Annotated in this window: 35 protein-coding genes and 1 pseudogene; 26 read left to right on the forward strand and 10 right to left on the reverse strand. The window is 41.4% G+C overall.

All coding sequences use genetic code 11. From position 1 onward, the window contains the following. From AB5Z52_RS06475 to AB5Z52_RS06500, 6 genes and pseudogenes are all read left to right on the forward strand, one after another. Positions 1–337, forward strand: a pseudogene (locus tag AB5Z52_RS06475) (23S rRNA (adenine(2503)-C(2))-methyltransferase RlmN); the annotation flags it as partial. A 338-nt stretch (positions 338–675) separates the two neighbouring features. Next, positions 676–1,359 carry a DUF969 domain-containing protein gene (locus tag AB5Z52_RS06480; protein ID WP_003128572.1) on the forward strand — a complete coding sequence of 228 codons (684 nt, stop codon included), beginning with the start codon at positions 676–678 and terminating at the stop codon, positions 1,357–1,359. Further along, positions 1,360–2,280 (forward strand): DUF979 domain-containing protein, encoded by a 921-nt coding sequence (locus AB5Z52_RS06485; protein WP_003128573.1) that lies wholly within the window; start codon positions 1,360–1,362, stop codon positions 2,278–2,280. A 30-nt stretch (positions 2,281–2,310) separates the two neighbouring features. After that, the gene (gene pcp / locus AB5Z52_RS06490; protein WP_003128574.1) at positions 2,311–2,958 is read left to right on the forward strand and encodes a pyroglutamyl-peptidase I; all 648 of its coding nucleotides are present in this window, start codon (positions 2,311–2,313) and stop codon (positions 2,956–2,958) included. A gap of 237 nt (positions 2,959–3,195) precedes the next feature. After that, positions 3,196–3,519, forward strand: coding sequence for a hypothetical protein (locus AB5Z52_RS06495; RefSeq protein WP_005472773.1), 324 nt, complete (start codon positions 3,196–3,198; stop codon positions 3,517–3,519). A 482-nt stretch (positions 3,520–4,001) separates the two neighbouring features. Next, positions 4,002–5,663: a peptide ABC transporter substrate-binding protein gene (locus tag AB5Z52_RS06500; RefSeq protein WP_003128576.1), complete on the forward strand. Its 1,662-nt coding sequence runs from the start codon at positions 4,002–4,004 to the stop codon at positions 5,661–5,663. Positions 5,664–5,895: 232 nt separating this feature from the next. Here AB5Z52_RS06500 and AB5Z52_RS06505 read toward each other — a convergent pair whose 3' ends face one another. Then, entirely contained in the window at positions 5,896–6,231 is a 336-nt protein-coding gene (locus AB5Z52_RS06505) for a DUF3899 domain-containing protein (RefSeq protein WP_003128577.1), read from the reverse strand. Positions 6,232–6,313: 82 nt separating this feature from the next. Here AB5Z52_RS06505 and opp3b point away from each other — a divergent pair, with 82 nt between their 5' ends. Genes opp3b through AB5Z52_RS06530 form a run of 5 tightly spaced genes read left to right on the forward strand, consistent with a single transcriptional unit; the run spans position 6,314 to position 11,348 of the window. Beyond that, positions 6,314–7,255 (forward strand): oligopeptide ABC transporter permease, encoded by a 942-nt coding sequence (opp3b, locus tag AB5Z52_RS06510; protein ID WP_003128578.1) that lies wholly within the window; start codon positions 6,314–6,316, stop codon positions 7,253–7,255. Next, positions 7,255–8,292: an oligopeptide ABC transporter permease gene (gene opp3C, locus AB5Z52_RS06515; RefSeq protein ID WP_003128579.1), complete on the forward strand. Its 1,038-nt coding sequence runs from the start codon at positions 7,255–7,257 to the stop codon at positions 8,290–8,292. Before opp3b ends, opp3C begins: the two co-directional genes overlap by 1 nt. Further along, positions 8,292–9,344: an ABC transporter ATP-binding protein gene (locus AB5Z52_RS06520; protein ID WP_029487296.1), complete on the forward strand. Its 1,053-nt coding sequence runs from the start codon at positions 8,292–8,294 to the stop codon at positions 9,342–9,344. The genes opp3C and AB5Z52_RS06520 overlap by 1 nt, the downstream gene beginning before the upstream one ends. Before the next feature lie 14 nt (positions 9,345–9,358). Beyond that, entirely contained in the window at positions 9,359–10,294 is a 936-nt protein-coding gene (locus AB5Z52_RS06525) for an ABC transporter ATP-binding protein (protein WP_003128581.1), read from the forward strand. A 16-nt stretch (positions 10,295–10,310) separates the two neighbouring features. Further along, a complete protein-coding gene (locus tag AB5Z52_RS06530; RefSeq protein ID WP_003128583.1) occupies positions 10,311–11,348 on the forward strand; it encodes an RNA-guided endonuclease TnpB family protein in 1,038 nt (345 codons plus the stop codon). A gap of 198 nt (positions 11,349–11,546) precedes the next feature. Here AB5Z52_RS06530 and AB5Z52_RS06535 read toward each other — a convergent pair whose 3' ends face one another. Next, on the reverse strand, positions 11,547–12,377 hold the full coding sequence (locus AB5Z52_RS06535; protein ID WP_003128584.1) for an NUDIX hydrolase: 831 nt from the start codon (positions 12,375–12,377) through the stop codon (positions 11,547–11,549). A 45-nt stretch (positions 12,378–12,422) separates the two neighbouring features. Continuing rightward, the gene (locus AB5Z52_RS06540) at positions 12,423–12,692 is read right to left on the reverse strand and encodes a hypothetical protein (RefSeq protein ID WP_005472766.1); all 270 of its coding nucleotides are present in this window, start codon (positions 12,690–12,692) and stop codon (positions 12,423–12,425) included. A gap of 184 nt (positions 12,693–12,876) precedes the next feature. Here AB5Z52_RS06540 and metG point away from each other — a divergent pair, with 184 nt between their 5' ends. The 10 genes from metG to AB5Z52_RS06590 all read left to right on the forward strand — a co-directional run bounded on the left by metG (position 12,877) and on the right by AB5Z52_RS06590 (position 27,930). Next, a complete protein-coding gene (gene metG, locus AB5Z52_RS06545; protein WP_003128586.1) occupies positions 12,877–14,883 on the forward strand; it encodes a methionine--tRNA ligase in 2,007 nt (668 codons plus the stop codon). Between the two features lie 264 nt (positions 14,884–15,147). Further along, positions 15,148–17,826, forward strand: coding sequence for a cation-translocating P-type ATPase (locus AB5Z52_RS06550; protein ID WP_003128587.1), 2,679 nt, complete (start codon positions 15,148–15,150; stop codon positions 17,824–17,826). A gap of 174 nt (positions 17,827–18,000) precedes the next feature. Further along, complete coding sequence (locus tag AB5Z52_RS06555) at positions 18,001–18,429, forward strand: hypothetical protein (protein WP_003128588.1); 429 nt, start codon at positions 18,001–18,003, stop codon at positions 18,427–18,429. A gap of 516 nt (positions 18,430–18,945) precedes the next feature. Next, positions 18,946–20,454 (forward strand): ribosomal protection-like ABC-F family protein, encoded by a 1,509-nt coding sequence (abc-f, locus tag AB5Z52_RS06560; protein ID WP_003128589.1) that lies wholly within the window; start codon positions 18,946–18,948, stop codon positions 20,452–20,454. Positions 20,455–20,923: 469 nt separating this feature from the next. Further along, on the forward strand, positions 20,924–21,997 hold the full coding sequence (locus tag AB5Z52_RS06565) for an ABC transporter ATP-binding protein (RefSeq protein WP_029487292.1): 1,074 nt from the start codon (positions 20,924–20,926) through the stop codon (positions 21,995–21,997). Further along, positions 21,997–22,878 (forward strand): carbohydrate ABC transporter permease, encoded by an 882-nt coding sequence (locus tag AB5Z52_RS06570; RefSeq protein ID WP_003128591.1) that lies wholly within the window; start codon positions 21,997–21,999, stop codon positions 22,876–22,878. Before AB5Z52_RS06565 ends, AB5Z52_RS06570 begins: the two co-directional genes overlap by 1 nt. Before the next feature lies 1 nt (position 22,879). Further along, positions 22,880–23,698, forward strand: coding sequence for a carbohydrate ABC transporter permease (locus AB5Z52_RS06575; RefSeq protein WP_005472753.1), 819 nt, complete (start codon positions 22,880–22,882; stop codon positions 23,696–23,698). Continuing rightward, a complete protein-coding gene (locus tag AB5Z52_RS06580) occupies positions 23,682–24,974 on the forward strand; it encodes an MBL fold metallo-hydrolase (RefSeq protein WP_003128593.1) in 1,293 nt (430 codons plus the stop codon). Before AB5Z52_RS06575 ends, AB5Z52_RS06580 begins: the two co-directional genes overlap by 17 nt. Positions 24,975–24,995: 21 nt before the next feature. After that, positions 24,996–26,279 carry an ABC transporter substrate-binding protein gene (locus tag AB5Z52_RS06585; protein WP_003128595.1) on the forward strand — a complete coding sequence of 428 codons (1,284 nt, stop codon included), beginning with the start codon at positions 24,996–24,998 and terminating at the stop codon, positions 26,277–26,279. A 103-nt stretch (positions 26,280–26,382) separates the two neighbouring features. After that, positions 26,383–27,930, forward strand: coding sequence for a bifunctional UDP-sugar hydrolase/5'-nucleotidase (locus AB5Z52_RS06590; RefSeq protein ID WP_003128596.1), 1,548 nt, complete (start codon positions 26,383–26,385; stop codon positions 27,928–27,930). A gap of 192 nt (positions 27,931–28,122) precedes the next feature. Here the strand turns inward: AB5Z52_RS06590 and AB5Z52_RS06595 are convergent, their stop codons facing one another. Genes AB5Z52_RS06595 through AB5Z52_RS06605 form a run of 3 tightly spaced genes read right to left on the reverse strand, consistent with a single transcriptional unit; the run spans position 28,123 to position 29,708 of the window. Continuing rightward, positions 28,123–28,284, reverse strand: a complete 162-nt coding sequence (locus AB5Z52_RS06595) for a hypothetical protein (RefSeq protein WP_021149110.1) — start codon at positions 28,282–28,284, stop codon at positions 28,123–28,125. A gap of 29 nt (positions 28,285–28,313) precedes the next feature. Beyond that, entirely contained in the window at positions 28,314–28,664 is a 351-nt protein-coding gene (locus AB5Z52_RS06600) for a hypothetical protein (protein ID WP_003128598.1), read from the reverse strand. A 21-nt stretch (positions 28,665–28,685) separates the two neighbouring features. After that, positions 28,686–29,708: a lactonase family protein gene (locus tag AB5Z52_RS06605; RefSeq protein WP_003128599.1), complete on the reverse strand. Its 1,023-nt coding sequence runs from the start codon at positions 29,706–29,708 to the stop codon at positions 28,686–28,688. Between the two features lie 118 nt (positions 29,709–29,826). On the opposite strand from AB5Z52_RS06605, the gene AB5Z52_RS06610 reads away from it, so the two are divergent. From AB5Z52_RS06610 to AB5Z52_RS06630, 5 genes are all read left to right on the forward strand, one after another. Further along, positions 29,827–30,177: a PTS glucitol/sorbitol transporter subunit IIA gene (locus tag AB5Z52_RS06610; RefSeq protein WP_003128600.1), complete on the forward strand. Its 351-nt coding sequence runs from the start codon at positions 29,827–29,829 to the stop codon at positions 30,175–30,177. Between the two features lie 11 nt (positions 30,178–30,188). Next, positions 30,189–31,352, forward strand: coding sequence for an AI-2E family transporter (locus tag AB5Z52_RS06615; RefSeq protein WP_003128601.1), 1,164 nt, complete (start codon positions 30,189–30,191; stop codon positions 31,350–31,352). Between the two features lie 228 nt (positions 31,353–31,580). Next, positions 31,581–32,480 carry an ROK family protein gene (locus AB5Z52_RS06620; RefSeq protein ID WP_003128602.1) on the forward strand — a complete coding sequence of 300 codons (900 nt, stop codon included), beginning with the start codon at positions 31,581–31,583 and terminating at the stop codon, positions 32,478–32,480. A 106-nt stretch (positions 32,481–32,586) separates the two neighbouring features. Further along, positions 32,587–34,839 carry a helix-turn-helix domain-containing protein gene (locus AB5Z52_RS06625; protein ID WP_005472744.1) on the forward strand — a complete coding sequence of 751 codons (2,253 nt, stop codon included), beginning with the start codon at positions 32,587–32,589 and terminating at the stop codon, positions 34,837–34,839. 29 nt (positions 34,840–34,868) lie between these two features. Next, complete coding sequence (locus AB5Z52_RS06630) at positions 34,869–36,161, forward strand: family 20 glycosylhydrolase (RefSeq protein ID WP_227760854.1); 1,293 nt, start codon at positions 34,869–34,871, stop codon at positions 36,159–36,161. Between the two features lie 233 nt (positions 36,162–36,394). On the opposite strand, the gene AB5Z52_RS06635 is transcribed toward AB5Z52_RS06630, so the two are convergent. From AB5Z52_RS06635 to AB5Z52_RS06650, 4 genes are read right to left on the reverse strand one after another with little or no spacing between them, the layout of a single operon-like run. After that, positions 36,395–37,693 carry an alpha-L-fucosidase gene (locus AB5Z52_RS06635; RefSeq protein ID WP_368243125.1) on the reverse strand — a complete coding sequence of 433 codons (1,299 nt, stop codon included), beginning with the start codon at positions 37,691–37,693 and terminating at the stop codon, positions 36,395–36,397. Between the two features lie 11 nt (positions 37,694–37,704). Continuing rightward, positions 37,705–38,190: a hypothetical protein gene (locus AB5Z52_RS06640; RefSeq protein ID WP_034705265.1), complete on the reverse strand. Its 486-nt coding sequence runs from the start codon at positions 38,188–38,190 to the stop codon at positions 37,705–37,707. Positions 38,191–38,237: 47 nt separating this feature from the next. After that, positions 38,238–40,100, reverse strand: coding sequence for a beta-N-acetylhexosaminidase (locus AB5Z52_RS06645; protein ID WP_003128608.1), 1,863 nt, complete (start codon positions 40,098–40,100; stop codon positions 38,238–38,240). A 28-nt stretch (positions 40,101–40,128) separates the two neighbouring features. Further along, a complete protein-coding gene (locus AB5Z52_RS06650) occupies positions 40,129–40,755 on the reverse strand; it encodes a YesL family protein (protein ID WP_041119810.1) in 627 nt (208 codons plus the stop codon). Positions 40,756–41,042: the final 287 nt, after the last annotated feature.

Genomic DNA, 41,042 nt, shown 5'->3' on the forward strand with positions numbered 1-41,042 from the left:
GGAAGCTATTGACTACTATTTTGAAAAAAACAATCGGCGAATCACGTTTGAATACATCATGCTGGATCATGTCAATGATCGACCAGAGCATGCGCGGCAATTGGTCGAATTGCTCAAGAATAAACGCAAGCTTTCTTATGTGAACTTGATTCCTTACAACCCTGTCAGTGAACATGATCAGTATGCTCGCAGTAAGAAAGAAGATGTTTTAGCATTTTATGACATCTTGAAGAAAAATGGTATCAACTGTGTGATTCGTAAAGAACATGGGACGGATATCGATGCAGCTTGCGGTCAGTTGCGCAGCAAACAGATGAAAAAGCAAGTCACTGCCTAGAAACAAATAAGTCTGACCATGAAGGCGGGAAAGTCGCTCATTGAACAGACTTTTATCAAAAAACGGTACAGGAGACCGTTTTTTCAAAATCAGAAAAGTAGGTGAACGGCACTCTTTGTTGACAGACCGCTGAAAAAGGCCAGCTCTGAGACAAAGACGGGTGCGGTTCCTGCTTTTGCTGATTTTTTTATTTCAGAAAAGAACTGTTTTGGATAACAACAAAGGAAAACGATTTCTCTGGATTTTTTCAAAATTCCGATACTCATGGCTTGAAAAATCGTCTATACTATAAGAATTGATAGAAATAAAAATAACACACATGATGAAAGGATGATTCCATGGAATGGATCAAATTGATTGGTATTTTGGTAATTCTTGTCGGCTTTTTGCTGAAACTCGACACGATCGCCGTTGTTCTGATCGCAGGATTAGCAACCGCATTAGTTTCGGGGATAGATTTTACTGATTTCTTATCAATGTTAGGAAAGGCATTTGTAGACAATCGTCTCGTGACCTTATTCCTACTCACACTACCAATGGTAGGAATCTCAGAACGCTTTGGATTGAAACAACAGGCCGTTGTTTTGATTGAAAAAATCAAAGGATTGACCCCAGGCAAGTTTTTAAGTTTGTATTTGTTTATTCGAGAACTAGCAGGTTTCTTCTCGATTCGGATCCAAGGACACACGCAATTTATTCGTCCAATCGTAAACCCAATGGCGCAAGCCGCAGCGGAGAACAAGTATGGCGAACTAGAAGAAGCAGATCAGGAAAAAATCAAAGCTCGGGCGGCAGCTAATGAGAACTACGGGAACTTTTTTGCCCAAAATACGTTTGTGGCGGCTTCGGGTGTTTTATTGATCACTGGAACGTTAAAATCATTGGGTTATGACGTAGCCGCCAGTGCAATCGCACAGGCTTCAATCCCTATCGCGCTGATCGTTTTAGTCATTGCTACCCTTTCAAATCTGGCTTTCGATCGCAAAATGTCTAAAAAATATGGCGAAAAGGAGGAAAAGTAAATGGAAGCAATCATCAATAATATTTTAGAATTCTTTTATATTTTGATCGGTCTCTTGTCAATCATGACTGCTGTTCGAGTCTTTAAAGATGCGACCCATCCAACACGACTGGGTACAGCAACATTTTGGCTTTTACTTGGTATCGTTTTTGCTTTCGGAAACTTTATTCCTTACATCATTGATGGGATCATCATTATTTGTATGGGCGTATTGACGTTCTTCAAGCAAGTTCGAATTGGTAAAATCGTGGATGTCGATGAACAAAAAGCAGAACAAGCCGCCGAAAGAATCGGCAGTAAGATTTTTATCCCTTGTATCTCACTAGCAGTCATCGCAGTTGCGATTTCCTACACACCTTTAGGCGGACAAGTTGGGATCGGGATCGCTTCTGTTTTGGCGTTGATTTTAGCAATGGTATTGACCTCTGCTAAACCAAAAACAGTGCTGGATGATTCCGATCGTATGTTCCAACAAGTCGGTACTGCTGGTATCTTGCCACAATTACTAGCGGCTCTAGGCGTGATTTTTAATGCTGCTGGTGTTGGAGAAGTGATCTCCCATGGTATTTCAGGTGTAGTACCCGAAGGCAATCGTTTGATTGGTGTGATTGCCTATTGTTTAGGCATGGTTTTATTTACAATGATCATGGGAAATGGCTTTGCGGCATTTACTGTCATTACTGCCGGAATCGGTGTCCCATTCGTAATCGCTCAAGGGGGAGATCCCGTTGTAGCAGGAGCACTGGCGATGACTGCCGGTTTTTGCGGAACATTGTTGACACCGATGGCAGCCAATTTCAATGCATTACCCGTCGCATTACTCGAGATGAAAAATTCGAATGCAGTAATCAAAACCCAAGCACCGATTGCCGTGCTGCTAATTGTGATCCATATCGGATTGATGTACTTTTGGGCATTTTAGTGGTAAAAAGGAATAGAAAGGATGATCAATATGAAATGTTTAGTCACAGGATTTGATCCATTTGGCGGAGAAGAAATCAACCCAGCGTTGGAAGCTGTTAAATTATTACCAGAAGAAATCAACGGAGCAAAGATAGTTAAATTAGAGATTCCTACTGTTTTCGGCAAATCAGCTGAAGTTGTACAAACTAAAATTGAAGAGATCCAACCTGATGTTGTTTTGAATATTGGACAAGCAGGCGGACGTTTTGCTATTTCACCTGAGCGAGTGGCGATCAATGTCGATGATGCACGTATTCCAGACAACGAAGGTAATCAACCAGTAGATGAAGCCATCCAGCCTCAAGGTCAACCTGCTTATTTCAGTCAGTTGCCGATCAAAGCAATGGTAGCTGCGATGAAAGAAGCCGGGATTCCTGCTGTTGTTTCAAATACTGCCGGTACATTTGTCTGCAACCACATCATGTATCAAGTACAATACATGATCGATACAAAATACCCAACGCTTAAAGGGGGCTTCATTCATGTCCCATTCGTTCCGGAGCAAGTTGTTGACAAGCCTGGTCAACCGGCTATGAGCTTACAAGATATTGCGAAAGGATTGGAAGCGGCAATCGGTGCGATTGTCGATTATCAAGGAAAAGAAGACATCAAAGCAATCGGGGGCGCCATTCATTAAGCGGCACGAACAGATTGTCAATTAAAACGAATTGATTTAACGATAGATAGATCAGACAACTAGGAATATAACTTGTAAGAGGATAGGTTGCTTGCGAGAATAGGCCGATGTTGTCTGATCTTATTTATTTCAAGTAACGAGCAAGTATGAAGCGCGGAAAGTCATTTATTCGTCTTTTTATCGATTTATTGATAGAATTCATCTAGTGGAACACGCGAAATGCGAAGGGGGCAAATCATGATCATTACTGAATTTGATAGAGAGAATTATATTTTACGTGATCAGCTGATCGACTTAGCCGTTCTAATTTATCCGTCTACCTATCAAAAAGAGCAGCGGACAGCAGAAGAATTACTGCAGCCGAATAAAGTTGTCATTGCAGCTATTGAAGGAGAGCAATTGGTCGGCTTTGTGAGTGCCTTCCAAAAAAGCGACACTATCTGGCAGCAAGAGATCAGCTTAGTTGATCCCCGACATCCAGATGAACAAATAGGTGAGCGTTTGACTGCCTTTTTGCGAGACGAAGTTGTTGCTGCTGGCGGAGAATGGCTAGTTTCTTAAGTCTTCTAGTTGAACATTGCTTGTCAAAACGGACACAGACAGTTATAGTGGCCAAGATGTTTCTTAAAACTAGTCAAGAGTTGGAACATAAGTTGAAACAAATGATATCCGAATGATCAAAAATGAAGGTCGCAAGAATCATCAAGATTAGCGACAAGACACGGCTGTAAAGTGAGTGTCTTTCATTGATTGTTCGGATATATGCTTGTTTTTTGTAACTTATGACACAACTCTTTTTGTTTTTTTTAAAAGAAAAAATGGTCTTTAAAATAAAAATGAGAAGAAGATGAAAGTAGCATATTTATTAGTTTTCTAGTAATATTTAGTAGAAATTCTTCAAAGTTATTGTCTTTTATCGTGTTTTTTAATGCTAAAAATTGTAAAAAAAGATTGCTTTTTTAATAATTATTAATTAAAATCTAATCTAACTTCAGAAAAGAGCGATTATTCTGAAAATTAAATCAATTAAGGAGTAGTTCAGGATGAAAAATAAATGGGCATATGGATTGGTTGCTGTGTGCGGCTTAGTTTTAGCAGGCTGTACCACAGGTGGTTCAAATAATTCAAGCAGCGGATCAGCTGCCAGCAGCGAAAGCAATGCGGAACAGGTATTCAATGTTGTGGTTCAACAAGAAATGCCAAGTGCCGATTTGTCCCTTGCGACAGATACAATCAGTTTCAGTGCGCTAAATAATGTATATGAGGGGTTGTACCGCTTAGACGCTGACAGCAAACCGCAGCCAGCTGGAGCAGCAGAAGAAGCAGAAGTCAGTGAAGATGGATTGACTTATAAGATCAAATTGCGTGATGACGCAAAATGGTCAAATGGCGAACCTGTAACAGCAGCTGATTATGTCTATGGTTGGCAACGAACAGTCAAGCCTGAGACGGCTTCAGAGTATGCCTACTTGTACGCACCAGTAAAAAATGCGGAAGCTATCACAGCCGGAGAGAAAGATCCGTCTGAATTAGGAATCAAAGCAGTTGGCGATCATGAGTTAGAGATCACATTAGAAAAGGCCACTCCTTACTTTGACTATTTGCTGGCATTCCCATCTTTCTTTCCGCAAAGTCAAGCGGTTGTTGAAGAACACGGGGATCAATATGCGGCAACGAGCGACAATGCCGTTTATAATGGACCTTTTGTTCTTACCGGATTTGATGGACCAGGAACCGATACCGAATGGGCATACGAAAAGAATGATCAGTATTGGGATAAAGATACAGTGAAATTAGAAACTATCAATGTGAGTGTTGTTAAAGAATCAGCGACTGCATTGAACTTGTTCCAAGATGGTCAAGCTGATGATGTCATTCTTACAGGGGAACTTGCACAGCAAATGGCCAATGATGAAGCGTTTGTCTCTCAACCAGAAGCAACGACCTATTATTTTGAAGTCAATCAACGCGATGAAAAATCACCATTCCGCAATGAAAATTTACGTAAAGCAATTTCGTATGCCATTGATCGTGACGCTTTAGTGACATCGATTTTAGGGGACGGCTCAATTGCTTCGACAGGTCTAGTACCAGAAGGCATGACCTTTAGCCCATCCGACAATACTGATTTTACTAAATCAGCAGGCAGTGTTTTAGAATATGATGAGGCCAAAGCCAAAGAGCATTGGGAAAAAGCTAAAGAAGAATTGGGAATCGATTCTCTTGAATTTGATATCTTAGCCTCTGATACAGATTCTACGAAGAAAATCATTGAATATGTACAAGATACATTGCAAAAAACATTGGATGGTTTAACAGTAACGTTAAGCCCCGTACCATTCTCTGTTCGTTTGGATCGTTCCAACGCTGGAGACTTTGATATGTTGATGGGTGGTTGGGGAGCTGACTATGCAGATGCTAGCAGTTTTACAGACTTATTCACGACTGGCAACTCATATAACCGTGGTCAATGGAGCAATGAAGAGTATGATGCCTTGATTAAATCTGCAAGTACGACTAACGTCAATGACCCAGAAAAGCGTTGGGAAGATTTAGTCAATGCGGAAAAACTAATCATGAGTGAACAAGGAGTAATCCCAGTTTACCAAAAAGCAGAAGCTCATTTACGTGCACCAAATGTAAAAGGTGTCGTTGCTCATGCAGCAGGCGCACAATACGATTACAAGTGGACATCGATTGAATAACCACTTGAATGCCTAGCGGCTGGGACAGTAACTGGATACAAGATGACGATTATCGATGAATAGCTGGAATAACAGGCATAACAAAAATGGAGAAGCTGCTGCTTCTCCAAAATGCCAAGTGCTTCACTATTTGTCACGTATGGAAATCTTCTCTTGAATACAGTCTCAGCCGGCTTTTTTTTCTAAAGCAGAAAGGCAGTCGACAAAAGACACGAAACGATAGGTTACTAAATTAAAGAGTATTGATTAATAAAAAGAGCAAAGAAAGTAGCAGTAAAAAAATTCCTGGCCATAGCCAAAAGCCGTAGCTTTGTTTACCAACATCGGAGAGTTTAAGGTAATCGGTTTTATTTTTGGAAAAAGCTTTTTTCATTGAATATTGGAAATGATCAAAGAACCCAGAGGCAAAGACCCAAAGAAAACCGCCGATGATCAAGAAGAATAAAGCCCAAAGAAATAGTGCATCCGAGATAGTTGACAGGGTCAATTCCTTTTTGAAAAACAACCAGCTAATGGAAATAAGGGTACATATGAGGGCGATCAGCCCACTACTTTTTTTTATCCGCATAAGTTGACTCCTTTTTAATGATTCGTACTACTTAATTTACATAATTATTGATAAGAAGTCAAAATACCTAGGGGGAAGACGCGTGAACGGTTTTTTGAAATATTTATTGAAACGGATATTCTATATGGTATTGACCTTATGGTTGATTGCCACGATCACATTTTTCTTAATGCAATTTTTACCAGGAACACCTTATACCAATGCAGAAAAACTGAGTCCCGAACAGATTGCCTTATTGAATGAACAAGCAGGTTTAGATAAACCGATGATTACTCAATATGGGCTGTATTTGACGAATTTAGTTAAAGGCGACTTTGGGATTTCATTCCAATTCAAAAATCAACCGGTAGCGAATCTATTATCTGGTCGGATTGGTCCTTCTTTACAATTGGGGCTGCAGGCAATTATTTTTGGGACTTTTTTCGGTATCATTTTAGGGACGATCTCCGCTATGAAACAAAATACATGGATTGATACGACGTCAACGCTAGTAGCGATCTTGGGACGTTCGATTCCGAACTTTGTCTTTGCCGTTTTGCTGCAATACATTTTTGCCATCAAATTAGGTGTCTTGCCAATCGCCAAATGGGAAACTTTTGCAAGCACGATTTTGCCAACGATCGCATTAGCCATGTCGCCACTGGCAGACTCTGCCCGCTTTATTCGAACCGAGATGGTCGAGGTGCTCCACAGTGATTACGTTGAGTTGGCTCGTGCCAAAGGGCTGAGCCGCTGGGAGATCGCCTTCAAGCATGGTTTGCGGAACAGTTTGATCCCGCTGCTTACCTTGTTAGGACCTTTAGCCGTTGGATTGATGACGGGTTCATTGGTTGTTGAGAATATTTTTGCGATTCCGGGGATTGGCGAACAATTCGTAAAATCAATCATGACAAATGATTATCCAACAATCATGGCAGTCACGATTTTGTACTCTGCCATGTTAGTATTTGTGATTTTAGTGGTAGATATTTTGTATGGTATCGTTGATCCGCGTATCCGTGTGTCAGAAGGGAGCCGTGGCTAATGGAAGAGAAAACAATCAATCAAGTAGCTGCCATTGATGCAGCCAAATTTCAGCCGTTACAAAAAAATACCAAAGAAGAACGAGAAGCAATTGCTGCGCCATCGCTGACCTTTTTCCAAGATTCATGGCGCCGTCTGAAGAAAAACAAAGCAGCTGTATTTTCGATCGTACTATTGCTGATCATTATTGCAATCTCGATTATTACGATCTTTGTTTCTCCCCATGACCCTACTGCGCAAAACGTGAAGTTCACGAATCTGCCTCCCAAAATTCCCGGACTCAATCTCCCAGGATTAAATGGGTATGCAATGGTTGGTGGTGAATTGGTTGATAAATATGCTGCTGCCAATGTTCCAGAAGGCACTTACTATCTACTAGGAACCGACGGACTAGGACGGGATCTGTTGAGCCGTTTATTTGTCGGAACGAGAATCTCGCTATTGATTGCTTTTATTGCCGCTTTGCTAGATATCATCTTTGGCGTGACCTATGGATTGATTTCCGGTTTATTAGGGGGACGAGTGGATAATATCATGCAACGTTTCTTAGAGATCCTTTCTGGGATTCCGAATCTAGTGGTGATGATTTTGATGCTGGTCGTCTTCAAACCAGGAATCTTTTCGATCGTAGCTGCGATGGCTATCACCAACTGGATTCCAATGGCTCGGATTGTTCGCGCGCAAACAATGAAATTAAAAGATCAAGAGTTTGTGCTAGCTGCTACGACATTAGGTGAGAGCCGTATGAAGATTGCGATGAAGCATATCTTGCCGAATATTTCGAGTGTGATTATTGTCCAAATGATGTTCAGTATCCCATCAGCGATTTTCTTCGAGGCTTTTCTAAGTTTTATCGGTTTGGGCTTAAAGCCGCCTTCAGCATCGCTAGGGATGTTACTGAGCGACGGGTACAAGACCTTTTTATTCTTGCCTTACCAAATGTGGGTGCCGGCGGTTACGTTGTCGGTCATTATGATCGGATTCAACTTACTTGCTGATGGACTCCGTGATGCCTTCGATCCGAAAATGAAAGAGTGATTGCTATGGAAAAAGTGTTAGAAGTGAAAAATTTAGAGATCTCCTTTGATACCTTTGCAGGGAAAGTCCAAGCGATCCGCGATGTCAGTTTCGAACTATACAAAGGCGAAACACTAGCGATCGTTGGCGAATCCGGTAGTGGGAAATCAGTAACTACCCGCAGTATCATGGGATTATTAGCTAGTAACGCCAATATAGATAATGGAGAGATCCTATTCAATGGAACGGATATTCTCAAGAAATCTGAGAAAGAACTACAAAAGATTCGCGGAAAAGAAATTGCGATGATCTTCCAAGATCCCATGACTTCTCTGGACCCGACGATGCCCATCGGCAAACAAGTGGCCGAATCTTTGATGAAACATAACAAACTTAGTAAAAAAGAAGGACTCCGACAAGCCTTGGATCTTTTGAATCTGGTAGGGATTCCGAATGCTGAGAAGCGTTTGAAAAATTATCCGCATCAATTTTCAGGGGGACAACGGCAACGGATCGTCATTGCCATCGCATTAATCTGTTATCCACAGATCCTGATTGCTGATGAGCCGACTACGGCACTGGATGTAACGATTCAAGCCCAAATCCTTGAGTTGTTGAAAGATATCCAACAAAAAATCAATTCATCGATCATTTTTATTACCCATGATTTAGGAGTAGTAGCAAATGTGGCAGATCGGGTAGCCGTCATGTATGGCGGCAAAATCGTAGAGGTGGGAACAGCAGAAGAAATATTCTATAATCCACAGCATCCTTACACTTGGGGGCTGTTAGGTTCCATGCCTACCTTGGAGGGGACGGGGGATCGTCTGTATGCGATTCCTGGCTCACCACCAGATTTGTTGGATCCGCCGACTGGGGATGCTTTTTATCCTAGAAATGAGTTTGCTTTGCAGATCGATGCCGAACAGCAACCCCCATTCTTTGATGTTTCACCGACCCATAAAGCAGCTACGTGGCTTTTAGCTCCGCAAGCACCTAAGGTTACCCCTCCGGATGAAATCTTGATTCGTTGGAAAAAATTCCAAGAAAAAACTAGACAGGCATCTGTATAAAGGAGGAGAACCCATTGGAGAAAGTGTTGCTTGAAGTAAAGAACTTAAAACAATATTTTAATGTCGGTCGCAAAGACGAAGTCAAGGCTGTAGATGATATCTCCTTTCAGATCTATGAAGGAGAAACCTTTGGACTAGTAGGAGAATCCGGTAGTGGGAAGTCAACGACTGGTCGAACGGTCATTCGACTGAATCATCCCACGGCAGGAGAAATCTTGTTTGATGGACAAGATGTCATGAAAATCAAAGGCAAAAAAGATTTAGCTGATTTCCGTCGAGAAGTACAAATGGTTTTCCAAGATCCGTATGCATCATTGAATCCTCGAATGAAAGTTCGCGATATCATTGCTGAAGGGATCGATATCAACGGATTGGCAAAAAACGAAAAGGAACGCAACCAGCGCGTAGATGATTTGTTGAAAACTGTTGGTTTAAACCCAAGTCATGGAACTCGCTATCCCCACGAATTTTCCGGAGGACAGCGGCAACGGATTGGGATTGCCCGAGCACTAGCGGTAGATCCCAAGTTCATCATCTGTGATGAACCGATTTCGGCTCTGGATGTTTCGATTCAGGCCCAAATCGTCAATTTGCTGCAAGATTTACAGCAAGAACATAAGCTGACTTATCTATTCATTGCCCATGACCTATCAATGGTCAAACATATCAGCGATCGCATCGGTGTGATGCATAATGGTAAACTTTTGGAAGTAGGTTCTAGTGATGAAATCTATCATTATGGGGTCCATCCGTACACAGAGAGTCTCTTGTCGGCGATTCCACTGCCAGACCCAGATCATGAACGAGAACGGAAGCGCATCAAATACGTCAGCGAACCAACAGATGACAAGCCTCGTGCCATGGAAGAAATCGCAGAGGGGCATTTTATTTATGCTACGAAAGAAGAAGCAGCACAGTATCAGAAAAAATTGGCACAAAAAAAGGGGTAGACCTGTTTAGGAGGAGATGAAACTGAGTGTTTTAAAAGCATACAAATTTCGGATCTATCCTACAGAGGAACAAAAGCAGTTCTTTATCCAAACGTTTGGTTGCGTACGCTTCACCTATAATCAATTGCTAAAAGCAAAGATGGAAGAACTTACTACAAATGCAGAAAAAGAAAAACTAACACCTGCAAAATTAAAAAAAGAGTATCCTTTTTTAAAAGAGACCGACAGTTTGGCACTGGCCAACGCCCAGCGCAATTTGGAACGGGCTTTTCGCAACTATTTTCAAAAGCGAGCAGGCTTTCCTAAACTGAAGACGAAAAAGAATATTTGGCAATCGTATACGACAAACAATCAACAACATACGATCTACTTGGTCGATGATCAGTTGAAATTGCCTAAATTGAAATCATTCGTTGCAGTCAAGCGTCATCGGCCAATCAATGGTCAGATTAAATCGGCGACGATTTCTGCAAGAAACAATACTGAATTTTATATTTCGATTCTTTGCATCGAAGAAATTCAGCCCTTGCCGAAGAACCAACGAAAGATTGCCTTGGTTTATCATCCAGAAGTGTTGGTAGAGGCCAATGCACAGTTACCCTTTATCAGTACCAATGCCATCAAATCTCAACAAAGGCTGGCCCGTGCAGAACGAAAACTAAATGTGAAAGCAAAAGCTGTCAAACGAAAAAAAATGGTGCTTAGTCATGCTCGTAATTATCAAAAACAAAAAGGAAAAGTTTCTCAGCTATATCGAGCGCATCGTGATCAAAAAAAAGAATACATCGATCAAGTAACCTTTCATCTGGTCAAACAATACGATACGATTTTTTTGGAACGGCTGATCGATGAGACTTGTAGATCTACAGGGAATTTTTCAGTCAGCGACTGGCATCAGTTTATTCGTAAAATCACGTACAAAGCAGAGTGGTACGGCAAAGAAGTCCGATTTATTTCTTTGTCGGCCAAAGAGTGTCAAAAAATGACGCAAATGTTGCGTGTAATCGAAAGTGAAACGAACTGGGAGGAGCGCCAGGGATCGCCTAGGGGATAGAAAAAATCTTTGGATTTTTGTTTCTAGGAATTCTGCTCACTAATTATGATTAACCAGCGAAGAGGCTGTGACGTCAGGCAAAACAAAAAATACCCAAACGATACACAAACCCACAGACGCTGGCTTTATGCTCAGCTGAAAGTGATTCGTCTATCGTTTCGGTTCTTGTTTGCTTGTGTTGCAGCCTCTTTGCACGGCCTACATTTTGTCGCCAAGCACATCAGCATTCAATTCATAGATTTTCGAAGGTCGTCCAATACCGACGGGCTTTTCACCGATTTCCGTGAAATATTGAAGCATGGCTTTTTTGAAATTTGAATGGTCAATCAATTTAAAATCGATCCCCAAAAATTTAGCGAAGACTTTACGTGCTTCAGTGATCGTGAAGTTTTCGCCGAGAACCAGCAGTACTTGTGGTTCGTGTTCCATTTTGTTTGCCACTCGTTCAAATGCTTTCAAAATAATCGCGCTATGGTCAAAAGCCAATGTATCCTTACCGACAGATTGTCCCGAGACTAGGTCCAAGATAATCTCAACATCGCCACTAGATAAAAAGATTTGGTTCGCCTTTCTCTCTAATGAAAACCAGCGGACTTGATTGGCATCATCCCCAGCGCTCAAAGGTTCTTCGCCGATAAAAGCGAGATAACTGACCGTAATGACCCAGCCCCGCGGGTCTCGCCCTGGTGTGCTGAAGGTATGGAGTTGTTCGATGTTTTGCTTTGAGATGGTTACGCCGATCTCTTCTTGCGTCTCGCGAATGACACTTTGACCAGTTGACTCATTCGGATTGACGAAACCACCCGGTAAAGCCCAAGAATTTCGAAAGGGATGCCCTTTTCGCTGAATCAGTGCAATCTTCAGTTCTTCTTCTTCTTTGTTGTAACACATCAAGACCATATCGACTGTCACAGAAGGCTTCTCATATTTTGGCTGGTCCTGACTGCGATACCAAGTTAAAAATTCTGCTTCAGAAGCTTCTTTTTCATAATACTCTTTTTCTGCTGTTTTTGAGGTGAATTCTTTCATTCCTGTCTCCTACTCCTGATATGATGAAATAATAATGATGATGGATTAGTTAAAAAAATAGGGAAAAATCAAATTGATAAAAAAGAGTGCTAAATAGAAGAATGCCGCTTTTTGTGTGTGCTTCATGGCTAAATATCCCCACACAGCGATCCATAGCAGGAACCCATAACGAAGCAATGATGTGATGACCACAAAGAAGCTAGCTAGATTTTGCCCATTGAAATAGCCGTAAAAATACAAATAAAAACTAGAAAAAATCAAATGGATGATCGTTAAAACAGCTAAGATCATGAAGCGCTGTTGTTGTTTTTTCAAGCGAAAAACCCTCTCTTTCAAACGTTCATTCCTATTATAGCAAAAAAACAGCTCATAAACCAAAAGGAGCTGATAGTAAAATCATCTCATCAATTTGGGCAAAAGAAAAAAGGAAAAACTCACAGAAAATTATGGTATACTACCTTAGTATACACTTTACAGGTGAAAAGGAGGACGTACGCCCATGGCTGAAAAAGAAACATTTTATATTACGACGCCAATCTATTATCCAAGCGGCAAATTGCATATCGGAAATTCTTATACAACGATAGCTTGCGACGCAGTAGCACGTTATAAACGTCTAATGGGCTTTGATGTGTTTTATTTGACTGGTGTTGATGAACACGGGCAAAAAATCGAAAAAAAAGCGGAAGAACTAGGTGTTGATCCACAAGAATATGTAGATAAAATGGCTGCCGATGTCAAAAAATTGTGGAAAACATTGGACATCAGCTACGATAAATTTATCCGGACAACGGACGACTATCACAAAAAGGCAGTCCAAAAAATCTTTCAACAATTATTGGACCAAGGAGATATTTATCTTGGCGAGTATGAAGGCTGGTACTCTGTCTCTGATGAAGAATACTTCACAGAAACGCAATTGGCAGAAGTTTATCGTGATGAAGAAGGACATGTGATCGGTGGGAAAGCACCAAGCGGCCACGAAGTAGAATTAGTAAAAGAGTCTTCGTACTTCTTCCGCATGAGCAAGTATGCAGATCGTCTGGTGCAATATTATGATGAGCACCCAGAATTTATCCAACCTGAATCCCGTAAGAATGAAATGATCAATAATTTCATCAAGCCAGGTTTAGAAGATTTAGCTGTCTCCAGAACAACTTTCAAGTGGGGGATTCCAGTAACGGCGAGTCCTGAACATGTGGTCTATGTTTGGATCGATGCTTTATCAAACTATATTACAGCACTAGGCTATGGTTCCGATGACGATTCATTGTTCCAAAAATACTGGCCGGCAGATGTTCATATGGTTGGGAAAGAAATCGTTCGTTTCCATACGATCTATTGGCCAATCATGCTGATGGCATTAGATTTGCCATTGCCTAAAAAAATCTTCGGTCATGGTTGGCTGATGATGAAAGACGGCAAAATGTCGAAATCTAAAGGCAATGTCGTTTATCCAGAGATGCTTGTTGAGCGCTATAGCTTGGATGCTTTGCGCTACTACTTGCTGCGGGCAGTGCCTTTTGGCAGTGACGGCGTTTTTACACCAGAAGACTTTGTTTCTCGGGTAAACTATGATCTAGCCAATGACCTGGGTAATCTATTAAACCGCACTATCGCTATGATCAATAAGTATTGTGAAGGAATCGTTCCTAAATATGCCTCAAAAGTAACTCCTTACGATAGTGAGTTGTCGACAACCGCAGCCAACGTCGTAGGTCGCTACCATGAAGCAATGGACAAGATGGAATTCAGTACTGCATTGTCGGAAGTATGGACGTTGATCTCTCGTGCCAACAAATACATCGATGAAACACAACCGTGGGTATTGGCCAAAGATCCTGAGAAAAAAGCAGAATTAGACAGTGTGATGGTCCATCTTGCAGAAAGCTTGCGAATCGTAGCAATCTTGCTGCAACCGATCATGACCGAAACACCGGCAAATATTTTCCATCAGTTAGGCTTAACTTCAGAAGCCATGGACTTGAAAGACTTGCGGTTCGGTGAATTTCCTAGTGATACCAAAGTAGTGGCTAAAGGAACGCCAATCTTCCCTCGTTTGGAATTAGAGACGGAAGTCGCTTACATCCAGAAGAAAATGGCGGAAGGAACGCAAAGCACTGCTGAAACAGTCAAATGGAACCCAGAAGAAACGGTTCTTGCTTCTGAAAAAACAGAGATCAAATACGATGATTTCGACAAGATCGAATTGAAAGTAGCTGAAGTGATCGACTGTCAAAAAGTCAAAGGAGCAGATAAACTGCTTCAATTTCGCTTAGCTGCGGGTGATGATCAAGATCGACAAATCTTGTCAGGAATCGCTGAGTTTTATCCAGAGCCGCAAGATTTGATTGGTAAGAAAGTCGTAATCGTAGCGAATCTGAAACCACGTAAGATGCGGGGGCAAATCAGTCAAGGGATGATCCTTTCCGCGGAAGATACCGAAGGACGATTAAAAATTGTTGAAGCTCCAAAGGGAATGCCTAACGGATCAATCATTGCCTAAGCGAGACAGTATTTAATCATTTCTGTTCTTTTTTCAGAAAATGAAATTGCAACTGAATGAAACATTTTGTATAATGGTCTTTATTGAGATGATCATGAGGGAGTAACTGGCAGCTTATCGTTGCGGCAACATCACCATCCTGAAAGAAATTTCTGGTGTTGCCTTAAATAGTGAGACTCGTGTATGTGTTTTAGTGCATACATGAGTCTATTTTTTTTCATTTCATGTACAATAAAGAAGGAAGAAGAATAAAGGAGGAAAAACATGTTTGAAGAGAATAAAAAAGAGCAACTCTCGCAAGCTTTTTATGCACAAGAAGCTGAGGCTGTTCTGAAAGAGCTGCAAACCGATGCCAACGGTTTGACAAATGACGAAGCCAAAAGTCGTCTGTCACAATATGGCGCCAATGAATTAGAAGAAGGTAAGAAAAAATCGATGGCTCAAAAATTCTTTGAACAATTCAAAGATTTGATGATCATCGTCTTGTTAGCCGCTGCGATCATTTCTGCTGTCGTGTCACATGAAATCGTCGATTCAATCATTATTTTAGCCGTTGTTATTATCAATGCGATCATGGGCGTGGTTCAAGAAGCGAAGGCCGAACAAGCCATCGAAGCGTTGCGGGAAATGTCGACGCCCAATGCCAATGTGTTACGAAATGGGCATACGGTGACGATCAAAAGCGATGAACTGGTTCCCGGAGATATCGTTCTTTTAGAAGCCGGCGATGTGGTACCAGCTGATTTACGCTTATTAGAAGCTAGTTCTCTGAAAATCGAAGAAGCGGCATTAACTGGTGAATCGGTACCCGTAGAAAAAGAATTGACTGTGATCGATGCAACAGATGTTGGGATCGGTGATCGTGTCAATATGGCTTACTCCAACAGTAATGTGACTTATGGACGGGGAAAAGGGGTCGTTGTCAATACAGGGATGGCGACAGAAGTCGGTAAGATCGCTGGTATGTTAGCAAGAGCCGAAGAAACGGAAACGCCGTTGAAACGTAACTTGAATGAACTTGGTAAATTCTTGACGATCGCCATCATCGTGATCGCCGTAATTATGTTCTTTGTTGGTACGATCTTCAATAATACTTCTTGGGTCGACATGTTGCTGACATCAATCTCTCTTGCGGTTGCTGCGATTCCAGAAGGATTGCCAGCGATCGTAACGATCATCTTAGCACTAGGCACGCAAGTCATGGCCAAACGAAACGCTGTTATTCGTAAATTACCGGCAGTAGAAACATTGGGTGCGACAGACATCATCGCATCAGATAAAACAGGTACATTGACACTAAACCAAATGACAGTTGAAAAACTTTATGTCAATGACAAGCAACATGCTGCTTCTGAAGACATTCCATTGGATACAATGGCTCTGAAAGTCATGAACTTCGCGAATGATACTAAGTTCGGTGAGGAAGGCAACTTGATTGGTGATCCTACTGAAACAGCACTTGTTCAATTCGGGATGGATCAAGGCTTCCACGTGAAAGATCAAGTGAGTGCAGAACCTCGTGTAGCGGATCTGCCATTTGATTCGGATCGTAAATTGATGAGTACGATCCATGAACAAGAAGATGGTCGTTACTTAGTTGCAGTGAAAGGCGCGCCAGATGTCTTATTGGGACGTGCGTCAAAAGTCTTGTTGAACGGACAAGAAGTACCAATGACTGAAGAAGAAAAACAAAAAATCTTGTTCAACAATACAGATATGGCCAAACAAGCGCTTCGTGTCTTGGGAATGGCATACAAGTATGTAGATGCAGTACCAGAAAACTTGGAATCAGAAATCGTAGAAAATGATCTAGTCTTTGCTGGTCTTGTAGGGATGATCGACCCTGAACGGGCTGAAGCAGCCGATGCTGTGCGAGTAGCTAAAGAAGCTGGTATTCGTCCAATCATGATCACAGGAGACCACCGAGACACAGCAGAAGCAATCGCTGGACGTCTAGGAATCATCAAGCCTGGTGATGACGCAGCTGTATTGACGGGTGCTGAATTGAACAAAATGAGTGATGAAGAGTTTGCACAAAAAGTGACTCATTACTCGGTTTATGCACGGGTTTCACCTGAACATAAAGTTCGGATCGTGAAAGCATGGCAACATGAAGGCAAAGTCGTCGCTATGACAGGTGATGGTGTCAATGATGCGCCAGCACTGAAACAAGCTGATATCGGTGTTGGTATGGGAATCACTGGGACTGAAGTATCTAAGGGTGCTTCGGATATGGTTCTGGCTGATGACAACTTCGCAACGATCGTTGTTGCTGTTGAAGAAGGACGCAAAGTTTTCTCAAACATCCAAAAAGCGATCCAATATTTGTTAGCGGCTAACTTAGGTGAAGTTTTGACATTGTTCTTAGCTACCTTATGGGGCTGGGATACACTGTTGCCGATCCATCTGTTGTGGATCAACCTTGTAACAGATACTTTCCCTGCAATCGCATTGGGAATGGAGCCAGCTGAAAAAGATTTGATGAAGCATGCCCCTCGTGGCCGGAATTCGAACTTCTTCTCTGGTGGAGTCATGAGCAGTATCATCTATCAAGGGATCTTGGAAGCTGCAACGGTATTGTTCGTCTATTGGTCAGCAATTCAATGGCCGGTACACGATACCTATGATGCAATCCATGCGGATGCATTGACAATGGCGTTTGCTACACTAGGATTGATGCAACTGTTCCATGCCTTTAACGTTAAGTCTGTTTACCAATCATTATTCAAAGTGGGACCTTTCCGTAACAAAACCTTTAACTGGGCAATCTTGCTTTCCTTTGCATTGATGATGGTCATCATTGTTGTTCCTGGATTAAATGACATCTTCCGAGTGGCTCATTTAGATCTCTATCAATGGGGAATCGTTCTAGGTGCATCCTTCGCGATCATCCCGATCGTTGAGATCGTTAAAGCTGTCCAACGTGCAATGGGCAAAAAATAAGCAGTCTCTAAATTTATTCCGCAGGCAGAGTATTCTGACTGCGGTTTTTGTTCACACCAATCGTCGTAAATGAATAATAGGGGCGAATGAACAATCTGCTTTTGCCGACCTTTTCATTTTTGGCAATAAACGGTAAAATAAAAGATAGCTAAGAAGAAAGTAGGGGAATGAATCGTGCGACCGAATTTAGGTTTTTATGTACAAACAATCAATGATCTAGTGAAAGAGACAGAGAAAATCGGGGAAACCATGAATCCGAATTATGAAGAGATTCGTCAGGCTCTCGATAAAAAAAAGGAATCTGAACTATCACCAGAGCGTCTGGAAACAATCGAAGCGTCCTTTAAAAAAGGAACGGACAAATATCGTTTGATGCTGGAACAGATCTCTAAATTACGCCCGCCTGCAACGGTCATGGGGATTCACAAAAAATTTGAACGAGCATATACGAAGTATGTTGCTGGCTGTGAAGAAATGATTCTAAGTATTGCTGATGGGGTCGATCGGGAAGCTTTCGATGCGTCAGAGAAAAAACAAGACGAAGCCACTGATGAAATCTCTTTTGCAATTCAGCGGATGACAGCTCTCTTGTTAAAAAAATGATAAAGTTCGTTTCTTAAACGAGAGTTATTTAATTTAAATGTTATGTTATTCTTATGTAAAATGATGATGGTGGATGTATAATGAATTAACAACCAACAACCTTTTTATTTTTCATTTTACTCCTTTTGCCATCAGGACTAACCAACTTGATGGTTTTTTTGTTTTTATAAATGTTTTTTTACTCAAAATAATAAAATGACTGCAAAAGACATTGTGAATAAATTTACCTAACAGTTTGTTAGTATCGTTTCACTGCTAATCTAAAAACAAGTATCGCCAATTGCGGTTTTTCGCGGTAGATGCTATACTGAAAACAACTTATAAACGAAATGAGGGATCCTCCATTGAAAAACTAACCAATTTGTTGGAAGCTGCATAGAATCATGTTCTCTAGGGAGCAGTGTGCAGATTTTCAGGATTGGTGTGTTTTTCTGGAGGGTCTTTTTGTGTACTTTTCTGGAACCTGACCTGAAAATAGGCGCGGTTTTTGTCTAGAGATAGACAGGAGGTACAAAAATGTCAAATATAAAAATAGAACAATTAAGTTTTGGCTTCGATACTCAGAATCATCTGCTGTTCGATCAAGCTGATTTGGTGATCGATACCCAGTGGAAATTAGGTTTGATCGGTCGAAATGGTCGGGGGAAAACTACTTTACTCAAATTACTGCAAGACCAATTGCCTTATAGCGGGACTATCACCCATCAGCAAGCATTCGTTTACTTTCCTCAACCAGTGGCAGATCCGCAACAACTAACCTATGATACATTACAAGATCTGTGTGAATTTGAGCAATGGCAGATCGAGCGAGAGTTAAATTTGCTTCAGTTGGATCCAGATGTCCTCTGGCGTCCATTTGAGACATTGTCTGGTGGGGAACAAACCAAAGTTTTACTTGCACTACTGTTCATCGATGAGGAACACTTTCCGTTGATCGATGAACCCACCAATCATTTAGACATTACAGCTCGTGCTCATGTAGCTGCTTATCTAAAACGGAAAAAAGGCTTTATCGTCGTCAGCCATGATCGACACTTTGTTGACGAAGTGGTGGATCACATTTTATCGATTGAAAAAAGCCGACTAGTGATTTATCAGGGGAACTTTTCTGTTTACGAAGAACAAAAGCAACGGCAAGATCAGTTTGAACAGGAGCAAAATGTTAAACTGAAAAAAGAGATCGGCCGTTTAAAGCAAACGGCTGCCGAAAAAGCAGAATGGTCACGAGGACGGGAACGAGATAAACTGGGATCACCAACAAAAAAAGGCAGTGGAGCAGTCTATGACACAGGGGCGATTGGTGCTCGGGCAGCCAGAACGATGAAACGATCCAAAGCAATCGTCAAGCGGATGGAAGATCAAGCACAAGTCAAAGAACAGTTGTTGAAAGACATCGAATATATCGATCCCCTTTCTATGAATGTTAAAGCCACGCATCACAAAGTTTTGCTGCGAGTGGAAAATTTGCAATTGACGTATGAGCAACCGTTGTTTGATCCGTTGAATTTTACCATCGAAGCTGGTGACCGGATTGGTATTTTGGGTGCAAATGGTTCTGGCAAATCGAGTTTGGTGGCTGGCCTATTAGGTCATTTTACTGGAACTGTCACCGGCTCTGTTTGGATGCCGCAACATTTGTCCATCAGTCGTGTTCGCCAAAATTACGAGGATAATCGAGGCACCTTGACTGAGTTTGCTGAATTCCACCGATTGGATTATCAAGAATTGTTGAATAATCTGAAGAAATTGGGCATGGAGCGAAATGTCTTTCAGACCCGAATCGAAGATATGAGTATGGGGCAGCGTAAGCGTGTGGAATTGGCAAAATCGTTGGCAACCCCTGCTGAGCTGTTTATCTGGGATGAACCCTTGAATTATCTGGATGTCTTTAATCAGAATCAGTTAGCTGAAGTGATCCAACTTGTCCAACCGACGATGTTGATCATTGAACATGATCGCCATTTTCTGGATCAAGTGACTACACAACAATTTTTGCTTGGACATACAGATCTAGCGCGTCCATAAATCGAACCGGGATAGGATTTTTTTAAATCTTATCCCGATTTTGTTATTTTAAAGTGGTAGGTTTTTGAGAAAGATACCCTATTTTGATCGTTAGTCTGTTTTTTTGATTTGAGTGGTCTAGATAAAAAATAATAAATGGGGTGCCTGTTTTTTCTTTTTTTATTTATTTTAGCTGGATTTTTTATTTATTTTGCAAGAAAAAAAGCCTTACTGTGCAATATTCTGTCGTTCAACAATCTCATTTTTTTCTCATCGTTCTGCTAGTTAATTAAAATTTCTATCATAATTACCAAAGGGTTTTACAAAAGATTTACAATAACAGTACCGAATAAAAATATTCATTTGTTATCATAAAAATCGAATTTCTTTGAGCGTTTGACAACAGCCTGTAAGAATTCAGCTGTTTTTGTGTTCCTATCTTGCTGGTCGAACAAAAGCGGCAAAGAGAAAAATAATGGAGGTTCTTTTTTTGATAGAAGTAGTTGGGTTGAAGAAGGTCTTTGACAACAAGTTTGAAGCTTTGAAAGCGGTGGATTTTACGATCGAGAAGGGCGATCTTGTTTGTTTACTTGGGCCTAGTGGCTGTGGGAAGTCAACGATTTTGAATTTGATCGCTGGATTGTTGAGTCCGACAGATGGGGATATCCGCTTTAACGGAAATTCCGTGGTGAAAACGGAGCCAAAGGATCGCAATATCGGCTTTGTCTTTCAAAATTATGCCTTGTATCCTCATATGACCGTTTTAGAAAATGTCATGTTTCCACTGACTGTTGGTGATAAAAAAATCAAGAAAAACGAAGCGCAGCAAATTGCTGAAAAATATATGCAGCTGACCAATATTGAAGAATTGAAGGATAAAAAACCTGGTACATTGTCTGGTGGGCAGCAACAGCGGGTTGCCATCACTCGTGCGTTAGTCCAAAATCCTGAAGTACTATTGCTGGATGAACCATTGAGTAATTTAGATGCGCGTTTGCGTTTAAAGATTCGCGAGGAGATTCGTCGCTTAGTCAAAGAAGTTGGGATCACGACGATTTTTGTGACTCATGACCAAGAAGAAGCGTTGTCTATCAGTGACAAAATCATTTTGATGAATGAAGGCGTGATCCAGCAAAATGATGATCCGCAAAATCTTTATTTAGAACCCAATAATTTATTCGTTGCAAAGTTTATCGGAAACCCAATTATCAATATCTTGCCAGTAGAAGTGACAGATGGTGTCATGCATCATCCAGAATTCACGATCCCTACAGAGCGCTTCGTGGATATCCGCTTCAAGAAACCGTTGACAGATGGTCATTATACTTTAGGGATCCGTCCAGAAGATGTGTTAACGACGACCCAAACACCATTATTCAATACCGAGATAAAAAGTGTTGAACTAATTGGTCGTGAACGGATCTTGAACTTTGATCTGGCTGACATCCACGTTAAATCGATCGTTAGCATCGAAGAAATCATTGAAGAAGGAGCACACTTAGCTTTTGACTTCAATTACAAAAAAGCGTTCATCTTTGATGAAAAAGGGGAGCGAGTTTATTGATGTTCAAGAAAAATTATAATCCCGAAAATCAACCCAAAGCTTGGCTGTTCTTATTGCCCTCACTAGTCATTATTTTGCTCTTTAGTGTGTATCCATTATTTCGTTCATTGTTTATGAGTTTTCAAAAAGGATCATTGATCAATCAGCGATATGCCGGATTAGAAAACTACCAAAAAGTGCTGACGGATCCAGTGTTTTTCAAGGCGCTAAAGAATACAGCTTGGTTTGCATTCGCCGTGGTTCCTATTGCATTAGTGATTTCACTAGCGATCGCTTGGATCATCTTTGAAAAGGTGAAACATAAGAGCTTTTTTGAGACGATCTTCTTTATGCCGTATGTCACCAGTACCATCGCCATTGGGATCGTGTTTCGCTATTTCTTTAATGGGTCTTATGGGATCATCAACTACTTGCTGGGCTTAGTGGGGATTCCCGCCGTCAATTGGCTGGATAATGTCAATATGAGTATGCCGACACTGATCATTTTTGGGATTTGGAGCAGTTTGGCCTTCAATATTATTATTCTCTTAGCAGGGATGCGTAACATTGACAAAGAACATTATAAGATCGCAAAAATGTTTGGCGCCAATAACTGGGAGATTTTTCGCAAGATTACTTTTCCGCAGTTGATTCCGACATTTGCCTTCTTGTTGACCGTTAATATCATCAGTGCCTTTAAAGTCTATACACAAGTCTATGCCTTGTTTGGTGGTCAACCCGGTATCGCCAAAAGCGCAACCACAGCTGTCTATTATATTTATGACAAATTCCATATTGCGGGCCGTCCTGGGATCGCAATGGCTGCGACTGTGATTCTCTTTTTTATTATTTTGGCGGTGACCTTTATCCAAAATAAAATTTTAAAGAAAGTAGGGGAATAAGATGAAAAAAGTCGTAACCCTCATCTCTCTGATTTTTTTGGGGCTCTTAGCGATCATCACGATTTTTCCGTTTATTTATATGATTCTCGCGGGACTGATGACTTATAGTGAGGCCACCAGTATTCCGCCTACGATTTTGCCGGAGTCCTTTCAATGGAGCAACTATGCCGAAGTCTTTACCAAAGCACCATTTCTCCGTTACTTTCTGAATACAGTCTTTGTTTCAGCAGTCACGACTATCGCCACATTGATTACTGCTATTCTGGCAGCTTTTGCATTGACTAGTTTGGAATTCAAATTCAAAGGGCTTGTGATTGCTCTAATGATTTCCTTATTGATGGTTCCTTATGAATCAATCATCTTTACCAACTACAACACGATTGCTCAAATGGGGTTGTTGAATACTTACAGTGCGTTGATTATTCCCTTTCTGACGAGTATCTTTTATATTTATTACCTGAATGGCTATTTGAAAAGCATTTCGAATACCTTTTATAAAGCAGCAAAAATCGATGGTGCAAGCGATATGGCTTACATACGGCGGATATTGATCCCAATGTCTAAACCGGCACTAGTGACTGTTGGCATCTTGACCTTTATCTCGAGCTGGAATTCTTTCTTGTGGCCATTGTTAGTCACGAATGAAAAAAAATATCGGTTGTTGAATAATGGGCTAGCGGCCTTCACATCAGAAAGCGGTAGCGATGTTCATTTGCAGATGGCAGCTGCGACATTGACTGTCATTCCGATTTTGATCATTTATTTGATTTTTAGAAAAGAGATTATTAAAGGAGTGGCAAAAGATGGCATCAAAGGCTAAAACAACAGTTACATTTCACAGTGGTATTCTCACAATCGGCGGCACCGTCATCGAAGTGGCATACAAAGATGCCCATATTTTCTTCGATTTTGGTTCGGAGTATCACCCAGAGCAGCCATTACCCGACGAAGCATTACAGACCTTAGTGGATCATCGCTGGGTCCCGCAATTGCGCAATGTCTATGATCCTCGTCTGTCTTATACGTATCATGGATCAGAACAAAAGGACTATCAAGAAACAGCTGTTTTTCTATCTCATGCCCATCTTGATCATTCAAAGATGGTCAATTATTTGGACCCTGCAATCCCTTTGTATACCTTGAAAGAAACCAAAGCGATCCTAAAAGCATTGAATCGCACCGGTGATTTTTTGATTCCTACTCCTCATGAAGCCCCTGCCTTTGTGCGGGAAATGATTGGCTTGGAACCCCACGATGTGATCAAAGTTGGTGAGATCGAAGTAGAGATCGTTCCTGTGGACCACGACGCCTATGGTGCCGCGGCATTGCTGATTCGAACACCGGATCACTTTATTGCCTATACGGGCGATTTGCGGTTGCATGGCTATCATCCAGAGCGGACAAAAGAATTTTGTCAGTTAGCCAAACACACGGATCTATTGATGATGGAAGGAGTCAGTATCAGTTTTCCTGAAAGAGAAAGCGATCCAGATACTATCGAAGTAGCCAGTGAGAAAGAATTGGTAGCGGCTTTTGTCGAGTTGGTCGAAAAAAATCCACAACGGCAAATCACTTTCAACGGCTATCCTGCCAATGTAGAGCGTTTTTTAGCTTTGGTGGATGCTTGTCCTCGAACGATCGTCCTTGAAGCACACCAAGCAGCATTACTGAAAGAAATCTTTGACAGAGAAGTTCCCTATTACACGGTTGAAGGCGGAGCTTCCTTAGCAGAGTTAGATCCTGCGCTAGAAATTGATTATCGTTCTTTATGTGTCGACACTGGCCAGTATGTCTGGCAAGCAGTTGACCATTTTGAAAATTTACAACCAGGCAGTCTGTATATCCATAGCGATGCACAACCTTTGGGGGCTTTTGATCCTGCCTATGAAGAGTTTCTCGCTTTGTTAGCAAAGCTGGAAATTGAGTTTGTACGGCTGCCGGTTTCGGGACACGCAGTTCCTGAGGATCTTGATCAGATTATTGCGTGGATCGAACCAAAAAGATTGGTTCCAATCCATACCTTGAAACCAGAGAAACTGGTGAATCCGTATGGCGAAAGAATATTGCCAGAACGTGGCGAGAAAATAGAACTATAAAAGGATAGAGGAGAGTAAAGAATGAAATCAAAAAAACTAGCATTTGCAGCAGTGGCTGCGGCAACTTTAGTGTTAGGGGCATGCGGCAACAATGGCTCAAATGACAGTGCAAAAGGCAGCGATGAGATCGTTACAGAGGTTCCGAAAGATACTACTGTCACATTCTGGCATGCAATGAATGGTGCACAAGAAGAAGCACTGACGAAACTGACAGATGAGTTTATGGAAGCAAACCCAAATGTGAAAGTAGAACTGCAAAATCAATCTCAGTACTCCGATCTGCAGGCGAAAATCAATTCGACACTACCTTCACCAAAAGATTTGCCAACCATCACACAAGCGTATCCAGGTTGGCTTTGGAATGCAGCTCAAGATGAAATGCTTGTTGATTTAGGCGAGTATATCGATAATGATACGATTGGTTGGGGTGACCAAGAAGAAATTCGCTCTTCATTATTAGAAGGTGCACAAATTGATGGTGTCCAATATGGTATTCCTTTCAACAAATCAACGGAAATGTTATTCTACAATGCAGATCTTTTAAAAGAATATGGTGTAGAAGTACCGACAACATTAGATGAGTTAAAAGAAGCTTCAAAAACAATTTACGAAAAATCAAATGGCAGCGTTGTTGGTGCTGGCTTTGATTCATTGAATAACTACTATGCTATTGGCATGAAAAACAAAGGTGTTGATTTTAACAAGGATTTACAGCTAGACAGCGATGAATCGAAAAAAGTCATCAATTATTATGCGGAAGGTGTGAAAGACGGCTACTTCCGTATTGCTGGATCCGATCAATATCTTTCAGGACCATTCGCAAACGAACAAGTTGCGATGTTCATCGGCTCGATTGCTGGAGAAGGATATGTCAAAAAAGACACCGAAGGCAAATTTGAATATGGTGTCTCTGCCCGCCCAGAAAAAATCAATCTACAACAAGGAACAGACTTATATATGTTCACAAGTGCATCTCCAGAGGAACGTACCGCTGCTTTTGAATACATGAAGTTTTTGACTTCTCCTGAGTCACAATTAGAATGGGCAGTTTCAACAGGATACATGCCAGTTGTTCAATCTGTTTTAGATAGTGATGAATACAAGAACAATCCAGATACGAAAGTTGCTTCTGAGTTAAGTGAAGCAACAAAAGAACTTTTCTCGATCCCAGTAATTGAAAATGCAGACTCAGCTTACAATGAAGTTCGTTCCATCATGGAGAATATTTTGTCGAATACTGACAAAGATACCGATAAATTGATTAAAGATTCCATTCCACAACTTGAGGATGTTTGGAATCAATAGTTCTGCTCGTAAAAGGGCCAGACAATGACCCTATCAACCCGAAAGAGACCGTCAGATATCCCTGCGGTCTCTTTTACATAAATGTTAGAGGAGTAATGAGAAAATGCAAATCACCTTTCTTGAAACCAGCGACATGCACGGCTATGTCTACCCAACTAATTTCGCCGACGACCACGATCTGGCTATTGGGGCAGCGAAAGTCGCAACGAAACTAAAGCAGTTAAAAGCCGAAGCTGATGGTCCTGTTGTAATGATCGAAAATGGCGATTTTATCCAAGGATCCCCACTGAGTTATTATATTGCCAAAAGCCAGCATCCGGTAGCAGAATTGACCAAAGTGATCAATCACATGGCATACGATGTCCATGTTTTAGGAAACCATGAATTTAATTATGGATTAACGTATCTTCAAGAGGCAATCGCTAGTTATCAGTCCCCTGTTTTAGCAGCGAACATCTTAAATGAAGAGGGACAGCCCTATTTCGGCAAAGCCTATACGATCCTTGAAAAAGATGGGATTAAGATTGCGGTGTTGGGATTGGTGACCCAGTATATTCCTCATTGGGAACAACCAGCTACCATCAAGGGGATGCGGTTCGAAAGCATTATCCAAACGGCAAAAAAATATGTGCCTGAGCTAAGAAAACAAGCAGATCTTGTCATCGTCAGCTATCATGGCGGTTTTGAGAAAGATTTGGTAACCGGTGAAGCCACCGAATTGTTGACCGGAGAGAATGAAGGCTATGAGTTACTGCAAGAGGTGCCGGGGATTGACGCTTTCTTTACTGGACACCAACATCGGGAAATCGCCGCCATTGTCAATGGGGTCCCTGTGGTCCAGCCAGGTTATCGGGGCAGCCAAATCGGCCGAATCCAATTAACAATAGAGAAAAAAGAGGGTCAAACAGTGATTACGGATCAACAAGCGACATTGCATTCAGTGGCAGAAGTTTCAGCCGATGAAGCAATTTTGGCAATGATCGAACCAATTGAGACGGAATTGGAAAGCTGGTTGGATCAGCCGCTAGGGAAAGTGAACGGGGATATGCGAATTACTGATCCGATGCAGGCACGGATCGTGGAACATCCATACGTGGAATTTATCAATCGCGTTCAGATGGCTGCCAGCGGAGCGGAAATATCTGGGACAGCGCTCTTCAATAATGAAGGAAAAGGCTTCGGTACAACGATCACGATGCGGGATGTCATCACGAATTATATTTATCCTAATACATTGGCTGTCGTAAAAGTGACCGGAGCAGAGTTGCGTCTTGCGTTGGAACAGACAGCGAATTACTTAGCCGTCGAAGCAGGGAAAATCGTCTTTAATCCAGCCTTTATCGAGCCGAAACCGCAATACTACAATTATGATATGTACGAAGGAATCGACTATACGATTGATATGAACCAGCCAGTTGGCAAACGAATCACACGCTTGTTGTTCCATAATGAGCCTATCACGCCGGAACAGGAGCTGGAAGTTGTCGTAAATCAATACCGAGCGGTAGGCGGTGGGAATTACGCGATGTTTACAGCCGACAAAATTGTACGGGAGATCCAAGTGGATATGACTGAATTGATTGCTGATTATTTGAAACAACACCCAGTACTAGAAGCTGAGACGAATCAGAATTTCAAAATCGTGTACTAAAAAGCCAAAAAGGGCTGTGACATAAGTCATGCAACAAACGAACGATTCCGAGGAGAATGAGACTGTGCTTGCGCTTCAGCAAGTTTCCATCACCAATGTACGATGGATGACACCCAGTTATCCTCGGATCGTCTTGTCTAGTTGCTACTTATGACACAGACCCTTTCTATGTTCTTGTAAAAGAAAATCAGATTAGTTTTCTACATTGCGGACATATTCATCGAAGTAGCGAATCAAATCGGCTTTTACCTGCTGATAGTCTTCTTCGCTATAGTTTTTTTCCTCTAATTTTGCTTGGAAAAAAGGAAGTTCTAACTCTTCTTTTAAGCGCTCAAGCACTTCTTCTTGGTTCATGAGATCACCTTTTCGTCTATTTGGTACCATCATAACAAATTGAATGCGGCTGTCAATGCTTCATACATTTCTTTCATTTTTTCCAAACGACTTTTAAGAGAAACAAAGTCATCGTCATCATGGAAAAGGACTTGTTTCAATTCAAAATAGTAAATCTCAAAAGCATCAAAGAAGCCAGTAACTTCGGATGTTTGCAATTCTTTAAAGGTATCACAACGAATATAGGCTTTTTCTGCAATGGCATAGGTTTCAGCCGTAGTCAATAAGACGAGGGCTTCATTGTAACGACGGCTAGTGACCAATTCATAAGTTGACTGGCACTTATTATAAATATTTGAAAAATCTTTCAGTAAAAGCTCGATGGGTGTTTTATCAAACATGGGGGAGTCCTCCTGATCGTTTTATTTTTCAAATAAGACACAAACACATTCAGGCGCGTAAACGTCTTTTTGAATAGTAGTGAGTTCACCAGTTTCGGCGTTGCGACGGTACAAAGTCAAGTTGTCGGAATTTTGATTGGCACAAACTAAGAATTTGTTGGTTGGGTCCAAGTCAAAGTCTCGCGGGAAGTCACCTTCTGTTGATCGACGTTGAATGAAATTCAAGCCAGCGCCATCTTCAGTTACTTCAAAGACAACGAGAGAGTTGTGTCCACGATTGGATGAATAAACGAAACGTCCATCTTTTGATACTCGGACAGCAGCCCCACTATTAAAGTCGGTGAAATCTTCTGGTAAAGTCGGTACTTTTTGGATTTCTTCAAAGCTGCCATCAGCTTCATTGTAGCGTAAAACAGTCAAAGAGCTGTCTAGTTCTCCTACCAGATAAGCATATTGGTGGTTAGGATGGAACACTAAATGACGAGGGCCTGTTCCGGCAGCTGCAACATAAACAGCCGCTTCTGTTAATTTTCCTTCAGCAGAAACGTCATACGTATACACACGGTCTGTTCCAAGATCACATACAGCTAAGCGTTGATCCGGCGTTAAGTCTGTGTAGTGTACATGAGGGTTGTCTTGATTTTCGTGAGGACCAACAGGTTCATCATGATAGATGTGATCAGTGGCTTCAATACTGCCGTCCGCCAATATTTTGTAGACGTTTACTTCACCTTTATGATAATTAGCACCATAAACAAGTTGACGAGGTTCATCTACTGCTACATAACACAATGGTGCGCCTTCTTCGGTCACAGTATTCAACAACTCAAATGCAGGCGTATAAGCACCACAACCGCCTGCGCCATCAACTTCGGTCACAGTATATACTCTTTCTTTTTTACTGCGGGCAAGATACGTTGGGCTCTTTTCTTCCGCACGCAAGGTCAAGTCGACCAATTGTTCTTTTTCTGTATCTAAAGTGATCGAATAGATCCCTTTACTTTCGCGACGCGTATAAGTGCCTAGGTAGATCGTTTGCAACATAAAAAAAGCCTCCTAATAGTTTGATTTCTTATTAATTCTACCATAGAATGCGGAAATGGGCGGATAGAAAAACTTCTTATGTTATAATAAAAAAAGAACATAAAGGGGAGGTTGTTGTATGAAACAAGGAACAATCAAAGCGATTGGGCCACAAGCGATCGATCAAAAAGAAAAAATGCTGATTTTTTTCGGCGACCAAGCAACAGAGATCTTAAGGGAGTATTCAGTGATCCAATCGATTCCAGATTCTCAAGATTTGGTCGTAGAAAACGGCGATACACTTATTTTTGGGGATCAGTCGTACACCGTGACACATGTCGGTCCTATCGCAAATCAAATTTTGCAAACGATCCAGCATGTGACATTTATCTTCGATGAAGTACCCGAAGAGCAACTGACCAGCGCTATCTATTTAGAACCTTTCAATTTGCCGACCCTTGAAGTTGGTATGAAAGTTATCTACAAGTAGGAGGCGGGGAAATGAAGGAAACAGAGAAGCGCCCTTTGTCCTGGTTTTGGAAGTGGTTTTTAAATAATCAAGCAGTCACGAGTCTATTAGTGGTTCTACTCGTCTTATTGATCTTGTTTATGTTTACGAAAGTATCCTATCTATTTGAGCCAATTTGGCAATTTCTGGCGATTGTTGGATTGCCAATCATTTTGGCGGGGATTTTGTATTACTTGATGAATCCTGCGGTTGATTATCTGGAACGAAAGGGAATCAAACGCATCTATAGTATTTTCGGTCTTTTTATTTTGGTCATCGGATTGATCGTCTGGGGCGTTGTGGTGATTGTGCCGAAGATCCAAGAACAGTCCATGAGTTTCGTTGAGAATTTGCCCGGATATTTGGATATCATTGAAAATAAAGTCAATGAGATTTTGTCCGATCCGATTTTCTCACAAGTTCAAGATCAATTGGAAGCATCTAATGAGAAGTTGATTGCATCAATGACCGACATCATTCAAAACTTATCACGGAGCACGATTCAAAATATCGGCAGCTTTTTTGGGGCCGTTGCAACGGTGGTATTGGCTGTCATAACGATGCCCTTTATTCTCTTTTATCTTTTAAAAGATGGACGACAGTTAGCACCTTATTTCGTGAAATTTTTGCCGACAAAAATGCGTAAACCATCATTGACGGTTTTAAAAGAGATGAATGATCAAGTTTCTTCTTATATTCGCGGGCAACTAACAGTCGCATTTGCAGTAGCCATCATGTTTATGGTCGGTTTTAGTTTGATCGGCCTAGATTATGCCATCACATTAGGGATCGCAGCTGGCTTTTTGAACTTGATTCCATACCTAGGCTCTTTTCTAGCGATGGTTCCGGCGGTCTTTTTGGGTATCGTCGGTGGTCCTGTCCTGTTGGTGAAAGTCCTGGTCGTCTTTGTGATCGAACAGACTATTGAAGGGCGATTGATCTCACCACTCGTTTTAGGAAACGAGTTGTCGATCCATCCCGTGACGATTTTATTAGTATTGCTGACTTCGGGTAAACTCTTCGGACTTGTCGGCGTGATTCTGGGGATCCCGGTATATGCTGCGGCAAAAGTGATCATTACCCATATTTTTGAATGGTATACGACCGTATCGAGTTTGTATGAAGAAGAAACGGAAAGCGATGTTCAGCAAGAATAGTTCGAAGAAAATTTTTTGACGAAAGATCTTTGTGAAAATCACACTGACTCACACATTTTTCTAGTTTTTTATCGGAGTATAAAAAAGCCGAATTTAGAAGGCTGGAGCGAATTGCTTCAGCCTTTTTGTTATGTGCGATTTTTGACACATAGTTGCAAGAAAAACATATAGCTTCTGTTTCTAGAGAATGCTTATACTGAAAGCACATACAAGCAAAGGAGCGTTGGAATGAAGATTCTTGCAGTAGATATCGGAGGGACAATGATCAAGACGGGGTTGTTGAATAGTCACGGAGAAAGAATACAATTAGGAAGCTTTCCGATGAATAAAGACTATTCAACTGTGATCGACCGATTGATTTCACATATTGATAATGACTATCCAAAAGACTTTTCCGGAATTGCTATTAGTACGACAGGATTAGTAGATCCAGTGACACAACAGATTGGGATGGATTCACCGCTTTATGAGGGATTTGGTAATCGCATGGTTTCTTTTTTAACGGACTATTATCAAAAACCCGTCATCGCGGAGAATGATGGCAATTGCGCGCTTTTAGCAGAAAAATGGCTGGGAAGAGGAAGAGGCGCTAGCAGTTTTGCTGTCATTGTTTTAGGTACCTCTGTGGGAGGCGGATTGATGGTCGATAACCAGTTGATTCGTGGCAAACACTTTTTAGCTGGCGAGTTTGGTTATATGCTGTTTCCTGAAGTCGAAAAGAAAGATTGGGAAATTTGGAGTATTGCCGGTGCAACAAGAACATTGGTAGAACAAGTTGCAGCCGAAAAAAAAGCCCCCTCGATTGATGGGTATAAAGTTGTTGCTTACTACCAGCAAAACGATCCGGCAGTGACGATTTGGGTGGATCGCTTTATTGAAAAGCTAGCCGTGGCCTGCTACAACCTACAATACATTCTTGATCCAGAAATTGTTTTGATTGGAGGCGGAATCAGTGAAAGCGACTTTTTACTGCCGCTATTAGAAAAGAAGATTCAGCAGATTGCAGCGCAGATTCCTAGTACAGTTCGATTGCCAAATGTTGCCTGTTGCCAGTTTGGGAATGAGTCCAATTTAATTGGTGCTTGCTACAATTGGTTACTGCAAACTTTTGAAATGAAAACTAGCTAAAACAGTTGCAATTCTAAGATAAAAATGTAATAAAAAAATAGTCTCTATTTTTTTATTATGTAAGCGTTTAAATTGCAGCGAATGAAACAAGGGTCAGGTGATAAAAGTGAAAAAGTTTTACGATCAAAACGGGCAAAACACGTTCAGAGGGATCGCGCGCTCAATCAGTTCCTACTTGCTGGTATTCCTGATCCCCTTTTTAACGGTCTCGTGGATTTGGTATGCGACTTCTGTCAAAAGTATCAATGAACAGGTTGCATTAACGGCAAAGAATCAGTTGATTCAATTGAAATACTCCTTAGAGAACAACTTCCTTCAATTGAACTACCTGACCCAGAAAATGACGGATGACCATCAACTCTCATTAAATTTTTTGACCCATCCCTATTATTCAAAGGAAGGCAAAGCAAGCCTGCAAACCTACAAGATCACGAATGAGTTTGTCGAAGAAGTTTATTTATACTATAAAGAAGAACCGGAGAACTTTTTTTCTTCGATTGGCAAATTATCCGTCGAAGGTTTCTTAGAAAAAGTAATCCCAGATAATGATATGCAGCAAGGACAGCTGATCGATCAGCTAGAGAAAGCTTATCCAACGTTGCTGACTATCGAAGGGGCATCATTGGCACGGCATCATTCCCGATTCTTCTACATTGTGCCGTTACAAAATGATGAACTGACTGTCTATGGAGCAGCTATTTATGAGATCAAAGAAGCTAGCTTAGCAAAAATGCTGGACTTGACCAATAGTGATGGTGCGAGTACGAATTATTTGATCAATGATGAGTTTCAGATTTTAGCTAGCACAAATCATAACGATTTGACAGTTTTTTTGAATGATCCCCAAGAAATGGCTCAGATCACCACTCAGGACACCTTTCAGTTTAATCAGCAAAAGTACCTCGTTCAATCAATTCCCAATGAGGAACTGCATATCTCAGTGGTATCGGTGACCAATCCATCACAAGCATTATCGCTGGTCAATCGCGTTCAAGAACATTTCATTCTTATTTTTATGTGTATTCTATTCGTGGGGATCATTGCTGTTACATTAATGGGGATCAGAAATTATCGACCGATCCGCAAAATCGAACATTTGGTTCGAGAATTCCATAAAGATATGGAGATGTCGGTCAATTCGATGGATGATGTTCATAATACATTGGCTGCTGTTTTAGAAGAACAGCAGGAACTGCATAAAGAAATCCAGATGCAGACGCCGCATGCTCGAGAACAAGTTCTTAGAAAGCTGATGAGCGGTCGTCTGCGTTCGGAACAAGAAGTTGCAAGGCTGATCGAAGCCGTTCATATTCATTTTCCTGCGGACAATTATTTTGTCATCACGATCGATACCAAAACCGTGGCTTCAAAATATAAAGCCGGCGAGAGCTGTTTTCTGATTGACTATATTGAAGAAATCAGCAGCCAAGGGTACACAGCCTACGCCACCGAGATCCTTTCCACTGAAGTGATCGCATTGACTGTGGGATTTGATCACAGATACCAACAGGAAGAGATCGTTCAAGAAGTCGCGGCAAAAATAGCAGCTGCGATTGGACTGCTTCCAGCAATTGGGGTGGGAACCATCGTTAATGAATTGACGGCTATCAATGAATCTTATATTGAAGGATTAGCTGCATTGGATTATCATGTCAGTAACAACCAGCAAATCATTTATTACCTTGAAATTTCCGCAGAAGAACAACGCTCAGCGATCCAGTATCCCGACAGTCAAAAATTAAAACTGATCCAAGCATTGAATCAAGGAAATAGCGATATCGCAATTGAAACGGTGCATTGGTTAATCAAAGACGGGTTAAGTAAACAACGATCTCAGCCGGTCCAAAAGATGTATGGCTATTATTTATTGAATACGGTTGCACAAACTGGAGGCGAATTAGTGGGAGAGGAGATTTTGCTATTTGCAGCCGAACATGCAGATTTTACTAATCTGATGCAGCTAGGAACGGTGTTGCAACAATTGGTCCAGCATATTTGCGAAAAAGTGAGGGATCGACCACAAAATCAAGAATCGGAGTTGAATGAAACGATTTTTGCTTATATCAAAGCAAATTTTCAGTCTTCTCAGCTGTCATTGGAATCTATTGCGGAAGAATTTAAAGTATCTGTCTCTTATATTAGTCGATTTGTGAAAAAAGAAAGTGGCAAAACATTTTCTAAGTATATCCAAGAACTGCGGTTAGAAAAAATCAAACAAGAATTAGTCGAAACCGATCTACCGATCAAAGAAATCATTCGGGACAACGGTTATTATGATGTCTCGAACTATACGCGTAAGTTTCGAACGATCGTTGGTGTAACACCAGGACAATATCGCAAAATCAACCAAAAACGCTGAAAATGCGAAAAATGAAGGGAAATGTGACAATGAAAGAAATGACTCAAAAAGCGAGAGAACTTTATACTTCTATTGGTGTCTCATTAGAAGAGGAACCAAAAATTAAGATCGAACCTGCACTAACGGCAGATTTTATTCTTGATGAGGAACAAAAAACGATCACTGCGAAAGATCCCCAGCAATTATTTTATGGTCTGACAACCTACTATTTGAATCAAGTGACGAAGAAACAACAAAAAAACAGCTACACCGCCCAAATCAAGGAGCGCTGCCTAATGATCGATATTGGCCGCAAATATTTTTCCTTAAAAGAACTAAAAGCACTCGTTCACAGTATGGCTTTTTTTCAGTTTACCCATTTGCAAGTCCATTTTTCAGAAAATGAAGGATTTCGAATCGAGTCTGAATGTTTTCCGGAGATTGTATCAACCGAATATTTAACAAAAACAGAGATCCGAGAACTAATCACATATGCCAAAGGTTACGGTATCGAGATCATTCCTGATTTTGACTCCCCTGGACATCTCAAGCAAGTCTTAGCCACCCATCCCGAATGGTGTTTACCTAACGCGACTGGTGGGGTCGATGCTAGGGCATTGAACATTCTTGACCAAGAAGCTGTTGCTTTCATCCGAGAGATCTACAAAGAATACGCAGAGCTATTTGTAGACAGCCATTATTTCCATATTGGTGCAGATGAATTTGTTGATTTTGACCGTCTAGAAGAGTTTCCGACTTTAGTTGAAGCTGCCAAAGAAGCATATGGACCAGAAGCAAGTGGGATTGAAGTATTCATTGCGTATGTGAATGATTTGGTGGACTATGTGACTGACTTAGGTTTTGTTGTTCGTGTATGGAATGATGGGTTTTATCGCTTGAATCGAAAGGAACAGCTTTCCTTAACGAAAAACTGTGAGATTTCCTATTGGACACGCTGGAATCAAAATATGGCACCAGTCGCTCTTTATTTTGACAAAGGCTATTCTGTGATCAATCACAATGACAATTTCTTTTATTATGTAGTAGGTGAAGCTGCAGGGTATACGTATCCGACCTATGAAAAAATAAGCGATGAGTTTACATTAACGACTTTTGCCAACGGACAGCAAGTGACCCAAGAACAACTAGCACAAACCCCAGCGATCGCATTAGCGATTTGGGCAGATATCCCAGATGCAAAAGAAGGTGCGGCAGTGATCACAGAAGCTTTTTGGCTGCAAGCTATCATTAGCCTAAAAGTTTATGAAGAAACAGATCCAGGGAAAGAAACCTTTAGCCAACTATTTCAGAAATGGCAGTCGTTGTTGACTAAAGAGCAGTAAAGCGAAACGTTCTCTAGGAAAACGTGACTTGTTTTAAAGTGGACGATAAGAAGAGATTCCTAAGAAGAATACATGGAGAGAATACCTAAAGCGAGTATTTAAAGCAAGTACTTAAATAGTAGACGGCAGTCTAGTGAATCTTCGTCGTGGGTTTGCGAGGAAGATTTACTGTCTGCCGTCTATTTGCTAGAGATATTGTCTAGCGCTTTACGGTATTCTTTGTTCTACTCTTTTCACTTCAATGTAATCTCAAGGACTGGAATGAGAACATTAGGTGGCACTACCGGCAGCGTGACGACTAGATCATTAGGAGCAATGACAGCTTCCGTAGAAGTGATGACTTCATTAGGATCAAAGCCACGATAAAAAATTTCAGAGCCATCATGCAAGAAGCGGATAAAGCGAACTTGATCAGCAATTTCCGGCAAATGAATATGTTTGAAGGGATAGCTATATACATGCAAATAGAGTTTCTTGCCATTTTGAGTATAACGACAATCTTTAGGTACCGGGTATTTACTAGGACCACAATCGATGATAGCTTCTTTATGCAGCCGTATCCATGCACCAATCGCCTGCATTCGTTTGACTGCCCGCGGGTCGATCTCTCCTCGGGGATTAGGACCAATGTTCAATAAAAAATTACCCCCTTTTGAAACCGTATCGATCAACATTTTCACCAACATATCACTTGATTTCCATTCCAACGCATCGCGATCATAGCCCCAAGTCCCGTACATTGTCTGACAGGCTTCCCAAAGAACAGGTAAACCGTCTTTTTCCAGTGGTTTTTCTGGTTGAAATTGTTCAGGGGTGGTAATTCCCCGACCAAGTTCCAAGCGATCATTGATCAGCATATCCGGTTGGAGTGTCCGACAGATTTTTTCCAGTCGCGAACTGTCCCAGTCTTCTGCTCCTTTTCCTTTAGACCAGCCCCAATCACGATGACTGTAAGGAAAGTCGAACCACATATAATCGATCCTGCCATACTGAGTCAATAGTTCGGTCACTTGACCAGCAATGAAATCTTGATAAATAAGCATATCCCGTTGAGAATTGGACTCTCGAGCGGCTAAGTCACTTCTTTGAGGATGCAATCCATCAATCGTAAAATGAGGGTGGTACCAGTCAATCAGCGAATGATAGAGTCCGATTTTGATTCCCACATCACGAAACGCAGGCAATAATTCTGCGAGTAAATCTCGCTTAAAGGGTGTATGGGTGACTTTATAATCGGTCCATTCACTATCCCATAGGGCGAACCCTTCATGATGTTTCGTAGTAAAGACTATATATTGAACACCGCAATCTTTAGCTGTTTGAGCCCAAACAGCAGCATCAAATAAATTGGGATTAAATTGGTCGAAATAAGTTTCTCGATAAGTTTCGGGGGCAATTTCTTCGGTGGTCATAAACCATTCGTGGCGTGCACCAATACTAAATAAGCCAAAATGAATGAACAACCCAAACCGATCATGAATAAACCAGCTAGGATCGGGGTAATGATCAGGCCAATTCTGAAATGTTTTCATAGAGATACTCCTTAATCAATGAATTCGGTGTTTGTCATAACCGTTTCTTTAATCTTCCACTGCCCATTCTCGAGCACAAAGGTATGATGGGCTTGGGTAATATGGTCGCGATAGTCATTCTGTCCTTGGTTCACTGTTTTTTGCTGTGCAGCTACCAGCATGGAGTCTGCTTCTTGTTTGACAACTTCAAAAGACAAGAGTTCATGAGTCAAATCATATTTCGCAAAAAAAGCGTGCATTTCCTTTGCCGTAGATTCTCTTGCAGAAGTAACAAGGGTCGCTGTGTAGCCCTCAACGTCTTTCTGGGTGGCTGCCTGCAGGTTTTGCTTTAGTACGGTCAGACACGCTTGTGCTGCAGAAGAATCTGTAACGGCTCCTGTAACTTGCAAACGCGCTACAGTGGTTTCTGCTGAACGAGAAGTTATCTGTTGATAAAAAAATAGACCGCAAATGAAAAGTAAACCAACGAAAAATAAGGGATAACTCTTTTTTTTCATGCAAATCCTCCTTGTTTTCTGCACTATTTTTTGTACTTTTTTTGTACTTATACATCAGATATCTTGCTGGCACTATAAATGCCATGGAAAAGATTTCTTCCCAAACTGCCGACACTTGAGGGATCATCTACTGGCAACAGTGGCATCTCTAGTTCTGGTAATCTAGTGATGTGACCATCCAAATAGTTCTGCAAACGCCATTGTGCCATCTCGGCACGTTTAGATAGAGCGCCGTAGCGAAGATCGATCACTTCAAACCCAAAGGGGCGGTTCCATTCAAACCACAGATCTCGATGAGATTGATGCAAGTGTTGTAATTCCTGCTGATAGTGCTGAATCATCTCAAGGGCTTTTTGAAGGTTCTCACGTTTTTTTTCATGATAGGCTTCTGAGATCCAGGGACTCAAAGAAGCTTTCAAAGCTAGTACCACCGCTAATTGGTGATAAAAGCGGAACATCCGTTGTGTGTCCTGTGTCCCCGTGACTGCGGCCAATCGTTGGGCCAGTTCCTCATAATGTTGGGTCAATGGCACCTCTCTGAATGTCTTTTCATAAAGGCCATAAAGAATATCTTGATAAAGCAATAATTTACTTGGATTTGATCCAGAAGGATTTTCGGCAGCAACACCGGGAGTTTGGTCAAAAAGATCAAGCAAAAGAAAATCTTCTGCTTGTGATCCATGAAATAGTTTCAAGTGATCTGTGACTATCTCCCGCGATGGCGTGGCATAAAACTGGGCCTCGCTAAATAATTGTAGACCTAACAAGCTGGCAATCATCGGGGTCTCTGCGCCGTCATCTCCCCATAAGGTAGCATAGACTTCAGTGATGCCATTTGCTTTGGCACTTCTTAATGCTTGCTCCATTGTAGCGATGGTTTTGCCATAATTGGGTGCCAGTCCATTCCATGTCCAAATACCGCCAGCAAATACTGTGGGTTGGTTTAGCTTTTTATGTTCAGCAAACAGTCGTTGATATGTTTGAAAATCATGATGATAATAATCCCAGTACACCATGTTGACTGCTGGAATTTGCTGAATGACTTCTGGAGGAATGACGACTGCTGGATCATAGTAATCGCCTGTTGGAGAACCAATCCGAAAGAACATGTCACTCCACATCATGGGTTCTAATTGTAGCTGTTCACAGAGAGTGATGACGTGTTTTAAATGTTTAATCATGATGGCAAAGCGATCTTCTAAACCATTGTGTTCGAGGTAACGGCCTTTTCCTAATTGGTGTGCTTCATCCATACCAATATGGATTTTATTTGTTTTGAAGCAGCTGCGAATGGAACGAAGAGCGGCTTCAAGAAAAATGTAAGTTTTGGGCTCACCAACTAGCAGAATGTCTTCCGTGTCACGTATCTCTTTGGCAAAATGCCACTTTAATGGATTTGTCAAATGAGCGAGTGTTTGGATCGCAGGAACTAATGTAACGCCTAATTGGTCAGCGTAATGGTCCAATTCCCGTAAGTCAGATTGACTGTATCTCCCTCGCAAATGACCAAAATAAGGATATTCAGGAATTTCGTAAGTATCTTCCATATATAGCATGAGACTGTTGAGCCCCATTTTGCTGCTCAACAAAATGAAACGTTTCAACTGAGGTACTGTCAGTACTGCATTTCGAGATAAATCGATCATAGGACCGATTTGGTCAAATTGCGGAGTCTCTTCGTGGACAAAATCGGTATCTGCTTGCATCCATAGAAGGAGCCCTCGAAATAAATGGGCTTTTTCCTGATAGTAAATCGTGGCTTTTTCTGTATTGGAAATGATTTTCAATGATCCTTTTCGGCGGATCAATTCAAGCGGTTTGCCGGTTTCTGATAGTGACAAGCCAAGTTCAGGAGCAACGATTTGAAAAAAAGCGGCGACGTTTTCGTTGGTGACAATCTTTATCTCCATGATTCACTTCTCCTTTAGTAAAAAATCGTCAGTGTTCATTTGTTAGCAACTCTGTTTTTTGGATCGCTTGATAGGCGAACCAACTGATTGGCCAGAGAAGCAAAGGGATGAAGGCAATGAATAACAAAATTGGCAAAAAGGTAGCGGCGAATGTAACCAAAAACACACCTAAGATCATGGCAATCGTTTGTGGCACACTAACGATCATTAAAAGAAACGCATTCCTGAAATAGACCCAAAAAGGAAGATGGTAGCGGACAAAGACCGGCAGCAAATAAAAGCTGATGAGCAAACCGCTGATAAAGAGTACCGTCAATCCGAAATGGAGAAAGGCATTTTGCAAGAATGTACTGGAGATCCGCAGCTCGATCCATAGCAGCAGCAAGATCGCCATTTGCAGCAAACCTAGTTGATTACTACGCCAAAAATTTTTGGCTGTCTGTTGTTTGAACCAATTATAAAGTTCAGCAGGCAGTGGTTTTTTTGCAAATAATTCAAAGAAATAGCGAATAACAGTAGCCGTCGCTGGAAAGAAGCCAAAAATGATTCCCCCCCGTAAGACAAAAAAGAACCACAAAAAATGCAATCGAATCACCATCAGCAAATAGTCACCCAACCGGTAAGATAGATCAAATAACCCTCGTGATTGTTTCATGGACACCCCTCTTTTAACTAATTGATAAAAAGTAGAAAACTACTAGCCAAATAGTAGCAAGAAATGGACCTTTTAGAAAGCGTATTCAAAAAATTACATAGCCGAACCAGCTAATACATACACCTTCCTAAAGCTATCTTTTGAAAACATTCGATTGCGACGAGGAGCGCTAGCCCGCAGGAGCAAGTTTTCTAGATAAAGAGAAAAGTACGACGAGGAGCGCTAGCCCGCAGGAGCAAGTTTTCTAGATAAAGAGAAAAGTACGACGAGGAGCGCTAGCCCGCAGG

The sequence above is a fragment of the Enterococcus sp. RTP21361st1_A6_RTP21361_211029 genome (assembly GCF_040910045.1).
In the GTDB taxonomy this organism is placed as follows: Bacteria; Bacillota; Bacilli; order Lactobacillales; family Enterococcaceae; genus Enterococcus_D; species Enterococcus_D gallinarum.

Coding starts and splice junctions, on each gene's coding strand:
- AB5Z52_RS06570 (WP_003128591.1), top strand. CDS start 21,997: ATGTTCAAGAAAAATTATAATCCCGAAAATCAACCCAAAGCTTGGCTG.
- AB5Z52_RS06585 (WP_003128595.1), top strand. CDS start 24,996: ATGAAATCAAAAAAACTAGCATTTGCAGCAGTGGCTGCGGCAACTTTA.
- AB5Z52_RS06610 (WP_003128600.1), top strand. CDS start 29,827: ATGAAACAAGGAACAATCAAAGCGATTGGGCCACAAGCGATCGATCAA.
- AB5Z52_RS06630 (WP_227760854.1), top strand. CDS start 34,869: ATGAAAGAAATGACTCAAAAAGCGAGAGAACTTTATACTTCTATTGGT.
- AB5Z52_RS06485 (WP_003128573.1), top strand. CDS start 1,360: ATGGAAGCAATCATCAATAATATTTTAGAATTCTTTTATATTTTGATC.
- AB5Z52_RS06575 (WP_005472753.1), top strand. CDS start 22,880: ATGAAAAAAGTCGTAACCCTCATCTCTCTGATTTTTTTGGGGCTCTTA.
- AB5Z52_RS06605 (WP_003128599.1), bottom strand. CDS start 29,708: ATGTTGCAAACGATCTACCTAGGCACTTATACGCGTCGCGAAAGTAAA.
- AB5Z52_RS06645 (WP_003128608.1), bottom strand. CDS start 40,100: ATGGAGATAAAGATTGTCACCAACGAAAACGTCGCCGCTTTTTTTCAA.
- AB5Z52_RS06495 (WP_005472773.1), top strand. CDS start 3,196: ATGATCATTACTGAATTTGATAGAGAGAATTATATTTTACGTGATCAG.
- AB5Z52_RS06640 (WP_034705265.1), bottom strand. CDS start 38,190: ATGAAAAAAAAGAGTTATCCCTTATTTTTCGTTGGTTTACTTTTCATT.
- AB5Z52_RS06535 (WP_003128584.1), bottom strand. CDS start 12,377: ATGAAAGAATTCACCTCAAAAACAGCAGAAAAAGAGTATTATGAAAAA.
- AB5Z52_RS06620 (WP_003128602.1), top strand. CDS start 31,581: ATGAAGATTCTTGCAGTAGATATCGGAGGGACAATGATCAAGACGGGG.
- AB5Z52_RS06600 (WP_003128598.1), bottom strand. CDS start 28,664: ATGTTTGATAAAACACCCATCGAGCTTTTACTGAAAGATTTTTCAAAT.
- opp3C (WP_003128579.1), top strand. CDS start 7,255: ATGGAAGAGAAAACAATCAATCAAGTAGCTGCCATTGATGCAGCCAAA.
- AB5Z52_RS06505 (WP_003128577.1), bottom strand. CDS start 6,231: ATGCGGATAAAAAAAAGTAGTGGGCTGATCGCCCTCATATGTACCCTT.
- AB5Z52_RS06595 (WP_021149110.1), bottom strand. CDS start 28,284: ATGAACCAAGAAGAAGTGCTTGAGCGCTTAAAAGAAGAGTTAGAACTT.
- AB5Z52_RS06635 (WP_368243125.1), bottom strand. CDS start 37,693: ATGAAAACATTTCAGAATTGGCCTGATCATTACCCCGATCCTAGCTGG.
- pcp (WP_003128574.1), top strand. CDS start 2,311: ATGAAATGTTTAGTCACAGGATTTGATCCATTTGGCGGAGAAGAAATC.
- AB5Z52_RS06500 (WP_003128576.1), top strand. CDS start 4,002: ATGAAAAATAAATGGGCATATGGATTGGTTGCTGTGTGCGGCTTAGTT.
- AB5Z52_RS06590 (WP_003128596.1), top strand. CDS start 26,383: ATGCAAATCACCTTTCTTGAAACCAGCGACATGCACGGCTATGTCTAC.
- AB5Z52_RS06530 (WP_003128583.1), top strand. CDS start 10,311: ATGAAACTGAGTGTTTTAAAAGCATACAAATTTCGGATCTATCCTACA.
- abc-f (WP_003128589.1), top strand. CDS start 18,946: ATGTCAAATATAAAAATAGAACAATTAAGTTTTGGCTTCGATACTCAG.
- AB5Z52_RS06615 (WP_003128601.1), top strand. CDS start 30,189: ATGAAGGAAACAGAGAAGCGCCCTTTGTCCTGGTTTTGGAAGTGGTTT.
- AB5Z52_RS06480 (WP_003128572.1), top strand. CDS start 676: ATGGAATGGATCAAATTGATTGGTATTTTGGTAATTCTTGTCGGCTTT.
- AB5Z52_RS06550 (WP_003128587.1), top strand. CDS start 15,148: ATGTTTGAAGAGAATAAAAAAGAGCAACTCTCGCAAGCTTTTTATGCA.
- AB5Z52_RS06580 (WP_003128593.1), top strand. CDS start 23,682: ATGGCATCAAAGGCTAAAACAACAGTTACATTTCACAGTGGTATTCTC.
- AB5Z52_RS06650 (WP_041119810.1), bottom strand. CDS start 40,755: ATGAAACAATCACGAGGGTTATTTGATCTATCTTACCGGTTGGGTGAC.
- metG (WP_003128586.1), top strand. CDS start 12,877: ATGGCTGAAAAAGAAACATTTTATATTACGACGCCAATCTATTATCCA.